We start from the raw sequence: 51,511 nt of genomic DNA on the forward strand, positions 1-51,511 counted from the left end.
TCGACCCGGATTTGTTTATTGACCCGCAGGGCAATCCATGGCTTTCGTTCGGTTCGTTTTGGAGCGGATTAAAGCTGACCCGTTTGGATGCATCAACGATGAAGCCGACCGGGGCGCTGCATTCCATTGCAACGAGACCGAGCACAGCGATCGAGGCGCCTGCGATCACGTATCGAAACGGATATTATTACTTATTTGCATCAATCGACAGGTGCTGCCAAGGGGTAAACAGCACTTATAAAATGATTTATGGTCGTTCCACAAGTATTACGGGGCCTTATGTAGATAAAAACGGCGTCAGCTTGATGAACGGAGGAGGCACGATTTTGGATTCGGGCAATTCCCGCTGGAAAGGGCCGGGAGGCCAGGATGTGCTGGGAACAAGCCTGATCATACGCCATGCGTACGATGCTGATGATAACGGAACGCCGAAATTCCTCATTAACGATTTATTGTGGGACTCGTCCGGTTGGCCGAGTTATTAATACCGAACCTTAACCCCTGCGGGGTAGGCTGTTTTCATGCGCCTGCCCAGCAGGCTTTTTTAACGTTATAGAATTTATAAGTTTCGCTGAGGTCGGAACGAGTAAATTCTATACCAAGGAAAACTACCGCTTAATGACGTACCCGCTTCTTTGAAAGGACTTCGATAGAAGTTTTTCTTATGATCCTCAACCCCGTCTGTCAGCATTTCTCCGGTAAGGGGATGTTCACAGGGCTGCAGCTTTGTTATAATAACTGATAATGATAACTATTATCAATGAGGTGAGCGATCTTGGCGGCAAAACCGCATAACAGCATTTCAGACGAGCCGACATGGGATCGTCTTCTCGTGCGGCTTACCGATATTGAGCTGCTTCGCAAGGGCTCGGGATGGAGGCTGGAGCAGCAGTACACCGATCAGTATGTGCTGCTAGCCCCGTCGAATGGCGGCGGAGCGCTGATCATTGGAGGAGCGGAGTATCGGCTGCGAATGGACACGGTATGCTTTTGCCCGCCGGAAGAAACGTTCGGAGCCGCACCGGATTCGCATGACTGTACGGATTTATACGTGCTTCGTTTTGATGTACATAGAGAAGTGGACCCGATGGATTTGGAAAGCGCGGGGCACCTAACAGACAAGAAAGAATACAAGCTCTCGAACACTTCTTCAAGGAAGCAGACCGACATTTTATATCAGAAAGAGGATCATCTTCTTAGGTATGCGAGCGGGCTGCAGTTTCGCCTCGATTCGCAAAGCCCGTTTGTTCTTTGCGGTGAAATTCACAGCTGCCTTAATAACGCGGGCTCGCTGGAACGCTTCCGGGGACAGCTGCTTTTTCAGGAGCTGCTGTACACATTGGTGAAAACCGCGCAAAACGAGCCAATAACGGACTCCCTCTCCTCCTTGGAGCGCTCAAAGCTATACATGGAACGCAATTATAATGAGAACGTAACGATCGAACTGCTTGCCCGGATGGCCGAGGTCAGCCCCAAATACTATGTGGAGCTTTTCAAGAAAACGTATGGCGTAAGCGCTATGGACTATCTTTCGGAGCTGCGCATGGCAAAGGCGAAGCAGCTGATGGCAAAGTCCGACATTCGGCTGCGTGAAGCAGCACAGCAGGTCGGCTACAGCGATGAGTTTTATTTCAGCCGCAAATTTAAAAAGGAAACGGGAGTATCTCCTACGGTGTATATGAAAAGCCGGAGACGCAAGGTAGTGGCGTACGGTTATTATACGACCGGTCATATGCTGGCGCTGAACATGATTCCCTACGCCGCGCCCCTGCATCCGAAATGGACGGCGTACTACTATAAAATGTACCGCAACGATATCCCGGTCCATCTAAGCGCTTATCGTCATGGCGTCAATTGGCAGAGCAATATGGAGCTGTTAGAGGAAGCGCAGCCGGACTCTGTCATATGCGTTGACATGCTGGAGACTGAGGAGAAAGAGGCGCTTGCTTCGGTTGCCCCTGTGCTCTTTCTGCCATCGGACGCGGACTGGAGAGAGCATCTGCGGATGACGGGGGAGCACCTCGGGATTTCAGGGGAAGCGGAGCAATGGTTAGCTTCCTACGACCGGAAGGTTCGTGCGGCTAGAGGAAGGATTCATTCCTTCGTCGAACAGGATACCTTTTTAATCGTGAGCGTATACAAAAATCGCATTTCCCAGTACTGCAATCGAAGTATCCGGGATGTGTTTTTTAACGATATGCAGATGCTGCCGGCACTTGGCGAAAATGCCGGCGTGCATCAAATGCCGCTCTCGCTGGAGCAAATTGCAAGCATGGATGCGGATCGGATTCTCGTGAATGTATGCCAAGAAACGGAATCGATCGCTTATTGGAAAGAGCTGCAGCAAAGTGCGTTATGGCAGGATTTGCGGGCGGTTCGAACGAATCGTGTCGATTTTATAACGTCTGATCCTTGGCGTGAATACTCGGCATTCGCGCATTGGCGGATCGTGGAAGAGATAGAAAGCTTAATTGCCGGAAATTATCCAAAAGAAAACCGGAAATCGTCCATGGTACCCGTATAGGGACTGCCTTATAATCGCTAATGAGAATCATTTTCAATATAAATTATTGGTGGTCGAGAGGAGACTTATAGAGAAATGAACAAGAAATGGATGCAAGCGGGTCTTATTGCAGTAATGGCAGTCGCGTTGGCGGCATGCGGAGCAGCACAGGAGCAAACAACGCCTTCGAAGAGCGAGGGAGAAACAAAGCCGGCGGCAGCTCCGGCGTCCGGCACTGAAGCAAAGAATGAAGCGCCGGCGGCGGCAGCGCAGACGAAGACGATTAAGTACAAGGATAAAGAATATACCGTTCCGACGAAGACAGATAAGGTTGTTATTACGGGCAGCATGGAGTCGATGGAAGACGCACTCGTGCTTGGCGTACAGCCGATTGGCGGCATTTCCGTAGGCGGCAAATTCCCAGCAATGTTCGCGCCGATTACCGGCAAGACGGAATCGATCGGCGAAAAGCAGCAGCCGAACGTGGAAACGGTTTTGAAGCTGAAGCCTGAAGTGATTTTGGCAACGACAAAATTCAAGCCTGAAGTAAAGGAAAAGCTGGAGAAAATCGCAACGACGATTCCGGTATCCCATATCGCTACGGACTGGGAAGCAAACCTGAAGCTGTTGGCTGAGCTGACCGGCAAAGAAGCGGAAGCGGAAAAAGCGCTTAAGCAGTATAAAGACGATGTCGCTGCAGCGAAAGCGAAGCTTGGCGATAAGCTGAAGGATAAGAAGGTTATGATCATTCGTTTACGTGCGGGCAATATCAACCTATACCCGGCAGACGTATTCTTTAACCCGTCCCTCTATACGGATTTAGGCTTTGCGGTACCGGAGCAGGTTAAGGCGGCCAAAGCACAGGAAGTCGTATCGATGGAGAAGTTCAGCGAAATCAACCCGGACTATTTGTTCGTTCAATTTAGCGAAGATGAGAACAAGGATAAGCCAAAGACGCTGGAAGAGCTGCAAAACAACCCGATTTGGAAGAGCCTGAATGCAGTGAAAAACGGCAAGGTGTTTGTCAACGTCGTTGATCCATTGGCACAAGGCGGTACGGCGTGGAGTAAAATCAACTTCTTAAAAGCAGCGGTAGAAAAGCTGTCCAACTAATCGGCGGTGAAACCATAAACCTATGAGAATGAAATCTTCCATCGGAGCTTGGCTCATTTGGACCTCCCCCGTTGTCATCACGGGGCTGGCCATCCTTTCGATTTTGTTCGGAGCGAAAGAGATCGATGCCGGCACAGTATGGGATGCGTTCTTCCGGTTTGATGAAGGCAATGTAAATCATCAAATTATTATGCACTCTAGAGTTCCTAGGGCGGTGGGGGCCTTATTAATCGGGGCCTTCCTCGCCATATCGGGTGCGCTTATGCAGGGGATGACAAGAAACTATCTTGCATCCCCTTCCATTATGGGTGTAACGGACGGCTCAGCGTTTGCGGTGACGATTGGAATGCTGCTGGCGCCAAACGGATCCTCTATCGATTTGATTTGGTTATCGATGGTCGGTTCTGCTGTAGGAGTCGGAATGGTGTTCGGTTTGGCTGCGCTTATTCCTAACGGGCTTTCGCCTGTACGGATGGCGATTATCGGAACCATTATCGGAACGTTTCTCAGCAGTGTGTCGGAAGCGACTGCCGCTTATTTTCAAATTTCGCAGACGATCAGCTTTTGGTATAACGCTAGGGTGCATCAATTGGATCCCACGCTAATTAAGCTGGCGATTCCATTCGCGATCGTCGGCATCGCGCTTGCGCTGCTGCTGGCGAAATCGATTACGATCGTTTCGCTTGGCGAGGAAATCGCTCGCAGCTTAGGGCAGAGGGTGCTGCTGGTGAAGATTGCCGCATTGTTCTCTGTCGTAATTTTAACGGGTGTATCTGTAGCGCTGGCTGGGAAAATCGCCTTTGTCGGTTTGCTCGTTCCGCATATTGCACGTTTTTTCGTCGGTACAGATTACCGTAAGGTGATTCCGTGCGCGGCTTTGTTTGGCGCAGCGTTTTTGGCATTTTGCGATTTATTAAGCCGGTTTTTGAATGCGCCTTTCGAAACGCCGATCGGGGTTGTGACCGCGATGTTTGGCGTTCCGTTCTTCCTGTACCTAATCCGTACGCGGGGAGGTGGGTCGAATGCGTAACTCGTTCATGCAATCCGCCTCGCGGTTTTGGGCGGTCCTGCTTGGCACGGTAGCGCTTAGCCTCGCTGCGGCGTACATTCACTTAACGAACGGCGAATTTGATATGACCGTGATGGAAGTCGTAAGAACATTGCTGCGGATTAATCCGGTGCCGGAGCATGATCTTGTGATTTTCGAGTTCCGCCTGCCGAGAATTGCGATTGCGGCGCTGGTCGGAATCGGACTTGGCATAGCGGGTGCGGTCATCCAAGGGGTTACGCGCAATGGACTGGCCGAACCCGGGATATTGGGGATCAACGCCGGGGCGGGTGCGGCGATTGTGTTTTTTATGTTTGTTTTTAAAGGCGAGGTCATCAGCCAAGGCTTAGGATCCATTATGGCCATGCCGTTGTTTGGGCTGATTGGCGGGATCGGCGCGGCGGTGTTGATCTATGCTTTTGCATATCAAAACGGCCGATTGGATCCCCAGCGTTTGGTGCTCGTGGGGATTGCGATCGGTACAGGCCTTGGTGCGCTGACGTTATTCATCGCGCTGAAAATGAACCCCAACGATTTTGAGATGGCGGTCGTTTGGCTGACGGGCAGTATATGGAACGCCAACTGGGTGTATTTTGCGTCCATGCTGCCATGGTTTGTACTCTGTATCCCGTTCATTATCAGGGGAATCCGGGTGCTCGATTTACTTCAGCTGGAAGAGAACAGTGCGAAGGGACTCGGCGTTTCTGTGGAAAAGGAACGGGGGCTGCTGCTGCTCGGCAGTGTCGGGCTTGTCAGCGCATGCGTTTCCGTTTCGGGCAGCATTGCGTTTATCGGGCTGCTTTCCCCGCATATTGCCAAACGGCTCGTTGGGCTGTCGCATAAGCATGCGCTTCCGGTTAGCGGTGCGATTGGCATGCTGCTTGTGATTGGCTCCGATTTTATCGCGAAGACCGTCTTCTCCCCGGCGGAGCTGCCGGTTGGCATCGTCATTTCCATCGTAGGCGTCCCGTATTTCGTTTATTTGCTTTTGAAGGCGAAAGGATAATCGTCCCGTGAAAAAAAGCGTCGGCTGAAAGGCGCTGCTTTTTACCATGGGGTGTATCGGGTGCTAAGTAAGGGCTTGCTTAACGAAAGGAGGGCTCTCGTGAAAGGAGTCGTGTTCTCGGATAGCTGCCAGGAGCGGGAGCTGCTTCTGTATTTGCCCCCTTCTTATGAAAAAGGGGGAGCCTACCCGGTCGTGTATGTCCATGACCGAGGAGATGTATTCGATCCGCGCAAAAGTGAAGCGCTCAAGCGGCTGGAGCAGCTGTTCGAGCAGGGTGAGCTGCCGGAGCTGATTTTGGTCGGCATCGAGCCGAAGAACCGGATCGATGAGTATACGCCTTGGCTGGCAAAGGCGTTGACCGACCGCTACGGCTTTGACCATTTTGGCGGCAGGGGCGCCGATTATTTGGCGTTTCTTCGCGATGTGTGCAAGCCGTACGTTGACCGGAAATATCGGACGAAGCCGGAGGCGGAGCATACGGCGCTGGCCGGAAAGTCACTCGGCGGGTTAATATCGGTGTTCTCGATGTATAACTCCCCCGGTGTTTTTGGGCGAATATGCTGCATATCCGGTTCATTCTGGTATGAAGGCTTTGTGGAGTACATGCAGCGGGAGCCGCTCCCTTCGACTGACGTTAAAGTATATATGGACGTGGGCAGTCTGGAAGGGCAGGGCAAGGAAACGATTCAGCAGCTGATGCTGGCTCGGACCGCTGAGGCCGCTCAATGCTTGTCTCAATCCGGCTTGGACGATAACCGGTTATATTATCACATCGTAGAAGATGGAAAGCATGAGCATTCCTATTTTTGCGAACGGTTTCCGGATGCATTACGATGGTTATACCAAGATAGGTAGGGCAGTGGCGGAATCCGCCGCTGCCTTTTTAGCTGTAGCCCGCATGGTGTATGAAATATGTGCTTGTGCGGGTCTTTACAACGGGGCGCGTATAATCTGTAATCGTTTGTGGAACCTTCTTCCTGTTGAAGGAGGGGTGTCATGCGGATAAAAATTGTCGTTACGAGTCTGCTCACGGGTCTGCTGCTTTTAATGATAGGCTGGACTTATGCATCGGAAGAGGAACAAAAGGGAAATGCCAAGCTGATGGCTGCGTTTTTACGGGATCGTTATCTTTGGGTCAAAATGGGGGAGGATGAGCGGCAAATTTCATCGTCACCTGCAGCGTCTGACCATCTGAAATTTTCGGATGACGGGAAGTGGATCGCTTATGTAAGTAAGGAAGCGGACGGCAGCGAGTCACTGCATGCCTATCACCTTGCATCGGGCAAGGACCTGACGATTTCTGCGAAGCATGGTTGGAATCCGCAATGGGCTCCAGGACGTGCGGAGCTTGCCTATCAAGAGGGTAAGCGGCTTCTAAGGGTACGGCTGGACCAGGCGAATAGGACGATTGAGCCCACCCTGATTACTGAGGGGGTTGATCAATATTCATGGCTGCCGGACGGTCAAGGAATGATCATCAGCAATGAATCACGCCGGGTAGGGGAAACGTGGACGCCGATTGAGCTCAAGCTGCTCGTATTCGGCGAGGAGCCCAAGCCTCTCTTCACCCTGCCGGAAATGTCGAACGAGTTTTTCGCGCAAACTTTAAGCAGCTTTAAATGGTCACCGGACGGCAAATGGATGGCATTTATTGCGCACCCGACCGCGTCGTGGTCTATGGACAGCAATACCCTCTGTTTGCTTGCGGCTGACGGCTCGCGTTTTGTCTGTCCGGGGCAAATGCTGGCTCGGGAGGATTGGTTTAAGTGGGCGCCTGTGCCTGAGCCCAAACCCCAACCGTCGGAAAATCGAATCGGCTACATTGAGGGAGAGGGCAGGTTCGAGGTATCGAATAAGCATTTTCGAGTAGATAGGGTACCGGCGCTGGCCTCACCCACGTATACGCCGAAGGGCATGATGGATATTGGGTTCGATTGGCTGAACGAGCATGAGGTTGTTGTTTCCCGGTCCCCGGAGTTAGCCTGGGAACAGGGGCCGGTTCCTAGGGCGAAGCCGGGGCTGTACCGGCTGCGGCTAAAGGATGGGCAGGCGGTACAACTGACGCAGCCTCCAAGCGGAGCCGGCGATTTTGCGCCGGACTATATCGAGGCCGAGGAGGTGCTCGCGTGGGTCCGCAAATCCGATACGGCGGAACCGGACCTATCCGTCTGGACGGCTGGAACGGATGGAAGCGATGCCGCGCTGTGGCTGGAGCATGTGGATACGGCCCCCGTTTGGTACGAGCCGTCAGGCAGCCCGAATAAGGCTAAAGAAAGCTTCGGCAGTGCAGATGAAGATGAACCTAGAGGGGAAGAAGCGGATAATCCTCCGAGGCAGCCCGCTCTAGCGCAGCGTACCTATGCTGCACCGGAATATGCCCGGTGGGGTCGGCTCGCAATGGAGGAAACATCCAAACGTTATAACGCCGATATTGTTGATTATCAATATTTGGGGCGCAGGCTGGAATCGGAAGCCGTTGCGGTCGAAAGCTTTCGGCTTTGGCTGCGTCAGCCGGAGCGTGAATTTGCCGTGCTGGTGACCATCCGTGTGGACACGGACGATCAGCATCAGCTTTCTGTCGACATTAAAGAAATCGAGTAAAAAAACAAGGCCGCGTCCACGCTTTACGTGGAACAGCGGCCTTTTGCCATCCTGCAGTATAAATCTCGATTGAGCTTTACCGTGTCCGGGCGAAAGTGGAAAGCCACACAGTGGTGTCATGCCAAGAAATCCCGCCACTGTTAAGTGATTGGCGCCCATTTCCCAGTACACGGAGTCAGCTTTAAGCCTCTGGCTTGTCCTTCGGCACCAGCTTAAAAATCTCACCTGACTCAAACGCCTCGACCAGCCGGTGAAACCAATTATAATAGCCGAGCGCTTCCTCCATTTTGGCGATATCGTTCTCGAGAAGCTGGCAAAGCTCGGCCGAGCCCTCGGCCTCCGGCTGCTCCTTCTGCTGCTCCAGCAGCTTGCGCATTTCCGTTAAGGAACGCTTTAGTGCCGCTGAATTTAGCTCCGCGGCCTTTTTCCACTTAATCGAAAAGAAATCGCTCAAGGTGCGGTACCAATCGCCTTCCACCTCGTACAGGTCTTTCCGCGCGCCTTTTTCCCATACCTTATTGACCATCTTCAGATCAATCAATGTCCGCATGCCGGTGCTGATGCTGGTTTTACTCATGCCCATCGTTTGACCCATGTCGTCCAGCGTTACGGGGTGGTTGCGAAAAAACATATGTCCATATAAGTAGGCAATGGAGAGGTTTACTCCATAAATGTCCATGTTTTGGCCGATTGATTCGATAACCCGCTGTCTAGCCGATTGAATCTTTCGGATCTGATCTTCAGGGATGCCGGTTAACTCGTCCATGTGCTCCCTCCTTATCCCTCGTTCGATGTTCTTTAATCTGCAAAAACCTCACTGTAAATGTTTTACAGTTTCGACAACACATTACCCTTATTGTAGGCTCGGAGGATTCCGGTTGTAAAGGAGATGATTTGTAAGGATTATTAAGGAAACAAGAGTATACAGTTTTTTCTGTACGAATTGTACAGTCTGAACGTACGATATGGACGGATATAAAGGTTGAGGGTTTATGGAAACTTTTCTAGACTAATAAAGGGACGGCAAACGTCCAACCGATCGGAATGAAAGGGAGTGAAGCAATGCCGATCATTGAAGTGAGGTCATTAACAAAGGTATTTGGCAGTGATGCCAAACGGGCGGTCCCTTTGCTGGAGCAAGGCTGGGGCAAGGAGCGCATTCATAAGGAAACCGGACTGACCGTAGGAGTTAACCGGGTTTCATTATCTATAGAAGAAGGCGAAATTTTCGTCATTATGGGTCTTTCCGGCAGTGGGAAATCAACGCTGGTCCGGTTGTTTAACCGGCTGATCGAGCCGACCTCGGGACAAGTGCTGATATCAGGCCAGGATATTGTGAAGGCGAGCAAAGAAGAGCTGAGGGACATCCGCAGGACGAAAATGAGCATGGTGTTTCAAAAGTTTGCGCTGTTTCCGCATCGTACCGTAGCGGAGAATGCCGAGTATGGGCTGGAGGTGCAGGGCATTCCGAAGGCGGCTAGACGCGAAAAGGCTTTGGAGGCGCTGAAGCTGGTCGGGCTGGAGAGCTATGCGGAGAGCCTGCCGGAGCAGCTCAGCGGCGGGATGCAGCAGCGGGTCGGGCTGGCAAGGGCGCTCGCGAGCGATCCGGATATTTTGCTGATGGACGAAGCGTTCAGTGCGCTGGATCCGCTGATCCGTAAGGATATGCAGGATGAGCTGCTGGAGCTTCAATCGAAAATGCGCAAGACGATCGTGTTTATCACGCATGATTTGAATGAAGCGCTGCGGATCGGCGACCGCATCGCTTTGATGAAGGACGGGGCGCTGGTACAGCTCGGCACGCCGGAGCAGTTTATGATGAATCCGGCGAACGAATATGTGGAGCGCTTCGTGGAGGATGTGGATCTTTCGCGGGTGCTTACTGCGTCCCATGTGATGAGGCGGCCGGAAACGATCGCCCTCGACCGCGGTCCGCGTGTTGCGCTGCAGCTGATGCGTGATATCGGCATTTCGAACCTGTATGTAACGGACAAGGCGAAGAAGCTTGTCGGGGTCATTACCGCCGAGGATGCTTCGGCTGCCGCGAAGGAAGGCAAGTCGCTCGAGGATATCGTTATTCGCGATGTGCCTACCGTTTCTCCGGAAACGCTGCTTTTCGAGCTGTTTGATACGGTCGCGGGAAGCAAAATCCCCGTCGCTGTTACGGCCGAGGACGGGCGGCTGCGCGGGATTATTATCCGCGGTGCGGTGCTGGCGGCGCTGGCCGGCAATAAGGAAGAAGGAGGTGACGGGGCGGCATGAGTAAAATTCCTTTGGATGCATGGGTAGAAGCGATCGTTGCTTGGCTGGAGAACAATTTTAGCTGGGGATTTGATGCGATTGCAACTATTATTAATGGAATTGTAGGCGGGTTTGAGTTTCTGTTTATCTCCCTGCACCCGCTGCTGATGATCGTAATTTTTGCGGTTGGGGCTTACGCGGTTGGCAGGCTGCGGATTGCGATATTTACGGCGCTGGGCATGTTCCTGATTTATAATCTCGGCTTCTGGGAGCAGACGATGGATACGCTTGCGCTGGTGCTTACGTCGGCGCTGATTTCGATCATCATCGGAATTCCTGTGGGGATCGCCTCTGCCGGAAAAGATGCGGTGCAGAATACGGTGACGCCGATTTTGGACTTTATGCAGACAATGCCGGCCTTTGTATACTTGATTCCGGCCGTTACCTTCTTCAATCTTGGTGTCGTTCCAGGGGTTATCGCATCGGTTATTTTTGCGATTCCGCCGACGATTCGATTGACGAACCTTGGCATTCGCCAGGTGCCGAAGGACTTGGTGGAGGCGGCGGACGCATTCGGCTCCTCACCGTGGCAGAAGCTGGTGAAGCTGCAGCTTCCGCTGGCCGTGCCGACCATTATGGCCGGCGTCAATCAGACCATCATGCTATCCTTGTCGATGGTCGTAATCGCCTCGATGATCGGAGCGCAGGGGGTTGGCGCTGACGTGTACCGGGCCGTATCGCAAATTGAAGTAGGCGCGGGCTTTGAAGCAGGCTTGGCGATTGTTGTTTTGGCGATCCTGCTGGATCGGCTGACGCAGCATGCGATTAAGAAGAAGCGGGTGCGCAGTCAAGGATAATCCGGTATAGGATCACGCACACAGCAAGAGGTGCTCGGGCGTTTTAACGGAGTATAGTCCGAGAAATAGAGTAACAAGGCACGAGCGGCACACGGATTTCCCTGCGTTTTGCGGGATGATCATATAAAAAACTTACTGAGGAGTGGTTACATGAAACGCGCGTTGACGATCGGTTTATCGGTGGTTTTAGCATCGGCGATGGCCCTGGTAGGCTGTTCTTCGCAATCCGCGAAAGAGAAGACATTGAAGCTAGCTTATGTCGCATGGGATTCGGAGATTGCCAGCACGAATGTTGTAAAGGAAGTTTTGGAGAGCAAGCTCGACTATAAGGTGGAGCTGCTGCAGGTTGAAGCAGGTCCGATGTGGGCCGGCGTTGCTGATGGAAGCGCAGATGCAATTGTAGCGGCATGGCTGCCGACGACGCATGAGTCGTATTACACGAAGTACAAGGATAAATTTGAGGATTTGGGTCCAAACCTGGACGGAACGAAAATCGGCCTTGTTGTGCCGGAGTATATGGATATTTCATCGATTGAAGATTTGAAGGACGCGAAAAACGGCGAAGCGGTCGGATTTGAAATTACGGGGATTGACCCAGGCGCCGGTCTGATGAAGTCGACGGCTAAGGTGATTGAGGAATATGGCCTCGACAAGTGGAATGTGAGAGAAAGCTCGAGTGCGGCCATGGCGGCTGCATTGGAGAAAGCATATAAGAATCAAAAGCCGATTATCGTAACAGGCTGGACACCGCACTGGAAATTTGCAAAATTCAAGCTGAAGTACCTTGAGGATCCGAAAAATATTTATGGCGGCGCTGAGCAAATCCATACGATTGCCCGCAAGGACCTGAAGAAGGATCATCCGGAAGCGTATGCTTTGCTGGATCAGTTCACATGGACTCCGGATGATATGGCCAAGGTGATGGTCGATATCCAAGGCGGTATGAAGCCGGAGGAAGCAGCGGCGAAGTGGGTTAAAGAAAACGAAGCTGTGGTTTCCAAATGGGTGGAAAGCGCGAAGTAAAGGCTCGGTCCCAGAAGTAGGAATAATATTTTCTTAGATAGGTTAAAAAAGCTCTTTACCCTTGCGGGTAAAGAGCTTTTTTTGGCAGTCTGCGTGCAAACGGCGAGGTGCCGGTTCAGACCTTTGCTGCTCAGCCCATCTGCCGATCGGCCTGCTCCATCATGCGGGAATATTGCGAGAGCGCCATTTTACGTTCCTCAAGATTTCCAATCCGTACGGTAAGCTCGGCCATGAACGCCTGCAATCGGTTCCGCAGCGCCTCAGCGGAGGCGCCCCGCCAGTTTTGCATCAGCCATTCGATCTGCTGCTTCACGTACTGCTGATCCTCCCGCAGCTTTTCGATCAAGGCGACGAGCCTTGCTTCTGCCTTCCGTAAATCTTCAAGCTCCACTTGAATCCGGCTCATACGATCACCCCTTTACCGAAGCACCAGCTTGATCCGCCTGCTGGAATTGACTGCCTTTGGTATGGATATATTCCGCAATTTGCGTGGTGGAATCCGTATACCAGCGGTCAATGGAGGCTAAATCGGTGCAAATTTTATCTACAATCGGCTGAAGCCGCCGGCTTTGACTCGTTCCCAGCAGATTGGTCACCGACTGGACGACGCCGCGCATCTCATGGTGGAAGGAATCGGCGTGCTGACGAAGCCGTTGGCCGACCTCCTTCAGCTGCTCGGGATTCACCTCAATGGTTTTTCCGCCGCCAACTCCGACAACTCCACCGGCACTGCTGCCGCCGACAAGTCCGCTCAGGGCTGTTGAAGCGGAGGCCGCTACGTTACGGAGCATCGAACCGATGCCCATCAATGCCTGCGCCGCCATTTGGGCCTCCTCTTCGGTGATATGCCGCGGTGAGCCGCCTGTGACCGGCTTGCCTGTCTCTGCGTTTACAAGCGGGTTAGAAATGTGGCCGTCCTTATCAAATTTGTATACCTGGAAATAGTGGTAGCCATCTCCTTTGACCGTATCGATGAATCGTTGGACGTCTCCGTACAATCCATCTCCATACTTCTCGTTCGCTTCCTCAAAGCCGGTGTCCGTGTAGTACGTGCGGCCAACATGGCGGTCGTATTCATAAAATGCGCCGGAGGCAATGGAATCGCTGGGATGCACATAGTTGGTTATGAGGCTGTCGAAGCGCCCGTCCTTTGCCTTTTCCTGAAGATCCTCAGGGAGCCGATACAAAGCGCTGGGGGCACTAAAGGTCACCGCTTCTACGTCGTTCTTTGCTGCGGCAAATTGCGCATCCGCTCCGCCTAAGGAATGTCCGGTAAGCGAAATTTCATAGTCAGGGTACTCTTTAATCAGCTGCTCAACCAATTCAGCGGCTAAATCAAACTGATTATGATCCCTCATGAATTCGCCCACGGTATCGTCATAAGCGTCCGATAAAAAATCGCTAACCGGATTATCCGGAATATCGGGAACCAAATCATCTACTTTGTCCATGAAGCCATTAAACCCGGAGCGCTCGGCAACATCCGGCAGGAAAACATCCTTTCCGTCTGTAATGAAATCGGCGACGGAACGGAGCTTTCCCTCTGCGATGTCCCCTTCGGTACCGCGGAAAGCGACAACGATTTGGTTGGTTTCTAGGTTTTTCATCACAACGGCATCGAAGCCGGATAAACCGTCATGCAGCTTCGCGTCATCCGGAACAATCGGCAGCCAGCTGGAGCCGTCGCTTGTAACGACAGGCCTTCCGGGCCCGGATTGATCATTATATTTTGAATCGTAGGCTTCTTTGGAAAGCTCGTAATAAACCTCATCGGGAAGAGAATTACTCATAAACTATTCCCACTCCTTTCTTGATTATGGTAAATTTGTGAAGGTGATCAAGTCTGCAAACGAGGTGATATGATGTTCGGTCGAATAACGGCCCGAATGAGTGTACTAGTCTTCATTCTTGCAATTATAGGAGGTTGTTCCACAATGATAACAGTAAATGGAAAACAGGTTGAGAAATCTGAAATCATCAAAAAGGCGGAACAAGCGGCTGCCAATCATTTTAAAGAAAAGTACAATCTTGACGTCGAATTTACAGATCACAAATTTGAGCCAAAGGAATTTGCTTCGGTTAAGGTATACGGAAATGTAAAGGGCGAACCGGAGGATACCCTTGATGCTTCGGTCAATTTTGCAGATAACTACAGCGTTGGTCCGGTCAGCCTGCCGCAGAAATATTTAAAGTAGCACCAAATAGTATTCCATGGCACCCAAAATATTCCTGCTTGTTTAGTAATTTTTTTGAAAATGCTGCTTGGGAGAGTGAAGGATTCAATGTCGTACACCGTGTTAGCAACACAGCAAAATCCGGCACTTGTTGTTTATTTGCTGGATATCAGCAGATCAATGACGCTCCCTATGGGAAAAAAGCGACGTATTGATGTTGTGACGGAGTCGTTAACGGCTGCCGTAAAGCAAATGGTTTTTCGCTCTACCAAAGGAACAAGATTGCTGCCCCGTTACCGCATTGCCATGTATGCGTACAGCGACCAGGTGTATGATCTCTTGGGAGGCATTCGCAGTGTCGATGAGGTGGCAAGGCGGGGCATTCCCGAGCTGATCCCGCAGCAGCACACGTCGGCGGCCTTGGCGTTCGAAACGGCCGAGCGCCTGCTGGAAAAGGAGCTGCCGGAGCTGCGGGAAGGGCCGGCGCCGCTGATCTGCCACATGACGGACGGCTCCCCTTCCGGAGGGGCGGGCGACCCGGAGCCGGTCGCGAAACGCTTGATGCAAATGGCGGTTCCCGATGGAAATGTCCTGATTGAAAATATTTTGATTTCCGATGAGCTTATCGGGGCTCCGTTGACGGATGTGAAGCAGTGGGAGGGTTATCATTCCCATACGTCATTTGCCGAAGAGGGAGCGGAAAAGCTGAAACGAATGTCATCCGTAATCCCTGAAACGTATCGGGAAACGATGCTGGACTCGGGCTATCGGCTCGCCGAAGGCTCTTTGATGCTGCTGCCGGGTTCGAGTCCTGAGCTGGTCGCGCTTGGATTTCAAATGTCTGCAGCAACGCCGGTGAGGTGAGCGGCTTGAATGAAAGGTTTACGTACCGGACGAATCCGCATACTGACGCCGAATTGCGGCAGTATCGCGATGCGTCCTTTTTGTGCCGCTACGGCGCTTTGAGGTCCGGGGAGGCGCGGCAGTATGGAGAGCCGGGGCAGGATTATTTGACCTTTGCGGCGGACGGGCAAGCCTTCTGGTTCGTGATGTGCGACGGCGTCGGGCTTTCCTTTCGGGGCGAGCTCGCCGCTCAACTGCTGGGCGACAGTCTGCTGAATTGGGGAGCAGAGCTTGAGCTGGCCCGCGCAGGCAGTGAAGCGGAGCTGGCAGCCTCGCTCACGGAGCGCCTTCAGCAGCTAAGTGAGCGGGCCTGCCGGGAGGTGGGGCAGAGTCCAATTCCGGAGGATGCTCCTCCTATGCTGCGGGAGGTGCTCGAGGAAAAGCGCAGCAGCGGCAGCGAGGCGATGTTTGTTTGCGGTAAAGTAGAGTGCCATCCGGGCGGCAGGGATTCGAATGTGTTGCTTGCGTGGATGGGAGACCTTCGAGTTAAGGGCTGGGATTCGGAGGGAAGGCCGCTTGACGGGCTGCAGGCAGAGGGTCAACGCTGTACCGGGATGCGCTGGTCCTCCCATCAGGGTACGAAGGGAGTGCAGCCCTTTGTGTGGCTGGGAACGTCCCGCATGCTGAGGTCGCTGTTGATCTATACAGACGGGCTTAGCGAGATGGATGGGATCGTGAGCTTTCCCGAACACGAGACGCTTCAGAATGTTATGAACCACTCCAAGGAACGTGCGGATGGAGATGACGCGACGGTAATGACATTAAGCTGGCAGGTGACAGAATGAGAAAAGTAGTCGTGACCTTAATGCTGGATGAAAGCAGCGAGGAGTATATCGATCTTGAGCTTCCGGCGGAGGTGCCGGTGGAAAGGGTGACTCGGCTTATTGCAAGCGGACTTCCGATCCCTGCTGCCGTAGAGGGGGCTGTGCTTGACGCTAAGGCTGTCGGGGAGGATTGGCGGGAGCTGCCCGCGGATTGGACCTTGACTAACGCAGGCGTCCGCGATGGGTCTTACCTGCGCTTCCGGCATCCGGTACCGGACTTCACCCCGACGGAAGAGCTTCCGGTTGCCGGCTGGAAGCCGTTATTTTAGGGGAATAAGCTGAGGAGGGTGCGGTATGAACAACGTGAGCAAGTGGAGCGAGCTGGAGCCTTTTATTCAGCGTTCACCTCGAATTAAGAAATCGGTCAAGAGGGGGACCGTGGACATTCATCGTCCGCCGAATGCCCCCACGAAGCCGACCTTTTCGTTATTGTCGCTGGTGTTCCCGCTCATTATTACGGTGGGCGGCGTGCTTGCGATGGTGTATTTTGTCCCCACTAAGAATTCGAATCAAATCGCCTATCAAATGATTTTTATGGCTATGATGATGACCTCCTACATTCTTCCGGGCATTATGCATCTTTCGGCGAAACGGCAGTATCGGATCGCGGTGGAGGAGCGGAAGCGGAGTTATTTGAAGCAAATGCAGCTGCACCGGGAAGAGCTGGAGGCGGTTCGCCGCGACCAGAAGGCGATTCTGCTCGGGAATGACCCGGCGCCCGAGATGTGCCTGGGAATTATTAAGGAGCGGGATGAAGCATTATGGAGCCGGTCGCCGCTGGATGAAGATTTTCTTCATGTGCGGATCGGAACCGGCGAGGTGCCGTTCGGAATCACGGTGGAAGCCCCCCAGCAGGACGGCTATAACCGGGATCCTCTGATCGAGGAGGCGCAGCAGATCGAGGATGATTACCAAAGCGTATCGGGTGCTCCGATTGCGCTCCCGCTGCGGGCGAAGGTCATCGGCGTCGTCGGAGACCGGACATCCGTCATGAATGCGGTGCGGGCCCTATCGCTTCAGCTAACGACCCACCATTCGCCGGACGAGGCGAAGATCGGGGCTGTTTTTTCGGAGAGTGCCGAGAAAGAGTGGGGCTGGCTGCGCTGGGTTCCGCATGTTTGGGATGATTCGCGGCAAATGCGTTTCCTCGCGCGCGATGCGGCTGGGGCGCGAATGATGCTCGATTATTTGTATCATGCGCTGCACAGCCGCAAAATCAGCTCAAGTGGGGATTCACGCAAACGGGCCGCACTGCCCGCTTGGATTTTGCTGCTGGACAACTGGGAGCAGTACGAGGATGAGCCGCTCATGCATTTGCTGCTCAACGAGGCGGAGGCGATAAACAGCACGGTTGTGCTGCTGTCCGACAGCAGGCAGAAGCTGCCGATGCAGTGTAAGGATATTGTCGAGGTGAGGCTGGGCGTCGGAACACTGTACCAGACCTTTGTCAGCGAAAAAGCGGAGACGTTAACGCGTGAGGTTACCTTTGTTCCGGATCGCGTGCCTGCCGACTACGCGGAAGAGGCGTCGAGGCTCATGGCGCCGTACCGCTTGAAAAAATCGTCCTCCGGTGACATTCCGAATGTTCTGACTCTCTTTGATTTATTCGGGATCGACAGCATCGAATCGCTCAATCCTGCAGTGGAGTGGTCGCGCAACCGCTTCCCGCAGTCGCTCCCGGCGCCGGTAGGCGTCCGGTCCGGCGGCAAAGAAGTGCAGCTTAACGTCCATGACAAAATTGAACGTAAAGGCCACGGGCCCCATGGACTGATTGCCGGAACGACCGGTTCGGGTAAAAGTGAGGTCATTCAAAGCTTGATCGCCGGATTGGCGCTTAAGTATCACCCGCATGAGGTTGCTTTTATGCTGATCGATTATAAAGGCGGGGGAATGTCCAACACGTTCGAGGGGCTGCCGCATGTCGTAGCGACTATCACAAATCTGGAGGGCGGCAATTTGATCGAGCGGGCGCGCGTCTCGTTACGGGCTGAATTGGAGCGAAGGCAGCGCTTGTTTAACGAAGCGGGCAACCTGCAGCATATCGACGAATATTACCGCTCTGCTTGGAGAGAGCGCGAGCCGCTGCCGCATCTGATTATTGTCATCGACGAATTTGCCCAGCTGAAAAAGGATCACCCGGACTTTATGGCCGAGCTGATCAGTATTGCTGCCATAGGCCGGACGCTGGGCGTTCACTTGATTTTAGCGACGCAAAAGCCCGCTGGGGTTGTCGACGATAAGATTTGGAGTAACGCAAGATTCCGCATTTGCTTGCGTGTACAGGACGACGCCGACAGTAAAGACATGCTGAAGGTGCCTGACGCCGCTTGGATTACGACACCTGGCCGCGGGTATTTTCAAGTAGGCAGCAACGAAGTGTTTGAACTGGTGCAGTTTGCGTGGAGCGGGGCGCCGTATCGTCCCGGCAAGGAGCAGAGCACCAGCGAAGAAGGGGTATTGGAGATCGACTGGAGCGGACGACGCCGGGCATGGTCGACGACGGAGGAGTCTAGTGCCGGCCGGGTCTCTGAAGAAGCCTCGCGCAAGCAGCTTCAAGTGTTTATTGACTGGCTGCGGGACCAGGCGAAGGCGCATGGCATCCGTACGCTGCCCGGCCCTTGGCTGCCTCCTCTGCCGACGGCGCTTGCGCTGGAGGAATTGCTTCCGGCCGATTACGGCTGGCATGGCAGCGGCTGGACGGAAACGAGCCAGTGGCTTCAGCCGGTCGTCGGACTTGTCGACGATTTGGCTCATCAGCGGCAAATTCCGTTAACGCTGGCGCTGGATGAGGGGCATTTCCTCGTGTACGGTATGCCTGGTACCGGGAAGACCACATTCCTGCAGACGCTGATGGTTTCGCTTGCCCGTCAGCATCAGCCTTCCGATTTGCACATGTATGTGCTCGATTTTGGCCGTATGCACCGCGACCTGGCGAAGCTTCCTCATGTCGGTGATATTTTGCAGGAAGAAGATACGGAAAAAATGAGACGCTTGTTCATGCTTTTAAATCAACAGGTAAACGAGCGCAAGGAGCTGCTGGCGAACGCAGGTGTGAAGACGGCTAAGGCGTATCGCGCGGCAACCGGGCTTCGCCTGCCGGCGATCGTCGTAGCGATAGACGGATACGTCAGCTTCAAAACGGCTTACCCTGACGAGCATGAGCTGCTGGAGCCGCTGCTGCGTGAGGGCGGGAATCTGGGGATTTTGTTCATCACAACGGTTAACCGTATTTCGGATATTTTCGATAAGATTCGCAGCAATTTCGTGTCCGCGCTTTCGTTTGAGCTAGCGGATACGGGGGATTATTATTTTGCCGTCGGGAAGCCGGTTAAGCCGCTTGTGGACGCTCCGGAAGGCAGAGGGCTGGTCAAAGGGAATGTCCCGCCGCTAGAATTCCAGGCAGCACTGCCGGCACCGGGTGAAAATGAATCGGAGCGGACCCAGGCGCTGCGCTCGATTGCGCAGACCATGGAACAGAGCTGGTCAGGTCAAAAGGCTCCGGCCGTGCCCGTTCTTCCCGATAAAATTCCGTTCCTGCCGCTTCTTGAAGAGGCGGAGCGTGCGGGGGCTGAGCCGCTGTCCGTACCGGTCGCGCTTGAGGTCGACTCGCTGGCTCCGTTTACGTTAAAGCTGACGGACGGTCCGAATTTCTTGATCGGCAGCCGCATCGAGGGAGGAAAGACGGCCTTTTTGTACTCCTGCATCGTAGGGCTTGCTTATTTAAACTCCCCGCAGAATGTTCACATGTACGCGGTAGATTTTCGTCGAACGCCGCAAGGACTGCAAACGCTGCGCTCTTTGCCGCATATGCGGAGAATTGCGGATCAGGAATCGGAAATGGCGGAGATGCTGCAGGAGCTCCGGAACGTGATTCAAAATCGGAAATCGATGGAATTCGGTTTGGAACCGGAGGGGCAGGGCGGAACCGAACCGGCCATCATTTTGTTGATCGATGATGCGGAGACCGTTGCGAAGCGCATATCCAGCGATTTTGACGCGCAAAGCGATCTGGAATATATTCTCCGGTACGGCAAAGAAAAAAACGTGTTCGTCATCGCTGCGGGAATCGCCGCCGACTTGGCAAGCTGCTACGACGGCTGGATCAGTTCGTTGAAAAGTGCTGCTACCGGATTTTTGTTAGGAGGAACAGACTCACAGGATATCCAGCTGTTTCAACTACGAATGGACTATTCTGAAACCGGAAAAACGTATCCGCCGGGTCTTGGGTACTATGTACGAAGACGCAGTCTTAAGGTTAAGGCCGTTTTCCCTTATGATATGGAGCTTGAAACGGTGTCGAATTGGGGCGAACGAATCTGCAAAAAGTGGGAGATTTGCCCAATATGAATTCGACTAAGTTCAGTATAAATTAGTTATTGTTACATAGTTATATTTTGCCAGTGGCAAATAACTAACTAGGCTTTTTTATCGAGGGAGGAAAACAATCATGGCAAATCGTATTCTCGTAACTCCGGGGGAGCTTCGCAACGTTGCGCGTCAATTCCAACAAGGCGGAGATCAAACGGAGCAGCTGACAAACCGTTTAACACAATCGCTGAACGGTATGCAGGGACAGTGGGACGGGATGACGAAGGAACGCTTTTTCCAGGAATTCCAGAACGCTAACAATAACATGAAGCAGTTCGTGCAGATGCTGGAAAGCATTTCGCAACAATTGAATAGCATCGCCGATCGTTTCGAACAGCTTGATAACGCAGGGGCAAGATAGGAAACAAATATTGGCTCAAAAGACCAAGCGAGAGCTTGGTCTTTTCTCGATGTACCGCTGCTGCCATGTGATGGAATTTTACTATTTTTGGTACTTTTGGCATCCATAGCTGCTTAACTGGCCGGCACCCATTCGTGAATGTAGAGTGGATAGGTGTTGAGGTTCAGTTTGAGGCATTTACATAGCACTGCATCAGGAGATATAACGACGTAAACGTTTCAGGAGGTTCACTATGTCTTTTCAGCCAAGAGCGGGAGATCGACTCCGTATTCACGGTGCAGCATACCGTTTCGCCGAGCACCCGGCCGCACCGGGAATGCCCTACGGTCAGGAAGGTCGCCAGGGCGTGGTGTACCGACTGGAGGAGGTCGAGGGTCGGGAAGGGATGGCTGCCTTAAAGGTGCTGCGTCCCCGCTTTCGGGATGACTCCTTGCATAAACAACCAGCTGCATTTAAAGCTCTATCCAATTTGCCCGGGTTGTCCGTTTGCCGTCGCGATGTGATTGGCATTTCCACAGAGCCCGGTCTTGTAGAAGAGCATGACGAGCTGAATTGCGCCGTACGGATGCCCTGGATTGGGGGGCCTTCATGGATGGAGCTGGTGGCGGAACGGGCGCCGATTCCGAAGGAGACGGCGATTCAGATTGCTTCGGCTTTATGCGAGACCCTTCATATCATGGAGCAAAAAGGACTTGCCCATTGCGATCTCTCGGCCGCGAATGTGCTTTTGCCGGGATTAGATGGCGGGAGTACACCCGGTATGCCGCCGATGCACACGATCGAATTGGTTGATGTGGAGTCGCTGTACGGAGAGCGGTTGGAACGTCCGGCGGTCATTCCGCTCGGTTCCCCCGGTTACGCTTCGTTATCGGTTTGCCGGACCGGTATCTGGGACCCGTATGCGGACCGGTTATCGGGAGCGATTTTACTGGCGGAAATGCTGGCTTGGGCCGATCCGAGAGTGCGGGCTGCCGCTTGGGGGGAAAGTTATTTTGCCCCGGAGGAAGTGCAGCATGCTTCCGAGAGGTACGAGACCTTGCTGGCTGCGCTCCGGGAAATGTACGGCCCGGGAGCGACGGCGCTGCTGGAAGCGGCCTGGTCGAATGAAGCGCTGCATCAATGCCCACGCTTCACGCAATGGGCCGAATTGATTCATTCGATTCGGACGACGGGGCGTGCGCCGGATCTTGCCGGAGAACGGGACGAAGCGGGAAGCGCGGGAGTCTCCGTTCTGTTTATCGGCAGGGAAGATGCGCAGCAGGGGAAGCATCGGCTGGAGTCCTCATATGACGGCGTCGGAGCTGTAGAGCTGTTTCCTAGCCTAGCGGAATGGATAGGGGGTAAAGGTAGTTCTACCGCAGCTTCGGATGCATATCCATATATTCTTGTTTACCCGAGCGGAATGGCGAAGGGGGAAGAGCTCAGTGAGCTGAGACAGTTACAGGAGCAGCTGATCGGCAGTGTGGAAGGGAAGCGGCCGATTGTCTATGTGCTTCTGGAACGCATTCATATGCTGGAGGAAATCATTGAGGCGGAGGATGCGATTGTTTACGAGCAATTTTGTGTTTGCTACGGGAGGGACATCGTTTCCGTAGATGCTGCCGATCTACTTGCGGGGAAGCGGGACGCCTATGGGACGAAGCATCCGCGCTTCCGGCATGAGGAGCCCTGCAGGCTGCAGCCGAAGGCAGCTATAGCGGAGCCGCCGCGCGAGTATAACGCGAACGCGGTGGATGCGTTTGGCGGCGCCCCGGCGCCGGAGCGAGCCGCGGGCTACGCGTCGCAGCCAGCGCCAGAGCGAGCCGCGGGCTACGCGCCGCAGGCAGCGCCGGAGCGAGCCGCGGGCCATGCTCCGCAGCCAGCGCCAGAGCGCACCGCGGGCCATGCGCCGCCGCCAGCGCCGGAGCGAGCCGCGGGCCATGCTCCGCAGCCAGCGCCAGAGCGCACCGCGGGCCATGCGCCGCCGCCAGCGCCGGAGCGAGCCGCGGGCCATGCTCCGCAGCCAGCGCCAGAGCGCACCGCGGGCCATGCGCCGCCGCCAGCGCCGGAGCGAGCCGCGGGCCATGCTCCGCAGGTAGCGCCAGAGCGCACCGCGGGCTACGCGTCGCAGCCAGCGCCGGAGCGCCCTGCGGAGTCCGCAGCAGCGGAAGACCTGCCTAAGGCGGATAAGGGCGGCCTCATGCAAAGCCTAAAAAACAGATGGGGCATCCGCTTCGACAATCCTGCGCCGCCATCCGCTGGAGGCGGCAACTCAGGCGATGGCGGCGGCCGCTTCCTCTGGAGCCGTAAAAAGCAGGTCAAGGTGCCGAAGCATGGCATCATTGTCGTCACCGGCGACCGCAGAAGCGGCGTTTCATCGACGGCGGCGAATATCGCCGACCTGTTAGCCGGGCACGGAACTGTCATTATTCTCGATTTTGATTATAAGCGTAAAGGCATCTCGCATTATTTCCCGAACGCGATGAAGCGCCTGGAGGACGAACGCCAAACGTTCGGGCTTTATGCGGCGCTCAACAACCCGCGCTTGCTGGAGGACGTTATGTTTGTCGAGCATGAGACGTTATCCCTCGTAACGCTCACCGAGGCGTATGTCCCCAGTGTATTCGGCGGGGTCCAGGAGCGCAGGGTCGGGGAAAAGACGCGTGAGGAGCTTTTGGAGGATAAGCGTTTTTACGCGCTTCTTCAATACGTAAAGACGGCGGCCGACTGGGTCGTCGTGGACCTTCCTTCGGAAACGCGGGCGATTATACCCGATGTCTCGATTTATGCCGATCATGTGATCCTGTGCGCTCATAATTCGGAGCAGGCGATTTCCGATTTGCTCTCGGTAGAGCTCGCGGGAATGATGGCGGAGAACGAGGTCGCCTTTCTGAATTACATTAACCGCGGCCGAGTGGTGCTGACCAATTATGAACCGACCAATCGTTACGGGAAACGTGAAATGACGGAGGAAGTCGCGGAGAAATTTATACGCGATCATGGGCCGGTATGGGATATGCGGGTCATCGGCTCGGTGCCTTACAGTCCAAACTTTTCATTACAGCAGCAGCATGGCCGCTTGTTAAGCGCGGGTGAGTTGAAGGAAGCCTTTACTCGCATTATTGAGGCGTTATAAACGGAAATTGATGCCAATGGGGCTCGCAAGCTCGGCGCCAAAGCAATGAAGATACACCAAATTTTCCATACTGCTTGGATCTGCTCCAGGAGGAAATTAACCTATGCTTTTGAAAACACGGCCCGGCGACAGCAGGGTATTAGCTAACAAGATGAAGTCCATGGGCGTATATGCGATTGCACTCATCGTGTTTCTGATTGCGATGATCATGAATTTTAATATTGCCTCCCAGTACAAGAAGGACGTCGATGTCGCTGTGTTCAGCCGCGATGTAGGCGGAGGAATGGTCGTTACCAGCGATATGCTTCAGAAAAAGACAATCGCCAAACGCGACTTTGACCGTGATGTTATGATTCCTTATTCGGAAGTGGAGAGCGTGGTGACTGGGAAATACACGGCACACTTCATTGCCGGCGGCGTACCGCTGCAGGATGACTGGTTTACGGGCACCAAGGTGGAGCGATACAGCTATTTGAACACCATGGCCGAAGATGAGGAATTTGTAACAATTCCTTATGATTCAAAGCTCAGCGGCGGACGAATTCTCGTTCCCGGCGATGAGGTGAAGATGTACGCCGTCTACCATGAGGCGGACCCGGTTACAGGGAGAATGAGCAAGCTCGCCGAGGTTGATGTGCTTTTCCCGAAAATCGAAATCATCGATCTGCTGAACCAGCAGGAGGAATCGATTCGAAATCTGCTGGAGGACGCGGAGCGTCTTCCGAAAGCGGAGCAGGAGCAGCTGCTCGCCAAGAAGGAATTCCGGGATAAGCTGCTGCCCAAATATTTGGGATTGATTATGAAGCATGACAAAGCGGAGGAGCTGCAAAAGTTTCTCGGCAACGGACAAATTCAGATTAAGCTGGACTTGCTGAAGCGGGTCAAGGAAGATGACGAGCCAAGCGATACAACCGGCAGCGTCGTTCAGGAGCTGTTGACCGCTCCGAAAGAAAATGCCGGCGGGCCGCTGGAAGAGCAGCCAGCCGGACAGCCAGCCGGACAACCGGGACAGCCTGCTCCGCAGGATGCAGCGCCAGGCGCGGGCACGGCGCCGCCGCCAGCACCAGCCGCACCGGATGCCGCAGCGCCAGGAGCGCCGGCGGCCGGCACCGATCCTGCGTCCGTTCCTGCGGCACAGCCGCCTGCAGCCGCTCCGGCACCAACGACGCCTTAGCCAATGGGAATTGCTGAGAGGAGGATGCATCTGTGGATTTCTTAAAACGAACAAAGCAAATCATTGAGCTTGATATTGAGCGGCTGCTGAAGGACTTATATTTTTGCTCCAACTTCGGCTTTATATCACTATTGAACGGAGCAGGCGCATCTACGCTGGCGGTCAATACGGCATCGCTCTTGTCCCGCCAGGGCAAGAAGGTGCTGCTGCTGGACGCAAACTTTCACCAGCCGAACCTGTTCCATTTCTTCAACGGAATGAGTGTGCCGGATGAAAAATCCGTGTCGATGTATTTTGCCAACAAAATTACGGAGAAAGATTTGAACCTGAAGGTGCCGGGCCATGAAAACCTGTGGCTGATCAGCGCCTCGCCGACCGACCGCGTCGATAAAATTATGCACGCAAATGAAGAGAATATATCCCGGCTGATGGAGTACGTGTCGAACACCTTTGATTTTGTCATCGCCGATATTCCGTATTTGCCTTTTGCCAGCTGGTTTCTCGACATCATCGAGCATATGGACAAATCGGTTGTCGTCTGGGATGAGCAGATCGACTGCGGCTACAAAACGATGCAGTTGATCGATTTCCTCGATGAGCACAGCGACTGCGTCAATATGATGAAGAACATCGTGGTGAACAAGAAGACGAAGCGCGCCTACGAATTCGATAAGATCAAGAGCCAATACAATTGCAATTTTGTGTGTTCCATTCCTTACATTGAGGAAATGAGCGAGCTGAAGTCCAACGGAGAGTTGATTCTGGATTCGGGCAAAATGACGCGCGAGTTTAACAATGAGTTTTTCACGATGATCGACTATCTGCTCAGCAACCATAAAATCAGCAGCCGAAGGGAGGCGCAGATGCTTGCTAACTCCTGAGAGGCTGATTCAAAGACGGGCGAAATACGGAAAAGGCATGCTCTACGCGAAAGAAGTCATTTCCTTCGCCAAAATCGTAGAGCAGTGCGGACGTTATCTGCATCGCCTAAACCGAGAGCTGAATATGTCCGCGCTTCAGGCCAAACGCAGAACGGTTGAAAATATCGACCGCTTCGTCAATGACCTTGAGGTGCAGGTCGAGGGGTACGAGGACCCGGATGCGCTGCGCAAAGCGCTGAAGGACGAGATGATTTATTACGGCATCATCTCCGAGCTCATGGACAACAAAAACATTAACGAAATTCGCGTAAATGCGCATGACCGGATTTTTTATGAGGAAAATGGCATTACCAAACGGTTCCATAAATCATTTTCCGGACCGGACGATTCGCGGCGGGTCATTGAGCGTCTGCTCGGCGAGGTGCGGATTACCGAGAACGAGCCCTTTAAAAATGCAAGGACGCTGGAGGAAGGCTGGCGCGTCAATGCGATTCACGCTGAGATTTCGCATACCGGCGAATACGGCGTCGTCATCCGGAAGTTTAAGGAAAACACAATTACCGACGAGGATTTTATTGCAAGCAAGGTCATGAGCGAGAAGATGCTTGCTTTCCTAAAGTTTTTGCCGCAAATCTACATCAATTGGTGGACAGTCGGCCCGACGGGCTCGGGGAAAACGGTATTAAATGAAGCGATTCTAAAAAATGTGCACCCGACGGACCGGACGATTATCGTTGAAAACCCGACGGAAATCCGCTTCGAGCAGTATACCGATGGGACGAAAACCCATGTGACGAATGATTTTTTGCAGATCGTAGCCAAAAACCCGGACCCGGAAAACGAGAAAAACCCGAACTGGCCGACGATGAACAACCTACTGACCAACGCCCTTCGGCAGACGCCAAGATACTTGGGGGCAGGGGAGATTCGGACGCCGGAGGAGTTTAAAACAATGCTAGTCGCCGCACAGACCGGTCACCATACGTTTGCCACGTTCCATGCCGATAGCGCGGAGATGGCACTGCAGCGTTATTTAACCACCTATTTGATGGCTTCGCCTAATGAGCCGCCGGATCTGGTTATGAAAAATCTGTGCAGCACCATCGATCTCATCGTTTGCATGAAGCTGTTTCCGAAGACGGGAAAGCGGAAGGTGACGCAAATTGCCGAGGTGCTCGGTTCTGACGGGCTTGATCCGAAAATCAACGTGATTTACGAGTACGAGATTGAGAATGTCGAGGACGACGGGACGGTCCGAAGCAGCTTTATCCGCAGAAATAAAATCAGCGACAGACTCGTTCGCAAGTTTAAAGATGCGCATATTCCATTGAGCCTTTATGAGCATTGGCTGCGCGAGCCGACCGGGCCGGGCGGAGACGTCGAGGCCGTTCTGGTGGAATAGGAGCGCAGCCATGATTAGAGAGCTTAAGGATTTCTTGTTTAGTCCCGATGTGCTGCCGTATTTGCTCGCGCTTTTCGCATTTTTCCTTTTTACCGTCAAGTATTGGAAGATCGATCTTCGCAAGCAGTCCACCGACATTGGTGCGGGAGTGTTCCGCAAGCTGATCGCCCTTGGGGTGGAAAACCACCGCAAGCGGGTGCAGCTGGAGCAAATCGGGGTAAAGCAGAACAAGTATAAAAGAGCGTACCGCAGTATTTTGAAAAATGTCATTGAAGCGTATGAGCTGCGCATTACCGTCGAGCATTTCACAATTTTTCTAATGTCGCTTTGGGTGCTGTTTTTGGCGCTGCTCGTCTGGATCATTGAAGATATTTTCTTGTCCGTTCTTATTGCGACTCCGGCGATCGTGGCGCTGTTTGCTTTGATCGTAACGAGCGCGAAGGAACGGATTCGCCACCGCGACAATATTGTGATGGATTTTCTCGATGTGGTTTGTCCGCTTATACGGCGCGGGGTGACGGCCACCTTTGAGCGGAACCTGGATGCGGCCTCGCCCCACATTCGCGGTCATATTCAGACCTACATCAACCAGCGCAAATTCAGTACGATCACCGTTGATAAGGCGATGGATGATCTGGCCGAGAAGCTGGGACCACGTTTCTACGAATTTGCCCGCAAAGCGAAGGTGTTCGAGCAGAATGCCCGCGAGGGGGATGCCGAATCGTTTATGGATATCGTCGAGATGAATAAGCTGATTCGAACCTTTGATCTTCGGGCAGACGCCCTGTTTGAACGAAAAAAGCAGGATATGCTCGGACGGATTGCCATCATTATCGTTGTTGCGATTTACGCCAATTATTTCGGGATATCGGCGGAATTTATGAAGGAAACCGCCTTCGGCCTCGTCGTCAACTGTCTTGTTGTCGTTGCTTGTCTGACGATCTATGCGGGAAGTCAGCTGGTGCAAATTACAGCGAAGGTGGCCGACGAGGAAGAAAGCAGCATGGGCGGAAAGGGGTGAGCAGAAGATGGATATTTTAATGTTTTCCATCATCGGCGGGCTGGCGCTTGGATTGATCGCGTTTAAGCTGGCTGTTGCTTGGCTTCGTCCGGTTTCGAAAAAAAAGGCGGTTCGCTTCAAGCTAAAGGATCAGAGGCGTGCGGATGAGGACTGGAACCCGGATACCGTATTCCAGCTGCTCAAGCTCGATTTGAAAAACCTGTACTTATCCAAAGAGTTTGAAGATAAGATGAACGCGGATCTAAGGCGGATCGGTTCCACGAAAACCGCAGAGACGATCCGTAAGGAGCAAATTTTATTGTTTTGCTCATTTACCGGAATCGGATTGTTTTCCTACTGGGTTCTGCATCCCGGTCTCGGCTTGCTGGCCTTCTGTATCGCGGTTGCCGGCTGGGTATATCCCAAGCAGTCCGTGCAGGCGGAAATCCGCAAGGTCACCAAGCATATTGAAATGAAGTTTCCGGCTTTCTACAGGCGTAATTATTATGCCTACAAAAGCAACGTGAACACGGCGCTTTCGCGCGTTATCGAATCGCATATGCGGGTATGTGATCCCGATTTTCGCAGGGAGCTGAAAACCGTGCTGGAGGATATCGAGTCGCTCGGAGAATTTGAAGCGATTCAGCGCTGGAAGCGCAGACTCCCGCTGCCGTATGTTATCCGCTACGCGGAAATTATGGAAAGCCGCCTTAAAGGCGAAAACAACACGGCGGTCATGGAAAATTTCAAATACGAGCTCGATAAGCTGCGCGAAACGCAGATCGATAAAGAGCTGCTGCGCGCGGAGGGCCGAATCGATAAGGTGCTTGGCCTTACGTATGTCCCGTTTTTACTGCTGTTGGTCGTATATTTCTTGGCTCAAATGCAAGCCTCCGGCTTGGTTGAGATGATAAACACATTCCGTGCGGATTAAGAGAGGAGGAAAACTGCAATGACGAAATTTGCTAAGGTTGCCGCTACAATTTTTATTATTGGTGTCATCATTACGATCCTGCAAACCAACATGGGCGGCTGGATTGGAGACATCTGGGATATTATGTTCGATCAATTTGATGAATGGATCGGCGGAGACTCGACGACATAATGGGGGATCAGCGTGACTAGTTTTTTCTGGATGATCATCCGTTGGACCTTCCTGATCTTGGCGATCACCGTGATTTTTTCGCTTCTTGCCTTTTTTCCTTATGTAATGGATATCAAAGCCATGAGTCATGTCATCGCAATGGATGTGATGAGCAAAGGCTATTTCGATCATGACGTCCGCCAAAAATATATCAGGGAATTAAACGCGAATGAAGGCTTTACAGGGAATTCAACCATCGTGCCGAATGAACTGGCGCCCGGGGAGTCCTATATCCCGGGCGTGTCAGGGCCTCCGAACATTTCCATTGAAGCATGTTATGTAACGGAGGGAGGAGCTTGCCTGCAGATTCAGCCGGTCAGCGGATTGGAGGCGAGCCAGCGTGTGGCGGATGCCTACGCGAGCGGAATTGCTCCATATGATGTGCTTGATCGGGATATCCCGATTCGGGTTACGATCAAAACGAATTATAAGGTTCAAGTGATGGCATTCGGCAAGCCGCTCGTGGCGTATTTGCCGATGGTGATTCAATCGTCGGGCATAACGACCCGCGATTACAGGTGGTAGCCGATGGGACTTCGAACGTTTATTATCACCATTTTAGTGGGAACTTTGGCGGTTATGATTACCGTAGATTTGATGCGCTTTTTTGAAATACGCGTCGATCTGCATGCGGAATCGGAAAAGACGTTGAAATATGTGATCGCCAACGCGGGCACGGGCAATGCATCCAATGTGCTCGGGGGAAGCGGGGCCGTCGGCGATGCCGTGCGTACGGCCTTTCGTCAATATATTACGAACGCATATATGCAGTCGGGAAAATATATCGTGACGGAAAAAAGCCGGGGGAATATTGTAGCTTTTACGATTGAACCGAATCCATCGCTGCTGCCCAATGAAAAGCTGCGTCTCGCCCATGGCCGGATGACGGCACAGCTTCGTTTCCGCGTGCTGAATGCGGAGCAGCAGCAGTATGAGATCGGCGTTGGGTACCGGCGATATCTTGTTTCGGCGATGAACTTTCATGCAACGCAGGACGATTATTTCGATGAGACAGGAGTGTTAAAATATCCGGTCGATTTTATCCGGATGGTCAGCTTGAGGTTTGGTTATTAGGCTGGGGGGATGGCTGATGAAAAAGAAAATCATAGCTGCGGCTGCCGTTCTGCTCGTTGTTGGATCGGCTACAGTGCTCGCGCATGATACGTATCGTTACAAGAATGAATATTACGAGCCGATCGCTCCGAGAGAGGATTACGGCAAAGTCAAACAAATCGAAGGTGACTTCCGCGAGCAGGAGATTAGCAATTCGCAGGCTGAGGTCATGTGGACAGAGGGGAAAGTAACGGTCAAGAAGCCGGATGGCTCGACAGCGCAGATGGATACGGATGTAGCCGGTTTTCGCGTCAAAAGCCATACGTGGAACGGTTCTACTTACGGACCGGAGCTGGAATATCACACATTCGGCGACTAGATAAGAGGAGGCTGGACAGGGATGATAAGGAAGTACATACAAGGCGCAGCCGTTGGGGCGGCTCTTACACTGGTAATGGCTGGAGGAGCAGGGGCGGCAGCTTCTTTTCCGGATTTGCAGGGACATTGGGCGAATGCAACCGTGCAATGGGGAGTGGAAGCCGGGGCGGTAAACGGATATCCGGACGGTACGTTTAAGCCGGATAATACGGTAACCGAAGCGGAATTTCTGGCTATGCTGATCAAGGCCTACCAGCCGGACGGCTTACAGAAGCCTGAAGAAGAAAGACACTGGTCTGACCAATATTACAATTTTGCGGTGCAGTACAATTACCCGGTTGAAGGCAAAAGCGGGTCGGCACCTAAGGATCAGGCGATTAAACGGGTAAAGGTCGCTGAGCTGCTTGCCGGCGCAAACGGAGTAAATTATTCCGGAGATTTGGCCATCCGTTACGTCATCACCGAGCAGATTTCGTTAGGTAAAGTACACGGCGAGCTTTCGATTGAGAGCTTTAAAGGCGGGGATACGCTGACACGCGCCGAAGCGGTACAGTTCATTCGGAATATGAAGGAAAAGGTGGAAACCCTTCAATTCCGTCCGACGACACCTTCTCCGGAAGAGGATTTGCTGGAAATCCGGGAAAATGAGCTGATTGTCATCGACAGCATTGAAAAGCAGCTGGAGAAAGAGGTTTTGCCTTCTTATGCCGGATATACGCTGAGCAATAACGGATCGGGAATTGTTACCGTGAAGGATCCGGAAGGTACGGCCGCTGTGGTAATTGTGTACGATGCGGCGATTGACAACCGCTTGAAGCAAATTTTGGTGGAGGATACACGCAAGGATGAGTTTTTAGCGTTGATGGTCGATGTATTCCAGATGTTTGATATACCGGTGGAGGACTCCTTCGCGGCAACCGTACGCGCGGCCGATGAGAGCGGTACGACTACAGAGCTGAAAGCAGGGGCAGCGACGCTTGAAGTGCAGCCTTCCGCGAGGCTGCGGTACAAGGTCGGCGTCCATATTAGCGGAGTATAACGGAGGAAACTATGCGGAAAGCAATCGTTCTTGTTCTCACGCTGTGCTTGCTTCTTGCTTCCGTAGTGCCTGTCTCGCTTATTTATGCCGATGATAATCAATCCGTGGAGCAGCGGTTTAAAGCCTTTATGCGCAATAAGCCGCTGGACAATTCGTATACTGCTGCGGAGTTTGCCAAGGATAACCGGCAGTTATACACGGATATTAGAGAGTATTTTAAGAGCCTTGGAATCGTCGAATCGATTGAAACACGAGATGAAGGCAAGCTGACGCTGAATTATGCATTGGCAGCCCGCAAGGAGCTGATCGTGTACGGTAGGCCGTCTGGCGCAACGAATAAAGCGGGCTACAAGGACAATGAAAATACGAAGTGGCGTTTCTGGGGGTACACGGAAGAAGGAGCGCCCTATTTTAATATGGAATTTCCAGCTGATGCCTCTAGCAGCAGACCCATCTCGGAGCGTAACTGGTTAAAAGAGCCTTGGAATCATACCAAGGAATTAGTGTTCAATGACAAAAAAATGCTCCCTGAGCCAAACTCACTTGTGGGTAAATCGGTGCAGGAACGCGCAAAGATGCTGGAGAAGATGGAGAACCATTACTCCTCCTCCAATCCGAAGGCGACCTTCGTCGCAAGTATGGGGGAAAAGTTTACCATTGAAGATTTAGTGGATATTGCCTACATCGAAGTGGCCCCGACCAATTTCGGTCCAGGACAGGCGACGCTGTACCATCGTGTTTACGATAACTATGGCGCTTGCCCCAGCGGCTATAGGAAGGCAAAAGATTATATGTCCGGAAATGAAGTCAAGTGTTTTGACGATTGGTATGAAACCTTTTATATTCCGCCGGAAAAAAGCTTGTTTCAATCCAACAACATTTCCGTCACCGGAGCTCACTCCGACCCTAATGCTATCTCGAATCCGGGAGAGCCGCTCGAGCTGAAGGCAACGATCCGGCTGCGTCTAGGTCTTGACCGTCCGGAGTCGGTGCGCATTCTCGTCGAATTTATACGGCAGGACGCAACGATCGCCAGGAAGACGATAACACTGTCGAAGACCAAAGCATCAGCCACCGTTTCAACGGATTGGCGGTTCCCGGCGAGCAGTGAGGTCGTGACGGTGCGAGCGACAGCCGTGGACAGCAACGATTTTAAGGATTCGCAGTTTAAGGAGTCCGATCCGAATGACAATGAAGCGAAAATCATCGTCGCCGTCAACCCGGCCGGTATGAACCCGGAGGGGGACGATGAAGGGATGCTGGAGATCGGCAGCCTCAGCTCTATGGATTCGGGGGTACTGTCTTCGTTTGGCGGGAATCCCGTATTTATCGAAGAGCTGGCTCAGGCGGGCGGCAGTCCTTCGCGGTACTCCGAGCTTTCGACAGAGCCGGTTTGGTCGGACACCTTAGGCAACCCGATCGGGCCAAAATCCTTTTTTGCGTATGACGGATCGAATACTTATATGAAGCTCTCGTCTCTTGCTTCCTTATCGGGGGCGAAGGTGACTACGACCTATACGTTCCCGGAGCGGCAGACGGAAATTGAAACGATCCTCGAGGATACGCATCAGCATTGTACATCGCTGCCGGACGGCGGGGAATCGTGCCGGACCGGATATGATTATTTAACGTTTTACCGGCTGCAGTCGGATGAGTCGTTTTATTCGCAGGATTTGTTCAAGTACGAGGTCACCGCCTCCAAGCCTCCGGAAATTAACACCTTTTATGTAGACGCGAAGGGAGATCTTCATCTCTCGGCGGAAGCGTTCGGTTATCCGGAAAGCACGATGAAAGCGGATCTCCTGTTTGATTTTGATGCAAACCTGAGCAAGCTTCCAAAAGAACTGCAGTCGCTGGATAACCCGAAGCATCCGATGGGCGGGTACTGGCGAAAGCATGTGCTGCCAGAGTTTCAGGATACAAAGGCCGAGGGCTTTATTCATCCGTTGACGGAATCGGACGGGGCTCATGTATCGGAGGGAGAAACCGCAAAGCTGCAAAGCAAGTCGGGAGGGGAAGTGGTTATTTCCCAGAAGAAATTGCTGGAGATGTTTGCGGTAAGCAAGCAGCTCGACTTGTTCGGTAAGCATGAGGAATATAAAGCGGCCAGCGGTGCGGAAAAGCATCAGCTTGGCAAGTTTACGGAGAATGGCGGCGGCATTGAGCCGGATACGGTTGTTTTTGACGCGAGTCCGAAATATATAACGCTTTATGTTACGGATAAATTCGGACGGTTTGATCATGTCACGATCCGTTATACGCCTGTAGCCGAGCATGACGACAAGGGACAGCCGGAATTCGCCTACTTCCAAGGGAAGTCCTTCACTGAGCATGGAGCAGCGACTCGATTTGAGCATGCCTCCGTATACGGGAAGCATTCCATTCCTGTTGGGCATGACCAATCCGTCCATATCCATCTTACGATCCCTGAACGCGTCGGATATACCGAGAAGCCTGGCTTCTTAGCGACATGGGCAACGGATTTCGAATCGATGAAGGCCGGTGCGGCGGTGAAAATCGATATTGGCGGTGATGACTCTGTGAGTCCGCGCGCCGTCCGTCTAGATACGGAGCACGGAATCAACTCGTATGCATCAGATGGATCGATCAACAAGCTAGGGCTGACTTACCGGCAGGAAAATACCGCCTTCCGCCAATTTGATCCGAAGGATTTTTACAATGCCAACCTGTTGAAACGGGAAACGAATAAAGCGGGCTTTACTGCTTTCCCGCGGGTTCTCCGGGCAGGGCAGGGGGTCTTTGTCGAGGGGCGGCTGGAAGTGCGTGCTGTCTTGGAAGGCGGAACACAGGCAGAGCGGGTTGACCGGATGGTTGATTTTGTGGAAAGCCTGTTCCGGCAAACCGGCAATGACCGTTTTGCAGTGTATGGAAACAGTGACGAGGAAATTATTATCGATGCAAAGGCCAACGGCGCCGATATTCCTTACCGTGATTTACACGATAACCGTTCCGGTGAAGCACGGACGACGGGAGGCGGAGTACACGAGGTGGAATTGAAGTCGGGTGCCGGAGCACTTCGTCAAAGCATTCGAGCACTCATTGAAAACGGCTATCTGTACTCACAGGAAATCGTGATTGCAAGAGACAGCAATGGAAGCAAAAGCGTGGGGCAGACCCATTTCAGCTTTGAGGTACCGGTTCATTTGAAGCCGGCGGAAGGTAGATTTGGCGGGGGGAACCGAAATACGAAGGATTTGCTGTTTGGGGACCCGAACCAGCCTGACCGTATGAATATTCGCGCCTTTCTCGTGCACCCGAATACACAGGACGGCTTGTACACGCTGCGACTGCAAGGGACCGCCAATCTCGTTGAGCTTCATGGCGAATTTGCCGGCAAGCAGCTCAAGCTTTACAGCAGCCTGGAGCCATTCCTTGTCAAGGGAAGTGTCTTTGACGATGTGTGGGGGGAAGCGAATACGGTTACGCCGCGGGTGGAGATCACTCCGCTTCCTGTGCCTGTGGAGGTTGTGCCTGCTCCGACTGATCCTTCCACCGGTGGCAGCAGCAGTGGAACGAGCGGTGAAGATTCCTCAGGCGGCGATGAGTGGTACTGGGTGGAATAAGCTTCAGCGGAGGTAACACATGCTTAATGGCGATGGAATCGTACTCGATGTTCAAGAGTTTGCTGTATTGACGGCTCTCTTGGACGCGGACATGGTAATTGGCTTAGATGACCCTTACCTGGGGTACTTGGAAGAAGAAAGACAGCGTGCGATTGAAGAGACGCAAATTCGGCTGCTGGAGCAGGGGATCGTCGTTGTCCACGAAGATGCGCTTGATATTGAAGAAACCCATGCCGTACTTACCGGGGTTTGCGCGGCCGCCCGAACCCTTGCTGTGCTGCGGATAACCGGGAATCAAGATAAACCTTTACACGAGAGCGCATTTTATTTTACCCAAGAGCTCGTCGTAGAGTGCAAAAAGAACATGGATTCGAGGGAAGCTCATTATGAGCTCGTATCGATGGGTCCGCCATATGTATGTCTTGCGGGAATCGTAGATCGCTGGCTGGGAACCGGACGGGAGCAAGGTGGAGAGGCGATGCCTTCTCTTCCTCTTCCGTGCTTTGAACAGCTCGTGCGCGATCAAGGGCCATTAAGTGAGGAAACGATGCAAATGCTTTCTCAATCGGTGCCTGCGGAGGGCGAACGAGAGAAGCTGATCGAGCTTTTTTCCAACAAGCGGGGAGTTCTTGATTTTACGGTTATGACGTGGAATGAAAGCCGAATGGGCTGGTCACACAGCGATATTCGGTTTTTGCTGGGACAACATGACGCATATCGAATTGAGGCAAAAACCGCACAGGGCGGAGAAGTCATAATGAAGCTTATCCCTTGCGGCGAAAGTGAAATGATCGAGCGGCTGGAGCAATCGGTGCTGAAGACTTTGCAGAACTGAAGGGATGGGGCGGTTATGGCGCTGCGAAAGGGTATGAACGGTCTCTTTTTTGCTCTAGGTTTTCTTTTATGTTATTTATGGGTATCGAATAAATCGGGCCTCGAGCTGTTTTTGGCGGGAATCGGAGATTGGTCGTTTCTTGTTTTCCACCTCACGGGGTTGTTTCTGCCGGTTGTTGTTTGTGTATTTGTAGAGAGCTGGCTTCGGCGAACAGCACCGGCTGCCCAGGAGCATCCTCGAAAAAAGCGGCTGAACACGTTTGTGTCGTATTGGCTTGGGTTTATTCTCGCGATGTTTTTATTTGATTTCTAAGGAAAGGAGGAGCTTAACGTGTCGCGTATATTAGTTCATCCGGAAGGGCTGCTGCGTGCCGGCAATGTGTTTGGAGCGGCTGCGGCCGATTTATTGGAGATTCAGCAGCGGCTGTATCGAGCGACCCAGTCGCTCAGCTGGGATTCGAAGCAGCGAATCGGCATGGAGCGGGAATTTCAAGAGGCGGCCAATCGTGCCCGGCAGCTGGCTGGACGCATTCATGAGCTTTCTGGAAGCCTTCGCCGGACAGCGGAAGCGTTCCAGAACCTCGATCAGCAGTCCGCCGGACAGCTTCAGGGCCGGCTGGCGAAGTCCCGAGTCGCGGTATCTCCTTATTTTCTTGCTGCGGCCGGATTGAGTGCGCTCGGAAGCTTACTTCCGAAATTGGGGGCAGATTGGCGCCAGCTGATCGATCCGAAAAAAATGGTTGGTAATGTGGCCACCCTGTACGAGGCGTATCAAGCCATAGACCAGCGCATGAAGGGCTTCTATATAGAGAAGGTTTCCCGCGCCTCGGGTGATTTCTATCGGGTACATAATGGGCAGACGGTGGGTATTAATGGGCGCAAGTATGCGATCTCCAACCAGCATCAGACCCCCCATGTCGCCAAATATTTGGATCCGAAGGTAGCGGCTGCGGAAGCGGTCAAATGGAAGTCCTTGAAGTCGTTAGGCGGGTTAGGGATCGCTGTAGAGGCTGCATTTGGCGTGAAGGAAAATATCGATGCGAACGCCGGCGGAAGTAAAATCGTCGCGGACGCGACAGTCGATGTGGCCATCGGCGTCGGAAGTATGGCGGCCGGCGCTGCAGTAGGCGCGCAAGTTGGTGCTGCGGTTGGTTCCGTTGTGCCTGTAGCCGGTACGATTGTCGGCGGTGTTGTCGGAGCAGTAGCCGGAGTCGGCGTATCCGTCGTTACGGACGTCGTGCAAATTAACGGGAAATCGATAAGTGAATGGGCCAAGGATGGTGTGAAATCGGCGATCGATGGCGGTTTGGACTTAGCGAAATCTGCAGGAGACGCCATAAGCTCCTTGTTTGATTAACGGTTTTGCGGCGGGCAACGAGAGGAGATGATAACATGACGATCCAGCCAAACGATTTTGTCGTTTATCCGAGCAGGAAGAGACTCTTTGGTTTTATTTTTTTATGCTGCATCTTTGTTTTTATAGGATTACTGATGATCGGTGCGACCAGCGACGATGAAGTGCATTGGGGCATCACGATTGTAGGAGTGCTCTCTACCCTTTTTTTCGGGATCTGTCTCTTGTTTTATATGTTCCGGATGATATGGAGGAAGCCAGCACTCATCATTGGAGATAAGGGGCTTTACGATAACAGTACCTATCCGCGGGTCGGTGAAGTGAAATGGGAAGAAATTGAGGAGCTCGAGCTTCTTGTCTATATGGGGCAGCCGATGCTTGGGATTCGTACTAAGGATCCTAATCTTTTGTATAACCGGGCAACGGGCTTCAAGCGCTGGCTGATCGGTGTCAATAAACGCCTCATATCAACCCAAATTAATATTCCGCGGAATTTATTATCTGTTCCGCTTGAAGTCGTATTTGAAGAAATGCACCGCAGAAGGTCCACAGCTGCTGCCAAGGAAGGAGAAAATCATGAAATCGATTGAGCATTTACTCCCCATCGGTTCGATTGTGCTTCTGCGCGAAGGGACGAAAAAGCTGATGATCATCGGGAGGTTTCAGAAGCTGCTGAGCTCCGCCGAAACCTACGATTATATCGGCTGTTTATACCCAGAAGGGTATCTAAAGCCGGATCAAAACTATGTCTTCAACCACGACGCAATCGCTGAAGTTGTGCATGAAGGGTACTCCAACGAGGAGGAGCAGGCTTTTTTATCGGCTGTGCAGGAGAAGCTTTCCTCGAATGAGGAAAAATAACGTCATGCTGATCAAAATATAAGATTGAAGGACGCTGCTTTATGTCGAGCGTCCTTTTTGCTTATTTGCAAATGAATCAGCGCCTAGCTTCGGTTTTCCCTAGCTTCGGTTTTCTTTTTCCCCATGTGAATCTTTCTTCCTGAAAATACGAGCCCAAAGATGAAGAAGCTTAAAAAGTTGAAGGTCACGACAAAAATGACGAACAGCCTTACGAACCAAACGTTATTCAGCACATTTTCATATAGCCACGAATGATAAAACCAAGCCATTGTTATCACCACCAATGACCATTTTTTCTCCAGTCAGCTGACATTATTCAGAGGGGCATAAAAAATAGGTTAGGCTGGGAAAAATATCCCCTGAGGTGGTCGTAAAGTGGACGATAGAGAAGTCAAGCTAAAACAACATGTCATGTTCGATTTTGATCAAAGCTTGAAGACTGTTCACGCTATTATTGGAAAGAGCGCTGACATTATCAGCAGGGAGTTCGTATTTCATCATGATAAAAACCTGCGTGCCGCCGTACTATTTACGGAAGGGCTCGTAGATCCAGCTCGCATTACGAATGAGTTGATCAAGCCGCTTACCTTGCTGGGAGCCAATTTAAAAAGCACTTTTCCTTTATTCCAGACAGAGGCATTACAACGGCACCTCCTTCAGAGCTCGAAAGTAGAAACCTTTCAAACCTTTGAAAAAGGAATTGTGGCCCTATTGTCCGGCAGTGCAATCCTTTTGGTTGAGGGCTACGAAGAAGGCTTTATCGTAAGTACGATGGGCTGGGCTAAACGCTCGGTTGATGAGCCTCAGAGTGAGCCGGTCGTACGCGGTCCCCGTGATGGTTTCACGGAAGATCTTCAAACCAATGTTGCACTAGTACGCAGACGAATCCGTGATCCTAGATTGCAGGTCGAAGCTCTCAAGGTTGGCAAGCTCTCAAAAACCGATGTCAATGTTGTTTATATAGACGGTCTTATAAAAGAGGGCCTTGTGGATGAAGTGAAAACGCGACTAAAAGGAATTAATACTGACGCTATTTTGGAAAGTGGATATATCGAGGAATTTATCGATGATGCGCCGCTCTCGCCGTTCCCTACGATCCAAAGCACCGAGAGACCCGATAAAGTGGCTGCATCCTTGTTGGAAGGACGGGCAGCTATCATGGTGGATAATACACCTTTTGTGCTTATTGTACCGACATACTTCTGGCAGTTTCTGCAAGCGTCCGATGATTACTATAACCGTTACTGGGTCGGGTCCTTCTTCCGCTTTATCCGGTACGTGGCCTTCTTTATTAGTCTGGTACTCCCTTCTTTATATGTAATGCTTACAAGCTTTCATCATGAGATGATTCCTACGCAGTTAGCCCTTTCCATTGCAGCGGGACGAGAGGTGGTGCCGCTTCCAGTGCTCATCGAAGCGTTGGTTATGGAAATTGCCTTCGAGCTGATGCGGGAGGCTGGACTACGTTTGCCGCGTCAGGTCGGACAGGCTGTGAGCATCGTCGGCTCTCTTGTCATTGGAGAAGCGGCCGTCACCGCTGGGATCGTTTCGCCGTTCATGGTTATTATTATTGCGATAACTGGTATCGCTTCTTTTGCCATACCGAATTATGCGGGATCTTTTGCGATTCGTACGCTTCGATTTCCACTGCTGATTGCTTCGGGGACACTCGGACTTCTCGGGTTTTCGGCAATGTTCGCTGTCCTTGCCATTCATGTCATCCATTTACGTTCATTTGGGGAACCCTACTTGGCTCCGGCAACGCCTTTTCAACCTACGGACTATAAGGATCTTATTTTCCGTATGCCCTGGTGGAGTATGAAGAAAAGGCCGAGCCTTGCTTCTGATGATAAGGTTCGCCTAGGCGATAATCAGAAGCCGCAACCGCCGAAACCGGAGAAGTCATGAAAAGACTGAGACTGCTTCATGGACTGTTGATTCTCTTACTGCTATCCGGCTGCACAGGGAAACGGGAGATTAATGAGCTTGCGCTCGTCCTTGCCGTAGGTATTGATCCTGGGACGAAGCCGGGGCAGGTTCGGGTAACGGCACAGGTCATTCGCCCTGCAGACGCTAGAGGGCAAAGCGGCTCTCCCTCTGGCGGAACAGGAGAACCCGCTTGGACAATGATATCAGAAGGCAGGAGCCTATTTGAAGCGATGCGCAACTTGGCACGTTTTTCATCCCGGCGTGTGTTTTGGGCCCATAACAAAGTAATTATTATTAACGAAGAGGTGGCCAAACAGGGCGTGACGGACATCATCGATTTCTTTACGCGAAATCACGAGCTGCGCATGCGGACCTGGGTTGTTTCCACCCCAGAAAAAACAAGCGAACTCATTGCTCTCCAGTCGGGATTAGAGGTAGTGTCCGGGGACACGATAGATCGTCTATTTCGGTTTAGTGAAATTGTAGCCGAGGCTCCGAGAAGCGATATGAGGACCTTCGCTTCGGCATATTTGAGCAAATCGACTCATCCTGTGCTGGCGAGACTGAAAACAAAAGATCGAGCGGTTAGCGGGAAAAAACCGGGTGAGTTCGGTACGGAAAAACAGATCGAGCTGTCGGGTACTTCGATTTTCAAAAGGGATAAAATGGTCGGGATGCTAACTCCGAAGGAGAGCAGAGCCATGCTATGGTTTACGGGAAACGTAGATTCGGCAGTATATGAGCTTGGCTGCCCGGGAGAGCCGAAAGCTCCGGTCTCATTGGAACTTAAGGAAGGGGACTTTAAGGTGACCCCCCAGTACCGCAATGGCAGGCCCGAATTTCAGGTGAAGCTCGATACGCAGTTGAATATGGTGGAGCTAGGCTGTCCGACGCCGCTCAGTAATGAGGAAATCATGGATTTCTTGGAGAAGCAGGTAGTCGCAGAAATAGAGGATGAAATGGATTCCATGATTGAAAAGGCGCAGAAGAAATACCGTGTTGATTTTCTCGAGCTGGGCAAGGTGTTTGAAAACAAGTTTCCTTATGAATGGAAAACGCTGGGGGAGGATTGGGAAGAGGTTTTCCCAGAGGCGAAAATTACAGTCGAGGTACAAGCGAGTATCACAAGTCCGGTTCTCTTAAAGCAGCCGACTAGACCTGGAAAGGATCAGAGACAATGATTCAAATCTCGAACGGGATGTTTGTTGCTTTGATCATTAATATGATCTATGCGAAGGCCATTGGCGTCACCCAGGGGATTATGGCTCGAGAGGTGGGCGGCGACATTTGGATTGCAACGGTATTCGCAACGCTGCAAGGGGCGGGCGTGATCGCACTAACAGCTCTTGTCCTAAGGCGCGCTCCGGATAAATCAATTTTAGAGCAAGTCAAAGCGATGCTGGGGGTGTGGCCTGCAAAGCTGCTGGCTCTGCTGCTTATGATTTTTTTCTTGGGAGCTTATGCAGGTTATATGATTACGCTGGTGTATCACTTGATGGATTATTTCTTACCGGAGGCACCGGTGATCTTGTTTGTCCTGCTGGGTACCCTTGTCGGAATGTATGGGATTTATCAAGGCTTTGAGGTTATCAGTAGAATGGCTTTTTTGGGCGTATTTTCGCTGATCATCTTAAATATTTTGATCTTGTTGGGCTCTTATCAGCAGTTTGATATTCGGGAAATGATGCCCGTGTTTCAAAGCGGGGTTTGGCCAACGTTAAAAGCAAGCCTTCATAATGACACGGATTGGGCGGCAACGACTATCATGGCAGCGCTTGTTCTGCCATGGGTGAAAAAACCGGAGGTTTGGGTAAGGTCTGGGGTTTTTGGTGTTATTTCCGCGGGATTAATGGTGCTCGTATTTTCGATTCTGGAGGTAGGTGTCATCACGCCGGAAATGACAGCGCAGTATATCATTTCATGCATGCAAATGGCCCGTAGTGCGGAAATCGGGATATTTATTCATCGTTATGAGATGCTGATGATTATTTTTTTCGCGACCTCAGCGCTAATCCAAATCATGACCTGTCTTCTTTTAGGGGCAAATACGCTGCAATATGTAGTTGGTTTGAAAAAGGGCTTTCGACCGTTGATCTTGCCTGTAGGGGCCTTGTTTTTCGGTTTTAGCTATTGGATCGTGGCCGATCATAACCGGGCGATGCAGTACTTGTCTGATTATTGGATGCCTTTTGCGGTGACGGTCGGCTACGCGCTGCCGGTTTTGTTTCTTGGGCTAAGTCTTGTTCTAGGCAAAAAGCTTCGCGGGGAGGGGCAGGGGAAATCAGGTAGTCTACCGTGAGAACGTGAGAGCATGCTTCAAGAGCAAAGTTTCGATAGGATCGTTTTATAGCAGGCGTGATTTTATATTTTTCGGATTGACGCGAAAGAGATAATTTATATTCAAGGAAAAAATAAGGACGTCATCCCATTGGGTGACGTCCTTATTGTGGTTTACGGAAGCGTGATGCTTCAGACCACCTTACACGTTGATCAAATACTGATTCACGATCCCCTTGATGTTCTCGAGGCGGCCGGATTTGTTGACGATCGGGTTGTTTTGCAGCGCGTACGCTTCCAGCGTCTTGAAGCTTGCTTTGCCGGATACGATGTCGGCGCCGATGCCGCTCTTGAACGATGCGTAGCGGTCGTCGATGATGTTTTCCAGCACGCGGTCTTCGAGCAGCTTCGCAGCTACCTGAAGGCCTCTTGCGAACGCGTCCATACCCGCGATATGCGCGTATACGACGTCGATCGCTTCAAAGGACGTACGGCGAACCTTCGCGTCGAAGTTTACGCCGCCGCGGCCGATGCCGCCTTCGTTTTGCAGGATCTCGTACATCGCAAGCGTTGTCGAGTACAGGTCGGTCGGGAACTCGTCGGTATCCCAGCCGAGCAGCATATCGCCTTGGTTCGCATCGATGGAGCCAAGAACGCCGTTCAAGCGGGAAACACGCAGCTCATGCTCGAAGGTATGGCCTGCCAGCGTCGCATGGTTCGCTTCGATGTTCAGCTTGAAATGCGGCAGCAGGTTGTATTTTTGCAGGAACGAAAGCGTCGTTGCCGCGTCAAAATCGTACTGGTGCTTCGTCGGCTCCTTCGGCTTCGGCTCGATCAGGAATTGGGCGTCAAAGCCGATTTCCTTCGCGTAATCAACAGCCATGTGGAGGAAACGTGCCAGGTTGTCGAGCTCAAGGCCCATGTCAGTGTTCAAGAGCGTTTCGTAGCCTTCGCGGCCGCCCCAGAACACATAGTTTTCGGAGCCGAGCTCTTTGCCGTGCTCAAGCGCCTTCTTTACTTGTGCCGCCGCATAAGCGTAAACCTCGGCATTGTTGGTTGTAGCTGCGCCGTGAACGAAACGAGGGTTCGTAAACATGTTCGCCGTGTTCCACAGCAGCTTTTTGCCCGAGGATTTCATGTTTTCCTTAATATAAGCAACGATTTCGTCGAGGTTTTTGTTGGTTTCCTGCAGCGTATCGCCTTCCGGTGCGATATCGCGGTCATGGAAGCAGAAGTAGTCGACATCCAGAATGTTCAGCAGCTCGAAGCATGCATCCACGCGAGCTTTTGCCAAGTCCATGCCGGAAAACTTATCCCAGTCGCGAATCGCAGTGCCGCTTCCGAACGGATCGCTGCCGCTGCCTGTAAACGCATGCCAGTAAGCTACAGCAAAGCGGAGATGCTCTCTCATTGTTTTGCCAAGAATCACTTCATTCGGGTTGTAAAACTTGAATGCGAGCGGGTTCGTCGATTGCTTGCCTTCAAATTTGATAGGTGCTACGTTGCCGAAATAACTCATCGATATTCCCTCCGATTTTATAAATAATGGGGTGGATACGCTTGGTAGTAGATCTTGAAGCGGTTGAAATAACGCTTACAGGACTTATCATAACATCCCGGTGAAAGTTTGTAAATTGATTAAACAAACAAAGATTAGTGTTTTTTGTTTCGTTTCGTGGTACTATTTGAACAACAACAATGCGTGGGGGCACGTTATGAAGCAAACCGGCGATCTGCATCTAATGAAACGAATCAATAAATCCATTGTGATGGAGCTCATCCGCCATGAATCTCCGATCTCCCGGGCGAGTATTGCCGAGAAAACAGGGCTGACGAAAGCGACGGTATCGAGCCTTGTCAGCGAGCTAATCGAAAGCAGACTTGTCGACGAGATCGGTGCGGGCGAATCGCGCGGCGGCCGGAAGCCGATGCTGCTGCTTTTTAATCGGACGGCTGGGTATGCCATCGGCGTCGATTTAGGCGTTACTTATATTACCGCTGTGATGACGGATTTAAACGGAGAAATTGTTAATGAAGTAAAAATTCAGCACGACAACCCGCCTCGTGACGAGCTGATTGCCGAGCTGACGCGCTGTATCCGCGAGCTTGCCGAACGTGTGCCGGAGAGTGCGTATGGCGTCGTTGGCATCGGCATCGGCATTCCCGGCTTTGCCGACGAAGAAGGCAATGTGCTGTTCGCACCGAACCTCGGGTGGGAACATGTGCCGCTGCAGCGAATGCTCGAGGACGAGTTCGGGATCCCGGTCGTTATCGATAATGAAGCGAATGCAGGGGCGGTCGGGGAAAAAGAGTTCGGAGCGGGAACGCGATGGCCGAGCCTTGTCTATGTGAGCATCAGCGCGGGCATCGGAACGGGCATTATTATAAAGGAAGAGTTATATCGCGGAATGTCCGGCTTTTCCGGGGAAATCGGGCATGTCTCCATTCAGCATGACGGAAAGCCGTGCCGCTGCGGCAATGCGGGCTGCTGGGAGCTCTATGCGTCGGAGAAGGCGCTTTTGGATGAGGCGAAGGAAGTGTACGGACAGCCTCGGATGAAGGTGGATCAGCTTATCCGGCTGGCTGAGGAAGGCGATGCGAAGGCGCTTGCGCTGTTTGACCGGCTTGGGCGTTATTTGGGAATCGGCATCGTGAACATCATCAATGCGTTCAACCCTCCAGCGATTATTATCGGAGGCCGGCTGGCGCAAGCGGAGGCGTGGCTGAAGCAGCCGCTGCTGGAGGTTGTTGAGCGGCGCTCTCTACCGTATCCGCGCGCACAGCTGGAGGTGCAGTTCTCGGAGCTGGGCGTTCGATCAACGGTGCTGGGAGCCTGTTCGTTTGCCATTAGTAAATTTTTCTCATCGACCAAGGTGTCTGTGGAGTAGAGATGGACTATTCAAGTTGGATCAATGGGAATTCATAAAGAAAATATCGGAACTACGAACCCGATTTTTGTAAAATGGAAACCCAGCACTACTGCGCTGGTACTGGGTTTATTGTATTTTTAGCCAAGGAAGCTTGGAGAATATATGATTTTCTTAATAGGACATTTTTACCAAAAGCTATATTGGGAGATGATCTGTGATTTTGAATCATCTGATGGAGTTATGGATTGAATAGGGTCTTAGGGCCTATGGAAATCAAATAGCTGCACTGGCTTCACATACAGTTCGTTTAAAATATCGTGAAATGGATGATCATCACTGAGTTCACCCCTGCCACAAGAGGGAATACTTTATTCTTCCTTGATACAGACAATCTAGTACATCCCTTTAGCAGCCGCTTGATTACGTTTCTCTAAAATATATACCCCAATACCCGGCGCTTCACTTACGGCTTCTTATTTGTACACCTCAAGGGAAAAGTTTAGCTAATAGCACAATTGCAATCTGTTTCTTAAGGGAAACGGATTTTTTTATTTGTTAACGGTCTATTGCGAAATAGCGTATTGAAATCTCTTTTATACCTACCCAATAGTCATGGTGATTTTATAGGTCTATGTTAGTGGGTAGGTTAACGGAAATCTCGTTTTTAGTTCTGTTTTCCTATTTCGTGAAAAAATTAACATAATAAGTAATTGTATTGACAAGGAATTTTCCTCCGTGATATACCTATTTGAGTAAAATTATTACAGGAATAAGATGTTTTATTTCATCCCTTGAAAACTTGAAAATTCTAGTTCGGGAGCGATAGATTGTTTTATTCGGGTAATTCAAATTTTGCGAATATCAGACACATTGGAGGCATTTTTTAAGATGAAACGCTTTATGATCATGATCGTAGCGCTGGGACTTATGCTTAGTGCAGCAGCGACCGCTACGGCAACAGCAGGAAATCAATACAACTGGATCGAAGGGGGCCAAAAGGTTAATCTCGGCTCCATCGCCACCGTCGACCTCGATCCTGAATTTATTTTCCTTGATGGTGAAAATACGAAGAAAATGAGCAGAGATGTGGGAGAGCCAGTGTCGGGTCAAGAGATTGGCAGCATTTATCCGATCGACGATAACCAGTCCTGGGCAGTCTTTTTTGAATATGAGGAATCCGGTCACATCAAGGACGCTGAAAAGGAAGACATCGATGGAAAGGCGCTTCTGAAAAGCTATAAGCAGGGAACGGAAGAGCAAAACAAAAGCCGTCAGCCGGGTGAGAAGCTTTTTGTAACCGGCTGGGATATTGAACCTTTCTACGATGAGAAAACGCATAATCTGACTTGGTCCTTGTTGATTGAAGACGAGAAGAAGGAGACGTTCCTGAACTACAATACGCGTCTTCTGACCAGACAGGGCAACATCTCCGTCATTCTCGTAACCGACCCGCAAAATCGGGAAGCGGATAAAAAGGTACTGAGCGAAAAAATCTTGTCCAAGCTGCAGGTGAACGAAGGCCAAAGGTACACGGACTTTAATGAAGCAACGGACAAGGTAGCGGAATACGGCTTATCCGCGCTTATTCTTGGAGGAGCTGGCCTGGCGATTGCCAAGAAAACTGGCCTGCTGGTACTGATTCTTGCATTTGCGAAAAAATTCGGTGTAGTCATCGTAGCAGTCATTGCAGGCTTGTGGGGTTGGATCCGCAAAAAGAAAAAGTCGGACAATCCGCCGCCAGCCAATACGAATGATGAAACATTGAACTCATAAGATATCCAATCAGCCCATTCCTGAAGCAGGGGATGGGCTGCTCTAATGCTATGAAATGGAATACTAGTCGGAGGGGAAAGGACAATGCGTTTTTTTACGATTTTTGCTTCGAGAAATGATACGGACGATATCGATGGCTTTATTATCGACGTGTTTGAGAAAGGGTTTAAAATTACGCGAAGCGGCCGGGAATACCTGCTGCGCTCCAAAAAGATTTTTGGTAAAAACAACATGACGATCCGGGTAGAGACCGAAGAAACCGATCCGAATTATTTTAGCGGGAATATGCCGGGTATGATGAATTTCTACGATCGTATTCCGTTTGAAGAGGAAGAGCTTAAAACGAAGGTGCTGATGCAGATCTCCGTCTTGAATACGATGATCGCCATTCAGACCGAGAAGGAATACAGCGATAACGACGCGGAACTGTTTTATAAGCTGCTTGCTAAAGTGAATGGGATCGGCTTTATTCCAAACGGAACGTTAATCGGCAGTGACGGGGAGGTTATCGTGTATCCGGATGGAAGCTCAGGAGCTTCGAACTTCACTCCAACGGCCTGTACAAAGAAGGTAAGGGGCGAAGAGCTGCAAAGCTCCGAGGGGGATGCGCGGAAACGGAATACGGAAGCCTTTTTACAGGAGAAAGGAATTCCGGTTAATGCAGCATTACCACAATTGCCTGCAGTGGAAAATATCCGTCTGAGAAGTCAGGAGGAAGCTGCGCGCCGTGCGGTGGCTTCGCTGATCGTCATCCAATATGCTTGTGATGTTGCTCAAGATGAGGATATTGAGGCGTCCAAGGACTTTGTTTTGGGGCTGCTGGACAAATACGGTGTAGAGGATGCTTTGACAGAGCAGGAGCGCGAATTTTTGGCGGCCGAAGAGCCGGACCGGCACGAAGCCGTTCAAATTGCGTGGCAGTACGAAGCGCAGTGGGTGCTGCTTTGGGCACTGGGGCTTGTAGAGACGCTTGATTTTCCGTCAGAGACCTGCGACAGCTTGTATGCGATAAAGACTGTATCGGAATGCGAGTCTTTTACGGAATTTTATGAGCAGACGACGATGCGCAGCGCGGAGGAAATTTTGGAGCAGGCCGACCTCGTTTACCGGATGCATTGGGCTTGTGTGAATGACCGGATCCATGGCAGAGCGGCGGCTGCAGAAATGCAGGAGAGTATCGTTGTGGAGCGCCGCAGAGGTCTTTTCTGGCTGATCGGACACCGCGATGAGGCGTGGGATGCCATCGGGATGGATACTTAGCTTTCAGCAAAACTTGGCGGATACCCTGCTGGCACACGTTGTGGGGCAGGCAATTGGATACGTAAAATGACCCGACCTGGGCGGAATGATATGCTCCCCTTGCGGCAGACAGTTGAATTAATAAAACTGTTTCCTGCAAGGAGGAGAATATCAAAGACGGGGTGCGGGTCATTTTTGTTTTACGCGGTGATTATCTAGATAGAGTCTGATTGTTGTCGGCTACAACGTTAGGCCTTGAGCTGCCGGCGGCGCTCCAAGCGGGAAATGCTTTCCGGACCGCGATGACTACGGCTGTGGCGGCAAGCGCTTTAAGGGCATCAGGGATAAGATACGGTGTACAGCCCATCAACATTGCTTTGGAAAATGACACCTGGACCTTATGGGCAAGCCAAGGAACCCCGGTAATATAAAGCAGCAGGCTGCCGAATATCTCGATGGCAAGAAAAATTTTGATAAAGGCAGCAGTTCCAGTGCCTTTAATCCGGCTGACGGTCCACCCGACCAGCAGGGCACTTATCGGAAACATCCAGATGAAGCCGCCCGTCGGACCGGTCACAAGTGGAAGTCCGCCTTGTCCGTGAAGCAGGGGCAGACCAAGGAAGACGAGAAAGACGACGGTAAAAATACTTAGAAATCCATACGCTGCACCCAGGATCCCTCCGGCCAGCATAATGGCCATCGTCTCCAGTGTAATCGGCACCGGCGTAAAGCCAAGATGAATCTGCATAAAGCTCATGGCAACCATAAGGGCACTGAACATGGCGCTGAATACGATGCCCCGCACGGTCCAAGCTGATTTAGTTTTACTCATAATTCTCCCCATTTCCAGATGATTTCGCAGGAATCTATGATACCATGAACGAACTTATAGGAAAATAGTACTGGCGGGGGCTTCTCTATTTTTATGAAGAGTAGAGGCGTAAAAAGGCTGGTTTCCGTTAGGAAGGGGCACTGAATTGTTGAAGCGTGTTTTGAAAATAGAGGATGCAGCGGTGCGTTTGCAAACCGCCGAGGGCATCGAAACCGTGTTGGAACATGTTAATGTTGATATAGAGGAAGGCAGCTTTACAGTGCTGGTCGGGGCGAACGGAAGCGGAAAAAGCACGCTGCTGCAGGTTATCGCCGGTTTATGCCCGCTTTCCAAGGGAAATGTGAGCTTCGGAGGAGCGGAGCTGAGGACGGGCGTGGATGTATACATGGCCTTGCAAAATCCGGATGCGCAGATCATCGGAGGGACGCCGTACGAGGACGTCTGCTTCAGCTTGGAGCTGCGCGGGCTAGCGGGTGATCTGCTTGAGGAAAAGGCGAATGCGGCGCTGGAATTGGTGGGACTGCAGCGGGAGCGGAACCGTCCGATTGACGAGCTCTCCGGAGGGCAAAAACAGCTTGTAAGTATGGCATCGGCGCTTGCGGTAGATGCGCGGATCATTGTGTTTGACGAGCCGACGGCGATGCTGGATTCGTCGGCGCGTGCCGATGTGCTGCATGCTGCGCTTCGTCTGCGTGATGCGGGAAGAACGGTGATTTGGGCGACACATGCGTTGGATGAGGCGGGTTATGCCGACCGGGTTATCGCGCTTGAGCGGGGAAGGGTTCGGTTCGATGGGGCGGCGGAAGCGTTTTTTTATGGGGCTCATGTAGGGAAGCCGGAGGCTGCGCCCTGCTGCATGCTTGGGTTTCAACCTCCATATTTGGTTGAAATGGTTCACCACTTGCTGCGTGGAGGAGCTGAGCTGCCGCTGCGTCCGGTGGTAATTGAGCAGTGGGAAAAGGCGGTGGCCGGATTATGCCGATAAAAGTATCCGGGATTTCGGTTAGCGGAACCGCTTATCAGGGAAAAAACCGGCTGGATGATGTGTCCTGTATGCTTTGCGAAGGTGAAATTACTCTTGTCATCGGCCGTTCGGGAGCGGGAAAATCGACGCTGCTGGATGTTCTTGGCGGTTTGGAGCTGCCGCAGAGCGGTGAGGTGGTTGTGGACGGAACACCGCTTCATAAGGGGAATAGGCTGAACCCGAAGGTGCTGCACGGGGTAAGCATGGTGTTTCAGGCGCCGGAGCAGCAGCTGTTTGCGGCGACGGTTCAGGGCGAGTTTGACTACTCGCTCCGGTATTTGAAGCTGCCGCGGGAGGAAGCGGAGCGGCGGACGGACGCCGCGCTTGAGCGCTTTGGGCTGCCCCGCGAGGTGAAGGGGCGCTCGCCGCTTACGCTGAGCGGCGGGGAGAAGCGCCGTGTTGCGCTGGCGACGGTGTGGGCGACGCAGCCGCGCTGGCTGCTGCTCGACGAGCCGACGGCGGCGCTTGATCCGCATGCGGCGCAGGAGCTGGCGCAGGCGCTGCTGGCGTGGAAGCGCGAGCTCCCGGGCGGCGTCGTCGTGGCGACGCATGACGCGGAGCTGCTGCTGCCGGTCGCCGATCGCGTGCTGCTGCTGCGGGAGGGCCGCTTGGCCGCGAGCGCGACGCCGGCGGAGCTTGGCGGCCGCCCGGAGCTGTGGGCGGCCGCTGGCGTGGAGCCGCCGGCGCAGGTGCGGCTCGCCGCGCAGCTGCGCGCCATGGGCGTGC

46 protein-coding genes (1 of these 46 running past the window's edge) are annotated in these 51,511 nt (G+C 52.3%); 41 read left to right on the plus strand and 5 right to left on the minus strand.

The window, feature by feature from the left end:
- The 7 genes from abnA to GQS10_RS18240 all read left to right on the plus strand — a co-directional run.
- On the plus strand, positions 1-485 hold the 3' portion of the coding sequence (abnA, locus tag GQS10_RS18210; RefSeq protein ID WP_166244875.1) for an arabinan endo-1,5-alpha-L-arabinosidase AbnA. 457 nt of this gene lie to the left of the window's left edge; 485 of the gene's 942 nt are visible here — the last part of the coding sequence; the start codon falls outside the window, past its left edge; it ends in the stop codon at positions 483-485.
- Between the two features lie 290 nt (positions 486-775).
- Complete coding sequence (locus tag GQS10_RS18215; RefSeq protein WP_207952338.1) at positions 776-2,524, plus strand: ABC transporter substrate-binding protein; 1,749 nt, start codon at positions 776-778, stop codon at positions 2,522-2,524.
- A gap of 75 nt (positions 2,525-2,599) precedes the next feature.
- The gene (locus GQS10_RS18220; protein ID WP_166244877.1) at positions 2,600-3,616 is read left to right on the plus strand and encodes an ABC transporter substrate-binding protein; all 1,017 of its coding nucleotides are present in this window, start codon (positions 2,600-2,602) and stop codon (positions 3,614-3,616) included.
- A gap of 22 nt (positions 3,617-3,638) precedes the next feature.
- On the plus strand, positions 3,639-4,646 hold the full coding sequence (locus GQS10_RS18225) for a FecCD family ABC transporter permease (RefSeq protein ID WP_166244879.1): 1,008 nt from the start codon (positions 3,639-3,641) through the stop codon (positions 4,644-4,646).
- A complete protein-coding gene (locus GQS10_RS18230; RefSeq protein ID WP_166244881.1) occupies positions 4,639-5,670 on the plus strand; it encodes a FecCD family ABC transporter permease in 1,032 nt (343 codons plus the stop codon). Before GQS10_RS18225 ends, GQS10_RS18230 begins: the two co-directional genes overlap by 8 nt.
- 99 nt (positions 5,671-5,769) lie before the next feature.
- On the plus strand, positions 5,770-6,525 hold the full coding sequence (locus GQS10_RS18235; protein WP_166244883.1) for an alpha/beta hydrolase-fold protein: 756 nt from the start codon (positions 5,770-5,772) through the stop codon (positions 6,523-6,525).
- Between the two features lie 141 nt (positions 6,526-6,666).
- Positions 6,667-8,271: a DUF3889 domain-containing protein gene (locus GQS10_RS18240; RefSeq protein ID WP_166244885.1), complete on the plus strand. Its 1,605-nt coding sequence runs from the start codon at positions 6,667-6,669 to the stop codon at positions 8,269-8,271.
- A gap of 181 nt (positions 8,272-8,452) precedes the next feature.
- On the opposite strand, the gene GQS10_RS18245 is transcribed toward GQS10_RS18240, so the two are convergent.
- Positions 8,453-9,037, minus strand: a complete 585-nt coding sequence (locus GQS10_RS18245; RefSeq protein ID WP_166244887.1) for a GbsR/MarR family transcriptional regulator — start codon at positions 9,035-9,037, stop codon at positions 8,453-8,455.
- A 296-nt stretch (positions 9,038-9,333) separates the two neighbouring features.
- Here GQS10_RS18245 and proV point away from each other — a divergent pair, with 296 nt between their 5' ends.
- The 3 genes from proV to GQS10_RS18260 all read left to right on the plus strand — a co-directional run bounded on the left by proV (position 9,334) and on the right by GQS10_RS18260 (position 12,392).
- Complete coding sequence (proV, locus tag GQS10_RS18250; RefSeq protein ID WP_166244889.1) at positions 9,334-10,533, plus strand: glycine betaine/L-proline ABC transporter ATP-binding protein ProV; 1,200 nt, start codon at positions 9,334-9,336, stop codon at positions 10,531-10,533.
- Positions 10,530-11,369, plus strand: coding sequence for an ABC transporter permease (locus GQS10_RS18255; protein ID WP_166244891.1), 840 nt, complete (start codon positions 10,530-10,532; stop codon positions 11,367-11,369). Before proV ends, GQS10_RS18255 begins: the two co-directional genes overlap by 4 nt.
- Before the next feature lie 150 nt (positions 11,370-11,519).
- Positions 11,520-12,392, plus strand: coding sequence for a glycine betaine ABC transporter substrate-binding protein (locus GQS10_RS18260; RefSeq protein WP_166244893.1), 873 nt, complete (start codon positions 11,520-11,522; stop codon positions 12,390-12,392).
- 130 nt (positions 12,393-12,522) lie between these two features.
- On the opposite strand, the gene GQS10_RS18265 is transcribed toward GQS10_RS18260, so the two are convergent.
- Together GQS10_RS18265 and GQS10_RS18270 are read right to left on the minus strand one after the other, a co-directional pair.
- A complete protein-coding gene (locus GQS10_RS18265; RefSeq protein WP_166244895.1) occupies positions 12,523-12,798 on the minus strand; it encodes a WXG100 family type VII secretion target in 276 nt (91 codons plus the stop codon).
- A 4-nt stretch (positions 12,799-12,802) separates the two neighbouring features.
- Positions 12,803-14,182, minus strand: a complete 1,380-nt coding sequence (locus tag GQS10_RS18270; RefSeq protein WP_166244896.1) for a lipase family protein — start codon at positions 14,180-14,182, stop codon at positions 12,803-12,805.
- Between the two features lie 144 nt (positions 14,183-14,326).
- Here GQS10_RS18270 and GQS10_RS18275 point away from each other — a divergent pair, with 144 nt between their 5' ends.
- The 26 genes from GQS10_RS18275 (at position 14,327) to GQS10_RS18400 (ending at position 43,069) form a co-directional block, all read left to right on the plus strand.
- Positions 14,327-14,587, plus strand: coding sequence for a DUF1433 domain-containing protein (locus GQS10_RS18275; protein ID WP_166244898.1), 261 nt, complete (start codon positions 14,327-14,329; stop codon positions 14,585-14,587).
- A gap of 87 nt (positions 14,588-14,674) precedes the next feature.
- The gene (locus GQS10_RS18280; protein WP_166244966.1) at positions 14,675-15,430 is read left to right on the plus strand and encodes a vWA domain-containing protein; all 756 of its coding nucleotides are present in this window, start codon (positions 14,675-14,677) and stop codon (positions 15,428-15,430) included.
- A gap of 5 nt (positions 15,431-15,435) precedes the next feature.
- Positions 15,436-16,254 (plus strand): protein phosphatase 2C domain-containing protein, encoded by an 819-nt coding sequence (locus GQS10_RS18285; protein WP_166244900.1) that lies wholly within the window; start codon positions 15,436-15,438, stop codon positions 16,252-16,254.
- Complete coding sequence (locus GQS10_RS18290) at positions 16,251-16,562, plus strand: EsaB/YukD family protein (protein ID WP_166244902.1); 312 nt, start codon at positions 16,251-16,253, stop codon at positions 16,560-16,562. The genes GQS10_RS18285 and GQS10_RS18290 overlap by 4 nt, the downstream gene beginning before the upstream one ends.
- A 25-nt stretch (positions 16,563-16,587) precedes the next feature.
- A complete protein-coding gene (gene essC, locus GQS10_RS18295; RefSeq protein WP_166244904.1) occupies positions 16,588-20,640 on the plus strand; it encodes a type VII secretion protein EssC in 4,053 nt (1,350 codons plus the stop codon).
- 100 nt (positions 20,641-20,740) lie between these two features.
- A complete protein-coding gene (locus GQS10_RS18300; protein WP_166244906.1) occupies positions 20,741-21,022 on the plus strand; it encodes a WXG100 family type VII secretion target in 282 nt (93 codons plus the stop codon).
- 232 nt (positions 21,023-21,254) lie between these two features.
- The gene (locus tag GQS10_RS18305) at positions 21,255-24,137 is read left to right on the plus strand and encodes a hypothetical protein (RefSeq protein ID WP_166244909.1); all 2,883 of its coding nucleotides are present in this window, start codon (positions 21,255-21,257) and stop codon (positions 24,135-24,137) included.
- Between the two features lie 103 nt (positions 24,138-24,240).
- Entirely contained in the window at positions 24,241-25,311 is a 1,071-nt protein-coding gene (locus GQS10_RS18310; protein ID WP_207952339.1) for a CpaB family protein, read from the plus strand.
- Between the two features lie 32 nt (positions 25,312-25,343).
- Entirely contained in the window at positions 25,344-26,192 is an 849-nt protein-coding gene (locus GQS10_RS18315; RefSeq protein WP_166244911.1) for an AAA family ATPase, read from the plus strand.
- Positions 26,179-27,594: an ATPase, T2SS/T4P/T4SS family gene (locus GQS10_RS18320; RefSeq protein WP_166244913.1), complete on the plus strand. Its 1,416-nt coding sequence runs from the start codon at positions 26,179-26,181 to the stop codon at positions 27,592-27,594. The genes GQS10_RS18315 and GQS10_RS18320 overlap by 14 nt, the downstream gene beginning before the upstream one ends.
- 10 nt (positions 27,595-27,604) lie before the next feature.
- Positions 27,605-28,615, plus strand: a complete 1,011-nt coding sequence (locus GQS10_RS18325) for a hypothetical protein (RefSeq protein ID WP_166244914.1) — start codon at positions 27,605-27,607, stop codon at positions 28,613-28,615.
- A gap of 7 nt (positions 28,616-28,622) precedes the next feature.
- On the plus strand, positions 28,623-29,528 hold the full coding sequence (locus GQS10_RS18330; protein ID WP_166244916.1) for a hypothetical protein: 906 nt from the start codon (positions 28,623-28,625) through the stop codon (positions 29,526-29,528).
- Positions 29,529-29,546: 18 nt separating this feature from the next.
- Positions 29,547-29,699 carry a hypothetical protein gene (locus GQS10_RS18335; protein ID WP_166244918.1) on the plus strand — a complete coding sequence of 51 codons (153 nt, stop codon included), beginning with the start codon at positions 29,547-29,549 and terminating at the stop codon, positions 29,697-29,699.
- A gap of 12 nt (positions 29,700-29,711) precedes the next feature.
- Positions 29,712-30,263, plus strand: coding sequence for a hypothetical protein (locus GQS10_RS18340; RefSeq protein ID WP_166244920.1), 552 nt, complete (start codon positions 29,712-29,714; stop codon positions 30,261-30,263).
- Positions 30,264-30,266: 3 nt separating this feature from the next.
- On the plus strand, positions 30,267-30,812 hold the full coding sequence (locus GQS10_RS18345) for a hypothetical protein (RefSeq protein WP_166244922.1): 546 nt from the start codon (positions 30,267-30,269) through the stop codon (positions 30,810-30,812).
- Positions 30,813-30,828: 16 nt separating this feature from the next.
- On the plus strand, positions 30,829-31,170 hold the full coding sequence (locus GQS10_RS18350; RefSeq protein ID WP_166244924.1) for a hypothetical protein: 342 nt from the start codon (positions 30,829-30,831) through the stop codon (positions 31,168-31,170).
- A 21-nt stretch (positions 31,171-31,191) separates the two neighbouring features.
- On the plus strand, positions 31,192-32,208 hold the full coding sequence (locus GQS10_RS18355) for an S-layer homology domain-containing protein (RefSeq protein WP_166244926.1): 1,017 nt from the start codon (positions 31,192-31,194) through the stop codon (positions 32,206-32,208).
- 11 nt (positions 32,209-32,219) lie between these two features.
- Positions 32,220-35,792: an Athe_2463 domain-containing protein gene (locus GQS10_RS18360; RefSeq protein ID WP_166244928.1), complete on the plus strand. Its 3,573-nt coding sequence runs from the start codon at positions 32,220-32,222 to the stop codon at positions 35,790-35,792.
- Positions 35,793-35,811: 19 nt separating this feature from the next.
- Positions 35,812-36,627, plus strand: a complete 816-nt coding sequence (locus GQS10_RS18365; RefSeq protein ID WP_166244930.1) for a hypothetical protein — start codon at positions 35,812-35,814, stop codon at positions 36,625-36,627.
- A gap of 15 nt (positions 36,628-36,642) precedes the next feature.
- Positions 36,643-36,939, plus strand: coding sequence for a hypothetical protein (locus GQS10_RS18370; RefSeq protein ID WP_166244932.1), 297 nt, complete (start codon positions 36,643-36,645; stop codon positions 36,937-36,939).
- An 18-nt stretch (positions 36,940-36,957) separates the two neighbouring features.
- Positions 36,958-37,983 (plus strand): WXG100 family type VII secretion target, encoded by a 1,026-nt coding sequence (locus GQS10_RS18375; protein ID WP_166244934.1) that lies wholly within the window; start codon positions 36,958-36,960, stop codon positions 37,981-37,983.
- Positions 37,984-38,018: 35 nt separating this feature from the next.
- Complete coding sequence (locus GQS10_RS18380) at positions 38,019-38,570, plus strand: STM3941 family protein (RefSeq protein ID WP_166244936.1); 552 nt, start codon at positions 38,019-38,021, stop codon at positions 38,568-38,570.
- On the plus strand, positions 38,557-38,841 hold the full coding sequence (locus GQS10_RS18385) for a DUF4176 domain-containing protein (RefSeq protein ID WP_166244938.1): 285 nt from the start codon (positions 38,557-38,559) through the stop codon (positions 38,839-38,841). Before GQS10_RS18380 ends, GQS10_RS18385 begins: the two co-directional genes overlap by 14 nt.
- A gap of 375 nt (positions 38,842-39,216) precedes the next feature.
- The gene (locus tag GQS10_RS18390) at positions 39,217-40,749 is read left to right on the plus strand and encodes a spore germination protein (protein WP_341805095.1); all 1,533 of its coding nucleotides are present in this window, start codon (positions 39,217-39,219) and stop codon (positions 40,747-40,749) included.
- Complete coding sequence (locus GQS10_RS18395) at positions 40,746-41,951, plus strand: Ger(x)C family spore germination protein (RefSeq protein ID WP_166244941.1); 1,206 nt, start codon at positions 40,746-40,748, stop codon at positions 41,949-41,951. Before GQS10_RS18390 ends, GQS10_RS18395 begins: the two co-directional genes overlap by 4 nt.
- On the plus strand, positions 41,948-43,069 hold the full coding sequence (locus GQS10_RS18400; protein ID WP_166244943.1) for a GerAB/ArcD/ProY family transporter: 1,122 nt from the start codon (positions 41,948-41,950) through the stop codon (positions 43,067-43,069). Before GQS10_RS18395 ends, GQS10_RS18400 begins: the two co-directional genes overlap by 4 nt.
- A gap of 180 nt (positions 43,070-43,249) precedes the next feature.
- Here the strand turns inward: GQS10_RS18400 and xylA are convergent, their stop codons facing one another.
- Positions 43,250-44,566, minus strand: a complete 1,317-nt coding sequence (gene xylA / locus GQS10_RS18405) for a xylose isomerase (RefSeq protein WP_166244945.1) — start codon at positions 44,564-44,566, stop codon at positions 43,250-43,252.
- A gap of 196 nt (positions 44,567-44,762) precedes the next feature.
- On the opposite strand from xylA, the gene GQS10_RS18410 reads away from it, so the two are divergent.
- The 3 genes from GQS10_RS18410 (at position 44,763) to GQS10_RS18420 (ending at position 48,950) form a co-directional block, all read left to right on the plus strand.
- The gene (locus tag GQS10_RS18410) at positions 44,763-45,935 is read left to right on the plus strand and encodes an ROK family transcriptional regulator (RefSeq protein ID WP_166244947.1); all 1,173 of its coding nucleotides are present in this window, start codon (positions 44,763-44,765) and stop codon (positions 45,933-45,935) included.
- A gap of 870 nt (positions 45,936-46,805) precedes the next feature.
- On the plus strand, positions 46,806-47,690 hold the full coding sequence (locus GQS10_RS18415; RefSeq protein ID WP_166244949.1) for a DUF2167 domain-containing protein: 885 nt from the start codon (positions 46,806-46,808) through the stop codon (positions 47,688-47,690).
- Between the two features lie 84 nt (positions 47,691-47,774).
- Positions 47,775-48,950 (plus strand): DUF4272 domain-containing protein, encoded by a 1,176-nt coding sequence (locus GQS10_RS18420; RefSeq protein ID WP_166244951.1) that lies wholly within the window; start codon positions 47,775-47,777, stop codon positions 48,948-48,950.
- 190 nt (positions 48,951-49,140) lie between these two features.
- On the opposite strand, the gene GQS10_RS18425 is transcribed toward GQS10_RS18420, so the two are convergent.
- The gene (locus tag GQS10_RS18425; protein WP_166244953.1) at positions 49,141-49,761 is read right to left on the minus strand and encodes a biotin transporter BioY; all 621 of its coding nucleotides are present in this window, start codon (positions 49,759-49,761) and stop codon (positions 49,141-49,143) included.
- 148 nt (positions 49,762-49,909) lie between these two features.
- Between GQS10_RS18425 and GQS10_RS18430 the strand changes: the two genes are divergently transcribed.
- Both GQS10_RS18430 and GQS10_RS18435 read left to right on the plus strand, forming a co-directional pair.
- The gene (locus GQS10_RS18430; RefSeq protein ID WP_166244955.1) at positions 49,910-50,746 is read left to right on the plus strand and encodes an energy-coupling factor ABC transporter ATP-binding protein; all 837 of its coding nucleotides are present in this window, start codon (positions 49,910-49,912) and stop codon (positions 50,744-50,746) included.
- Positions 50,737-51,511, plus strand: a 775-nt coding sequence (locus tag GQS10_RS18435) for an energy-coupling factor ABC transporter ATP-binding protein (protein WP_166244957.1), incomplete at its 3' end; no start/stop codon positions are given. The genes GQS10_RS18430 and GQS10_RS18435, both read left to right, overlap by 10 nt.

This window comes from Paenibacillus turpanensis (genome assembly GCF_011421635.1).
GTDB lineage: Bacteria > Bacillota > Bacilli > Paenibacillales > YIM-B00363 > Paenibacillus_AK > Paenibacillus_AK turpanensis.

What these genes read in the sequence shown, in the direction of transcription:
- GQS10_RS18220 (WP_166244877.1), top strand. Translation starts at nt 2,600, where the DNA reads ATGAACAAGAAATGGATGCAAGCGGGTCTTATTGCAGTAATGGCAGTC.
- GQS10_RS18225 (WP_166244879.1), top strand. Translation starts at nt 3,639, where the DNA reads ATGAGAATGAAATCTTCCATCGGAGCTTGGCTCATTTGGACCTCCCCC.
- GQS10_RS18230 (WP_166244881.1), top strand. Translation starts at nt 4,639, where the DNA reads ATGCGTAACTCGTTCATGCAATCCGCCTCGCGGTTTTGGGCGGTCCTG.
- GQS10_RS18240 (WP_166244885.1), top strand. Translation starts at nt 6,667, where the DNA reads ATGCGGATAAAAATTGTCGTTACGAGTCTGCTCACGGGTCTGCTGCTT.
- GQS10_RS18245 (WP_166244887.1), bottom strand. Translation starts at nt 9,037, where the DNA reads ATGGACGAGTTAACCGGCATCCCTGAAGATCAGATCCGAAAGATTCAA.
- proV (WP_166244889.1), top strand. Translation starts at nt 9,334, where the DNA reads ATGCCGATCATTGAAGTGAGGTCATTAACAAAGGTATTTGGCAGTGAT.
- GQS10_RS18255 (WP_166244891.1), top strand. Translation starts at nt 10,530, where the DNA reads ATGAGTAAAATTCCTTTGGATGCATGGGTAGAAGCGATCGTTGCTTGG.
- GQS10_RS18260 (WP_166244893.1), top strand. Translation starts at nt 11,520, where the DNA reads ATGAAACGCGCGTTGACGATCGGTTTATCGGTGGTTTTAGCATCGGCG.
- GQS10_RS18265 (WP_166244895.1), bottom strand. Translation starts at nt 12,798, where the DNA reads ATGAGCCGGATTCAAGTGGAGCTTGAAGATTTACGGAAGGCAGAAGCA.
- GQS10_RS18270 (WP_166244896.1), bottom strand. Translation starts at nt 14,182, where the DNA reads ATGAGTAATTCTCTTCCCGATGAGGTTTATTACGAGCTTTCCAAAGAA.
- GQS10_RS18275 (WP_166244898.1), top strand. Translation starts at nt 14,327, where the DNA reads ATGATAACAGTAAATGGAAAACAGGTTGAGAAATCTGAAATCATCAAA.
- GQS10_RS18280 (WP_166244966.1), top strand. Translation starts at nt 14,675, where the DNA reads ATGTCGTACACCGTGTTAGCAACACAGCAAAATCCGGCACTTGTTGTT.
- GQS10_RS18290 (WP_166244902.1), top strand. Translation starts at nt 16,251, where the DNA reads ATGAGAAAAGTAGTCGTGACCTTAATGCTGGATGAAAGCAGCGAGGAG.
- essC (WP_166244904.1), top strand. Translation starts at nt 16,588, where the DNA reads ATGAACAACGTGAGCAAGTGGAGCGAGCTGGAGCCTTTTATTCAGCGT.
- GQS10_RS18300 (WP_166244906.1), top strand. Translation starts at nt 20,741, where the DNA reads ATGGCAAATCGTATTCTCGTAACTCCGGGGGAGCTTCGCAACGTTGCG.
- GQS10_RS18305 (WP_166244909.1), top strand. Translation starts at nt 21,255, where the DNA reads ATGTCTTTTCAGCCAAGAGCGGGAGATCGACTCCGTATTCACGGTGCA.
- GQS10_RS18310 (WP_207952339.1), top strand. Translation starts at nt 24,241, where the DNA reads ATGCTTTTGAAAACACGGCCCGGCGACAGCAGGGTATTAGCTAACAAG.
- GQS10_RS18325 (WP_166244914.1), top strand. Translation starts at nt 27,605, where the DNA reads ATGATTAGAGAGCTTAAGGATTTCTTGTTTAGTCCCGATGTGCTGCCG.
- GQS10_RS18330 (WP_166244916.1), top strand. Translation starts at nt 28,623, where the DNA reads ATGGATATTTTAATGTTTTCCATCATCGGCGGGCTGGCGCTTGGATTG.
- GQS10_RS18335 (WP_166244918.1), top strand. Translation starts at nt 29,547, where the DNA reads ATGACGAAATTTGCTAAGGTTGCCGCTACAATTTTTATTATTGGTGTC.
- GQS10_RS18345 (WP_166244922.1), top strand. Translation starts at nt 30,267, where the DNA reads ATGGGACTTCGAACGTTTATTATCACCATTTTAGTGGGAACTTTGGCG.
- GQS10_RS18350 (WP_166244924.1), top strand. Translation starts at nt 30,829, where the DNA reads ATGAAAAAGAAAATCATAGCTGCGGCTGCCGTTCTGCTCGTTGTTGGA.
- GQS10_RS18355 (WP_166244926.1), top strand. Translation starts at nt 31,192, where the DNA reads ATGATAAGGAAGTACATACAAGGCGCAGCCGTTGGGGCGGCTCTTACA.
- GQS10_RS18360 (WP_166244928.1), top strand. Translation starts at nt 32,220, where the DNA reads ATGCGGAAAGCAATCGTTCTTGTTCTCACGCTGTGCTTGCTTCTTGCT.
- GQS10_RS18365 (WP_166244930.1), top strand. Translation starts at nt 35,812, where the DNA reads ATGCTTAATGGCGATGGAATCGTACTCGATGTTCAAGAGTTTGCTGTA.
- GQS10_RS18370 (WP_166244932.1), top strand. Translation starts at nt 36,643, where the DNA reads ATGGCGCTGCGAAAGGGTATGAACGGTCTCTTTTTTGCTCTAGGTTTT.
- GQS10_RS18380 (WP_166244936.1), top strand. Translation starts at nt 38,019, where the DNA reads ATGACGATCCAGCCAAACGATTTTGTCGTTTATCCGAGCAGGAAGAGA.
- GQS10_RS18385 (WP_166244938.1), top strand. Translation starts at nt 38,557, where the DNA reads ATGAAATCGATTGAGCATTTACTCCCCATCGGTTCGATTGTGCTTCTG.
- GQS10_RS18395 (WP_166244941.1), top strand. Translation starts at nt 40,746, where the DNA reads ATGAAAAGACTGAGACTGCTTCATGGACTGTTGATTCTCTTACTGCTA.
- GQS10_RS18400 (WP_166244943.1), top strand. Translation starts at nt 41,948, where the DNA reads ATGATTCAAATCTCGAACGGGATGTTTGTTGCTTTGATCATTAATATG.
- xylA (WP_166244945.1), bottom strand. Translation starts at nt 44,566, where the DNA reads ATGAGTTATTTCGGCAACGTAGCACCTATCAAATTTGAAGGCAAGCAA.
- GQS10_RS18410 (WP_166244947.1), top strand. Translation starts at nt 44,763, where the DNA reads ATGAAGCAAACCGGCGATCTGCATCTAATGAAACGAATCAATAAATCC.
- GQS10_RS18415 (WP_166244949.1), top strand. Translation starts at nt 46,806, where the DNA reads ATGAAACGCTTTATGATCATGATCGTAGCGCTGGGACTTATGCTTAGT.
- GQS10_RS18420 (WP_166244951.1), top strand. Translation starts at nt 47,775, where the DNA reads ATGCGTTTTTTTACGATTTTTGCTTCGAGAAATGATACGGACGATATC.
- GQS10_RS18425 (WP_166244953.1), bottom strand. Translation starts at nt 49,761, where the DNA reads ATGAGTAAAACTAAATCAGCTTGGACCGTGCGGGGCATCGTATTCAGC.